The 56682-nt window shown below is 67.0% G+C and carries 53 protein-coding genes, 4 tRNA genes and 1 pseudogene (2 of these 58 cut by a window edge); 42 read left to right on the top strand and 16 right to left on the bottom strand.

Translation table 11 applies throughout. The features are described from left to right. The 15 genes from fabF to nagZ all read left to right on the top strand — a co-directional run. A protein-coding gene (gene fabF, locus KU887_RS05645) for a beta-ketoacyl-ACP synthase II (RefSeq protein WP_006489692.1) crosses the window boundary here: on the top strand, positions 1–641 show its 3' portion. It extends 592 nt beyond the left edge of the window; the window shows 641 of its 1233 coding nt (coding positions 593–1233); its start codon lies off the left edge, out of view; the stop codon is at positions 639–641. An 11-nt stretch (positions 642–652) separates the two neighbouring features. Then, positions 653–1117: a hypothetical protein gene (locus KU887_RS05650; protein ID WP_006496509.1), complete on the top strand. Its 465-nt coding sequence runs from the start codon at positions 653–655 to the stop codon at positions 1115–1117. Between the two features lie 91 nt (positions 1118–1208). Then, positions 1209–1808, top strand: a complete 600-nt coding sequence (gene rpoE / locus KU887_RS05655) for an RNA polymerase sigma factor RpoE (RefSeq protein ID WP_006490873.1) — start codon at positions 1209–1211, stop codon at positions 1806–1808. Positions 1809–1894: 86 nt separating this feature from the next. Then, the gene (locus KU887_RS05660) at positions 1895–2512 is read left to right on the top strand and encodes a sigma-E factor negative regulatory protein (protein WP_258255163.1); all 618 of its coding nucleotides are present in this window, start codon (positions 1895–1897) and stop codon (positions 2510–2512) included. A gap of 5 nt (positions 2513–2517) precedes the next feature. Then, positions 2518–3570, top strand: coding sequence for a MucB/RseB C-terminal domain-containing protein (locus KU887_RS05665; protein ID WP_258255165.1), 1053 nt, complete (start codon positions 2518–2520; stop codon positions 3568–3570). 16 nt (positions 3571–3586) lie between these two features. Beyond that, positions 3587–5083 (top strand): DegQ family serine endoprotease, encoded by a 1497-nt coding sequence (locus KU887_RS05670; RefSeq protein ID WP_258255166.1) that lies wholly within the window; start codon positions 3587–3589, stop codon positions 5081–5083. Positions 5084–5090: 7 nt separating this feature from the next. Beyond that, positions 5091–5327: a glutaredoxin family protein gene (locus KU887_RS05675; protein WP_258255167.1), complete on the top strand. Its 237-nt coding sequence runs from the start codon at positions 5091–5093 to the stop codon at positions 5325–5327. A gap of 189 nt (positions 5328–5516) precedes the next feature. Further along, positions 5517–7310, top strand: a complete 1794-nt coding sequence (lepA, locus tag KU887_RS05680; RefSeq protein WP_048986986.1) for a translation elongation factor 4 — start codon at positions 5517–5519, stop codon at positions 7308–7310. 16 nt (positions 7311–7326) lie between these two features. Next, entirely contained in the window at positions 7327–8220 is an 894-nt protein-coding gene (gene lepB, locus KU887_RS05685) for a signal peptidase I (RefSeq protein ID WP_006490870.1), read from the top strand. A gap of 153 nt (positions 8221–8373) precedes the next feature. Next, positions 8374–9603, top strand: a complete 1230-nt coding sequence (gene rnc / locus KU887_RS05690) for a ribonuclease III (protein ID WP_258255170.1) — start codon at positions 8374–8376, stop codon at positions 9601–9603. 60 nt (positions 9604–9663) lie between these two features. After that, entirely contained in the window at positions 9664–10563 is a 900-nt protein-coding gene (era, locus tag KU887_RS05695; protein WP_006485602.1) for a GTPase Era, read from the top strand. Continuing rightward, positions 10550–11386: a DNA repair protein RecO gene (gene recO, locus KU887_RS05700; RefSeq protein ID WP_006497720.1), complete on the top strand. Its 837-nt coding sequence runs from the start codon at positions 10550–10552 to the stop codon at positions 11384–11386. The genes era and recO overlap by 14 nt, the downstream gene beginning before the upstream one ends. Continuing rightward, a complete protein-coding gene (gene pdxJ, locus KU887_RS05705; protein WP_006485609.1) occupies positions 11383–12159 on the top strand; it encodes a pyridoxine 5'-phosphate synthase in 777 nt (258 codons plus the stop codon). Before recO ends, pdxJ begins: the two co-directional genes overlap by 4 nt. A gap of 81 nt (positions 12160–12240) precedes the next feature. Further along, on the top strand, positions 12241–12675 hold the full coding sequence (gene acpS, locus KU887_RS05710) for a holo-ACP synthase (RefSeq protein WP_006485603.1): 435 nt from the start codon (positions 12241–12243) through the stop codon (positions 12673–12675). Between the two features lie 16 nt (positions 12676–12691). Beyond that, positions 12692–13720 (top strand): beta-N-acetylhexosaminidase, encoded by a 1029-nt coding sequence (nagZ, locus tag KU887_RS05715; RefSeq protein ID WP_006485604.1) that lies wholly within the window; start codon positions 12692–12694, stop codon positions 13718–13720. 172 nt (positions 13721–13892) lie between these two features. On the opposite strand, the gene KU887_RS05720 is transcribed toward nagZ, so the two are convergent. The 3 genes from KU887_RS05720 to earP form a co-directional block, all read right to left on the bottom strand. Further along, on the bottom strand, positions 13893–15278 hold the full coding sequence (locus KU887_RS05720; RefSeq protein WP_006497719.1) for a sigma-54 dependent transcriptional regulator: 1386 nt from the start codon (positions 15276–15278) through the stop codon (positions 13893–13895). A 267-nt stretch (positions 15279–15545) separates the two neighbouring features. Then, positions 15546–16103: an elongation factor P gene (efp, locus tag KU887_RS05725; protein WP_006485608.1), complete on the bottom strand. Its 558-nt coding sequence runs from the start codon at positions 16101–16103 to the stop codon at positions 15546–15548. A 137-nt stretch (positions 16104–16240) separates the two neighbouring features. Further along, positions 16241–17434 carry an elongation factor P maturation arginine rhamnosyltransferase EarP gene (earP, locus tag KU887_RS05730; protein ID WP_012492436.1) on the bottom strand — a complete coding sequence of 398 codons (1194 nt, stop codon included), beginning with the start codon at positions 17432–17434 and terminating at the stop codon, positions 16241–16243. A gap of 76 nt (positions 17435–17510) precedes the next feature. Here earP and uvrC point away from each other — a divergent pair, with 76 nt between their 5' ends. The 8 genes from uvrC (at position 17511) to KU887_RS05770 (ending at position 24109) form a co-directional block, all read left to right on the top strand. Then, positions 17511–19547 (top strand): excinuclease ABC subunit UvrC, encoded by a 2037-nt coding sequence (gene uvrC / locus KU887_RS05735; protein ID WP_258255175.1) that lies wholly within the window; start codon positions 17511–17513, stop codon positions 19545–19547. 90 nt (positions 19548–19637) lie between these two features. Beyond that, positions 19638–20225 carry a CDP-diacylglycerol--glycerol-3-phosphate 3-phosphatidyltransferase gene (pgsA, locus tag KU887_RS05740; protein ID WP_011544951.1) on the top strand — a complete coding sequence of 196 codons (588 nt, stop codon included), beginning with the start codon at positions 19638–19640 and terminating at the stop codon, positions 20223–20225. Between the two features lie 141 nt (positions 20226–20366). Continuing rightward, positions 20367–20442, top strand: a tRNA-Gly gene (locus KU887_RS05745). A gap of 52 nt (positions 20443–20494) precedes the next feature. Then, a tRNA-Gly gene (locus tag KU887_RS05750) sits at positions 20495–20570 on the top strand. Positions 20571–20621: 51 nt separating this feature from the next. Continuing rightward, positions 20622–20697: transfer RNA gene (locus KU887_RS05755), tRNA-Gly, on the top strand. Between the two features lie 99 nt (positions 20698–20796). After that, positions 20797–20870: transfer RNA gene (locus KU887_RS05760), tRNA-Cys, on the top strand. Positions 20871–21513: 643 nt separating this feature from the next. Beyond that, positions 21514–22992: a sensor domain-containing diguanylate cyclase gene (locus KU887_RS05765; RefSeq protein WP_006497716.1), complete on the top strand. Its 1479-nt coding sequence runs from the start codon at positions 21514–21516 to the stop codon at positions 22990–22992. A gap of 184 nt (positions 22993–23176) precedes the next feature. After that, the gene (locus KU887_RS05770; protein ID WP_048989498.1) at positions 23177–24109 is read left to right on the top strand and encodes an alpha/beta fold hydrolase; all 933 of its coding nucleotides are present in this window, start codon (positions 23177–23179) and stop codon (positions 24107–24109) included. Between the two features lie 94 nt (positions 24110–24203). On the opposite strand, the gene KU887_RS05775 is transcribed toward KU887_RS05770, so the two are convergent. After that, the gene (locus KU887_RS05775; protein WP_212158452.1) at positions 24204–24752 is read right to left on the bottom strand and encodes a GNAT family N-acetyltransferase; all 549 of its coding nucleotides are present in this window, start codon (positions 24750–24752) and stop codon (positions 24204–24206) included. A gap of 50 nt (positions 24753–24802) precedes the next feature. After that, entirely contained in the window at positions 24803–25423 is a 621-nt protein-coding gene (locus KU887_RS05780; protein ID WP_006493610.1) for a helix-turn-helix domain-containing protein, read from the bottom strand. Between the two features lie 147 nt (positions 25424–25570). On the opposite strand from KU887_RS05780, the gene KU887_RS05785 reads away from it, so the two are divergent. Both KU887_RS05785 and map read left to right on the top strand, forming a co-directional pair. Beyond that, entirely contained in the window at positions 25571–25807 is a 237-nt protein-coding gene (locus KU887_RS05785) for a ParD-like family protein (protein WP_059721517.1), read from the top strand. Beyond that, complete coding sequence (gene map, locus KU887_RS05790) at positions 25807–26613, top strand: type I methionyl aminopeptidase (protein WP_006482199.1); 807 nt, start codon at positions 25807–25809, stop codon at positions 26611–26613. Before KU887_RS05785 ends, map begins: the two co-directional genes overlap by 1 nt. 120 nt (positions 26614–26733) lie before the next feature. On the opposite strand, the gene KU887_RS05795 is transcribed toward map, so the two are convergent. Both KU887_RS05795 and KU887_RS05800 read right to left on the bottom strand, forming a co-directional pair. Further along, entirely contained in the window at positions 26734–27237 is a 504-nt protein-coding gene (locus tag KU887_RS05795; protein ID WP_006482190.1) for a GAF domain-containing protein, read from the bottom strand. Between the two features lie 102 nt (positions 27238–27339). Then, positions 27340–28257, bottom strand: a complete 918-nt coding sequence (locus KU887_RS05800) for a LysR family transcriptional regulator (RefSeq protein ID WP_006482198.1) — start codon at positions 28255–28257, stop codon at positions 27340–27342. A gap of 111 nt (positions 28258–28368) precedes the next feature. Between KU887_RS05800 and KU887_RS05805 the strand changes: the two genes are divergently transcribed. Both KU887_RS05805 and KU887_RS05810 read left to right on the top strand, forming a co-directional pair. Beyond that, a complete protein-coding gene (locus KU887_RS05805) occupies positions 28369–29235 on the top strand; it encodes a pirin family protein (protein WP_006482192.1) in 867 nt (288 codons plus the stop codon). A gap of 133 nt (positions 29236–29368) precedes the next feature. After that, the gene (locus KU887_RS05810) at positions 29369–29860 is read left to right on the top strand and encodes a GNAT family N-acetyltransferase (protein WP_006482188.1); all 492 of its coding nucleotides are present in this window, start codon (positions 29369–29371) and stop codon (positions 29858–29860) included. A 22-nt stretch (positions 29861–29882) separates the two neighbouring features. On the opposite strand, the gene KU887_RS05815 is transcribed toward KU887_RS05810, so the two are convergent. From KU887_RS05815 to KU887_RS05825, 3 genes are read right to left on the bottom strand one after another with little or no spacing between them, the layout of a single operon-like run. Then, a complete protein-coding gene (locus tag KU887_RS05815) occupies positions 29883–30752 on the bottom strand; it encodes a cytochrome c oxidase assembly protein (protein ID WP_006491689.1) in 870 nt (289 codons plus the stop codon). A 10-nt stretch (positions 30753–30762) separates the two neighbouring features. After that, complete coding sequence (locus tag KU887_RS05820) at positions 30763–31209, bottom strand: copper chaperone PCu(A)C (RefSeq protein WP_006488671.1); 447 nt, start codon at positions 31207–31209, stop codon at positions 30763–30765. A gap of 8 nt (positions 31210–31217) precedes the next feature. Continuing rightward, positions 31218–31853: an SCO family protein gene (locus KU887_RS05825; RefSeq protein ID WP_006497709.1), complete on the bottom strand. Its 636-nt coding sequence runs from the start codon at positions 31851–31853 to the stop codon at positions 31218–31220. A 278-nt stretch (positions 31854–32131) separates the two neighbouring features. On the opposite strand from KU887_RS05825, the gene otsB reads away from it, so the two are divergent. After that, positions 32132–32884, top strand: a complete 753-nt coding sequence (gene otsB / locus KU887_RS05830) for a trehalose-phosphatase (protein ID WP_006488667.1) — start codon at positions 32132–32134, stop codon at positions 32882–32884. Then, positions 32881–34266, top strand: coding sequence for an alpha,alpha-trehalose-phosphate synthase (UDP-forming) (gene otsA, locus KU887_RS05835; protein WP_058901272.1), 1386 nt, complete (start codon positions 32881–32883; stop codon positions 34264–34266). Before otsB ends, otsA begins: the two co-directional genes overlap by 4 nt. A gap of 82 nt (positions 34267–34348) precedes the next feature. Here the strand turns inward: otsA and KU887_RS05840 are convergent, their stop codons facing one another. After that, the gene (locus tag KU887_RS05840; RefSeq protein WP_006488673.1) at positions 34349–36175 is read right to left on the bottom strand and encodes an ABC transporter ATP-binding protein; all 1827 of its coding nucleotides are present in this window, start codon (positions 36173–36175) and stop codon (positions 34349–34351) included. Between the two features lie 564 nt (positions 36176–36739). Here KU887_RS05840 and KU887_RS05845 point away from each other — a divergent pair. From KU887_RS05845 to KU887_RS05855, 3 genes and pseudogenes are all read left to right on the top strand, one after another. Further along, positions 36740–37804, top strand: a complete 1065-nt coding sequence (locus KU887_RS05845; RefSeq protein ID WP_006476459.1) for a glycosyltransferase family 4 protein — start codon at positions 36740–36742, stop codon at positions 37802–37804. A 235-nt stretch (positions 37805–38039) separates the two neighbouring features. Further along, positions 38040–38843 (top strand): hypothetical protein, encoded by an 804-nt coding sequence (locus tag KU887_RS05850; protein ID WP_060213575.1) that lies wholly within the window; start codon positions 38040–38042, stop codon positions 38841–38843. A 57-nt stretch (positions 38844–38900) separates the two neighbouring features. Then, a pseudogene (locus tag KU887_RS05855) lies at positions 38901–39065 on the top strand (DUF2214 family protein); the annotation flags it as partial. Between the two features lie 80 nt (positions 39066–39145). Here the strand turns inward: KU887_RS05855 and gudD are convergent. After that, positions 39146–40498 (bottom strand): glucarate dehydratase, encoded by a 1353-nt coding sequence (gene gudD / locus KU887_RS05860; RefSeq protein WP_006484312.1) that lies wholly within the window; start codon positions 40496–40498, stop codon positions 39146–39148. A 358-nt stretch (positions 40499–40856) separates the two neighbouring features. Between gudD and KU887_RS05865 the strand changes: the two genes are divergently transcribed. Next, positions 40857–41606, top strand: a complete 750-nt coding sequence (locus tag KU887_RS05865) for a FadR/GntR family transcriptional regulator (protein ID WP_006484310.1) — start codon at positions 40857–40859, stop codon at positions 41604–41606. A gap of 138 nt (positions 41607–41744) precedes the next feature. Here the strand turns inward: KU887_RS05865 and KU887_RS05870 are convergent, their stop codons facing one another. The 3 genes from KU887_RS05870 to pdxY all read right to left on the bottom strand — a co-directional run bounded on the left by KU887_RS05870 (position 41745) and on the right by pdxY (position 46531). Then, a complete protein-coding gene (locus KU887_RS05870; protein ID WP_006497706.1) occupies positions 41745–42893 on the bottom strand; it encodes a branched-chain amino acid ABC transporter substrate-binding protein in 1149 nt (382 codons plus the stop codon). A gap of 371 nt (positions 42894–43264) precedes the next feature. After that, positions 43265–45409, bottom strand: a complete 2145-nt coding sequence (locus tag KU887_RS05875) for a phosphocholine-specific phospholipase C (protein WP_258255188.1) — start codon at positions 45407–45409, stop codon at positions 43265–43267. Between the two features lie 261 nt (positions 45410–45670). Next, on the bottom strand, positions 45671–46531 hold the full coding sequence (gene pdxY, locus KU887_RS05880; protein ID WP_006484315.1) for a pyridoxal kinase PdxY: 861 nt from the start codon (positions 46529–46531) through the stop codon (positions 45671–45673). 184 nt (positions 46532–46715) lie between these two features. Between pdxY and KU887_RS05885 the strand changes: the two genes are divergently transcribed. Continuing rightward, the gene (locus tag KU887_RS05885) at positions 46716–47777 is read left to right on the top strand and encodes an alpha/beta fold hydrolase (protein WP_043205793.1); all 1062 of its coding nucleotides are present in this window, start codon (positions 46716–46718) and stop codon (positions 47775–47777) included. Between the two features lie 36 nt (positions 47778–47813). Here KU887_RS05885 and KU887_RS05890 read toward each other — a convergent pair whose 3' ends face one another. Continuing rightward, positions 47814–48812, bottom strand: coding sequence for an LLM class flavin-dependent oxidoreductase (locus KU887_RS05890; RefSeq protein WP_006492947.1), 999 nt, complete (start codon positions 48810–48812; stop codon positions 47814–47816). 638 nt (positions 48813–49450) lie between these two features. On the opposite strand from KU887_RS05890, the gene hpnI reads away from it, so the two are divergent. The 8 genes from hpnI to KU887_RS05930 form a co-directional block, all read left to right on the top strand. Next, positions 49451–50626, top strand: coding sequence for a bacteriohopanetetrol glucosamine biosynthesis glycosyltransferase HpnI (gene hpnI / locus KU887_RS05895; protein ID WP_048989486.1), 1176 nt, complete (start codon positions 49451–49453; stop codon positions 50624–50626). 134 nt (positions 50627–50760) lie between these two features. Next, positions 50761–52203, top strand: coding sequence for a hopanoid biosynthesis associated radical SAM protein HpnJ (gene hpnJ / locus KU887_RS05900; RefSeq protein ID WP_369718636.1), 1443 nt, complete (start codon positions 50761–50763; stop codon positions 52201–52203). Between the two features lie 3 nt (positions 52204–52206). After that, on the top strand, positions 52207–53091 hold the full coding sequence (gene hpnK, locus KU887_RS05905; RefSeq protein WP_048989484.1) for a hopanoid biosynthesis-associated protein HpnK: 885 nt from the start codon (positions 52207–52209) through the stop codon (positions 53089–53091). Continuing rightward, a complete protein-coding gene (locus KU887_RS05910; RefSeq protein WP_006497701.1) occupies positions 53088–54137 on the top strand; it encodes a lysylphosphatidylglycerol synthase domain-containing protein in 1050 nt (349 codons plus the stop codon). Before hpnK ends, KU887_RS05910 begins: the two co-directional genes overlap by 4 nt. 88 nt (positions 54138–54225) lie before the next feature. After that, the gene (locus tag KU887_RS05915; protein WP_258255190.1) at positions 54226–54780 is read left to right on the top strand and encodes an outer membrane protein assembly factor BamE; all 555 of its coding nucleotides are present in this window, start codon (positions 54226–54228) and stop codon (positions 54778–54780) included. Positions 54781–55147: 367 nt separating this feature from the next. Beyond that, on the top strand, positions 55148–55837 hold the full coding sequence (locus KU887_RS05920; protein ID WP_011544981.1) for an ABC transporter permease: 690 nt from the start codon (positions 55148–55150) through the stop codon (positions 55835–55837). Continuing rightward, entirely contained in the window at positions 55834–56547 is a 714-nt protein-coding gene (locus KU887_RS05925; RefSeq protein WP_006476443.1) for an ABC transporter permease, read from the top strand. The genes KU887_RS05920 and KU887_RS05925 overlap by 4 nt, the downstream gene beginning before the upstream one ends. A 20-nt stretch (positions 56548–56567) precedes the next feature. Further along, positions 56568–56682, top strand: the 5' portion of a protein-coding gene (locus KU887_RS05930) for an ABC transporter ATP-binding protein (RefSeq protein ID WP_006476442.1). Its footprint extends 686 nt past the window's final position; only the first 115 of its 801 coding nucleotides appear in the window; it begins with the start codon at positions 56568–56570; the stop codon falls past the right edge of the window.

Raw genomic sequence — 56682 nt, forward strand, 5'->3', positions numbered from 1 at the left:
TCGGCATCGGCGGGTTCGCCGCCGCGCGCGCGCTGTCGACCCGCAACGACGATCCGGCCACCGCGTCGCGTCCGTGGGACAAGGACCGCGACGGCTTCGTGCTGGGCGAGGGCTCGGGCGTGATGGTGCTCGAGGAGTACGAGGCGGCGAAGGCGCGCGGCGCGAAGATCTACGCGGAAGTCGTGGGCTTCGGCATGACGGGTGACGCGTACCACATGACCGCGCCGAACATGGACGGCCCGCGCCGCTGCATGGTCGCGGCGCTGCGCGACGCCGGCCTGAATGCCGACGAGGTGCAGTACCTGAACGCGCATGGCACGTCGACGCCGCTGGGCGACAAGAACGAGTCCGACGCGGTGAAGGCGGCCTTCGGCGAGCACGCGTACAAGATGGTGGTCAACTCGACGAAGTCGATGACGGGCCACCTGCTGGGTGGCGCGGGCGGCCTCGAATCGGTGTTCACGGTGCTGGCACTGCACAACAACGTGTCGCCGCCGACCATCAACATCTTCAACCAGGACCCCGAGTGCGATCTCGATTACTGCGCGAACACCGCGCGTGACATGAAGATCGACGTTGCCGTGAAGAACAACTTCGGCTTCGGCGGGACCAACGGCACGCTGGTGTTCAAGCGCGTCTGACGTCGAATCGCTTGACGAGTCCATTCGATGCTCCGGCCGGGCGTCCGCAGCGCTTTGCGTTGCGGGCCTCGGCCGTGTCGTATCTCGTGCTGGCCGCGTTCGTCGCATCGGCTGCCGCGTCGGCGTACCTGTTCTGCGCGCCGCGCGCGGGCGCTGTCGCCGGCGCCGGCGTGTCGGCCGCGACGGCGGCACTGCTGGCCGTATGGGCGGCGCGGGCCTGCGCCCGCCGGCTGCCGGCCGAGCTGCGGATCGATGCGTTCGGGGAGATTGCGGCGTTTGGCCGCACCGGGCGATTGCTGGCCCGCGGTCGCGTGACCGGCCATGCGCACTGGAGCAGCCTGCTGCTGGTGCTGTCGATCGGGCAGGGCGCCCGGCGCGCGCGGCCGCTGCTGATTCCGGCCGACGCGCTCGACGCCGCGTCGTTCAGCGCGCTGTCGGTGCTGGCGAGAACGGCCGGGGCGGCGGGGCAGGCATGACGGCGGCGCGGTTACCGACCGTAACCAGCGGCCGGCGCCGGAACGCTACAATAACGCTCCGCGTTGCATCCCTAGTTAACGGATTTGTCAGGTGAGTGAAAAAGAAATCGATCAGGCTCTGGTCGAGCGCGTACAGAAGGGCGACAAGGCGGCGTTCGAACTCCTGGTCTCCAAATACCACCGCAAGATCATCCGGCTGATCTCGCGCCTCGTGCGGGATCCCGCCGAGGTCGAGGATGTGGCCCAGGACGCGTTCATCAAGGCGTATCGTGCGCTGCCGCAATTCCGCGGCGAATCGGCGTTCTATACGTGGTTGTACCGAATTGCCGTCAACACGGCGAAGAACTACCTTGCGACGCAAGGCCGCCGGGCGCCGACCTCGACCGAGGCCGATGCGGAGGAAGCGGAAACTTTCTCGGACGCAGACCAACTAAGGGATATCAACACGCCTGAGTCGATGTTGATGAGCAAGCAGATTGCCGAGACGGTCAACGCTGCGATGGCTCTGCTGCCCGAAGAACTGCGCCAGGCAATCACGCTGCGCGAGATCGAGGGCCTGAGCTACGAAGAGATCGCGGAAATGATGGGCTGTCCGATCGGGACGGTCCGCTCGCGGATCTTCCGTGCGCGCGAGGCAATCGCTGCCAAATTGCGTCCGCTGCTCGATACGCCCGAAGGCAAGCGCTGGTAAGCGCGACGGGCGGAACGACGCGGGTCGGGGTCTAGTTACGGATAGAGTCGTGAAGTCACGACGGGGTGTGCAAGATGGGGAGCATCATGGGGTCGGTCAATACGCAATCGCAAGCGTGCTCGCGCGGCGAGCGCCTTTCCGCGCTGGTCGACGGCGAAATGTTCGATGGCCCGGATCACGGGCAGTTTCTGGCTGAGCTCGACCGCGCGGATCGCGCTGCGTGGGCCCATTACCACCTGATCGGCGATGCGCTGCGCTCGGACGAGCTCGCGCTGCCGCCCGCGCTGAGCGTCGCGTTTGCCGCACGCATGTCGGCCGCGCTCGAAAGCGAGCCGCACCTGCTGGCTCCGGCGGCCGCGCCGGCCGCGCGCAAGCTGCTGTCGCTGCGTCGGCGCGTCGTGCCCGCGTTCGCGGTGGCCGCCGCGGCGGCCACGCTGACCTGGGTCGTCGTCCCGCAAATGCAGACGGCCGGTACGCCGGGCGCCGTCCAGGTCGCCTCGATCGGCGCGCAGCAGGGCGGCAACCTGCAGCGCGTGACGGTTGCGCAGGCATCGGCCCAGCCCGGCCTGCAGGACGTCAACATCATTCGCGACGCCAGCCTCGACCAATACCTCGAAGCGCACCAGCAATTCGCCCAGCAGCCCGTCGTCACGGGTTCGATGCCGCTGATCCGCGCTGCCGTGACCACCACGCCAGGCCAATAAACCCGATGCGGACATTGCAGTTGAATCACGCCATCTCCGGATGGAAGCGGCTGCCGGCCCTCCTGCTTTGCGCAGCCGCCCTGTTGTCCGTTCAATCCCTTCCCGCCAGTGCCCAGCAACCGGACGATCCCGTCGCGACCCGCAAGGGCGCCGCGGACTGGCTCGACCGCGTCCAGCAGGCGGCGCAGCAGCAGAGCTACGAAGGTACGTTCGTCTACCAGCGCGGCGGGTACGTGCAGTCGTCGCGCATCGCGCACGTCGCGTCCCGCGACGGCGAGTTCGAACGGATCGAGACGCTCGACGGCAAGCCGCGCAAGCTGCTGCGGCACAACGACGAGCTGTACACGTTCGTGCCCGAGCGCAAGCTGTGCGTGGTCGAGCGCCGTCAGACGCGCGACTCGTTTCCCGCGCTGCTCGGCGCGAGCGGCGAACACGTGATGTCCGTCTACGATGCGAAGTCGCTCGGCAAGGACCGCGTGGCCGGGATCGACGCGCAGGTCGTCGAGCTCGTGCCGAAGGATGCGTACCGTTTCACGTACAAGCTGTGGGCCGACGCGCGCACCGGGCTGCTGCTGCGTTCGCAGACGCTCGACGCGAGCGATCGCGTGCTCGAGCAGATCGCGTTCTCGCAATTGCAGACGGGCGGCGCAAGCGGCGACAAGGCCGCGATCGCAGCCGGCATGCGCAACCTGAGCGGCTGGACGGTCGTGCGCCCGCCGGTCGCGACGGTCGACATGGAAGCGCAGGGCTGGCAGCTCGCGCCGAGCGTCGCCGGCTTCCAGAAGATTCGTGAAGTGCGCCGGCCGATGGCTGCGCGCGATGCCGGCGATCCGCCGATCCCGGTCGATCAGGCGGTCTTCACGGACGGCCTCGCGACGATCTCGGTTTTCATCGAGCCGGCCGAAAAGAATACGCGCAAGGAAGGCGCGGGCAGCACCGGGGCGACGCACGTTCTCGTGAAGCGCCGCGGCGACTACTGGATCACCGTGCTCGGCGAAGTGCCGCCGGCGACGTTGCAGCAGTTCGCGTCTGCCATAGAATACAAGGCTTCCAAGTAACGCTACGGCTTCCGACATGACGAAACTCACGCTGCGCAAAGTGCTCGCGGCGGCGGCGCTGTGTGCCTGCCTGCCGCTCGTCCCGCAAACCGCGGTCGCGGTCACGCCTCCCGCCGCAAGCCTGCCCGACTTTGCCGATCTGGTCGAAAAGGTCGGGCCGGCCGTCGTGAACATCCGGACCACCGCCAACGTGCCGACGAGCGGCCCGCGCGGCATGCTCCCGCCCGGCTTCGACAACGGCGACATGTCGGAATTCTTCCGGCGCTTCTTCGGCATCCCGCTGCCGCAGGCGCCCGGCAACGGTGGCGGCAGCGGCAGCAACCCGAAGAACGCGCCGGCGCCGGACAATCCGCCCGATACCGAGCAGAACCGCGGCGTCGGCTCGGGCTTCATCGTGTCGGCCGACGGTTACGTGATGACCAATGCGCACGTCGTCGACGATGCGGACACCATCTACGTGACGCTGACCGACAAGCGCGAATTCAAGGCGAAGCTGATCGGCGTCGACGACCGCACGGACGTCGCGGTCGTCAAGATCCAGGCGTCGAACCTGCCGGTCGTCGCGATCGGCGATTCGAACAAGGTGCGCGTCGGCGAGTGGGTCGTCGCGATCGGTTCGCCGTTCGGCCTCGACAACACGGTCACGGCCGGCATCGTCAGCTCGAAGAGCCGCAACACGGGCGACTACCTGCCGTTCATCCAGACCGACGTGGCCGTGAACCCTGGCAACTCGGGCGGCCCGCTGATCAACATGCAGGGCGAGGTGATCGGCATCAACTCGCAGATCTACAGCCGCACCGGCGGCTTCATGGGCATTTCGTTCGCGATTCCGATCGACGAGGCGATGCGCGTGGCCGACCAGCTGAAGGCGACCGGCAAGGTCACGCGCGGCCGGATCGCGGTGGCGATCGGCGAGGTGACGAAGGACGTGGCCGATTCGATCGGGCTGCCGAAGGCCGAAGGCGCGCTCGTCAGCAGCGTCGAGCCGGGCGGTCCGGCCGACAAGGCCGGCATCCAGCCGGGCGACATTATCCTGAAGTTCAATGGCCGTCCGGTCGACGCGGCGTCGGACCTGCCGCGCATGGTCGGCGACACGAAGCCCGGCACGAAGGCGACGGTCAGCGTATGGCGCAAGGGTCAGGCACGCGATCTGCCGATCACGATCGCCGAGACGCCGGCCGAGTCGACGGCGAAGGCCGAGCAGCGCAAGAACGCGCCGCAGAAGCCGCGCCAGACCAATTCGCTCGGGCTGACGGTCAGCGACCTGACGGCGGAGCAGATGAAGACGCTGAAGCTGAAGAACGGCGTGCAGATCGACGGCGTCGACGGCCCGGCCGCCCGGGCGGGCCTGCAGCGCGGCGACATCGTGCTGCGCGTCGGCGACACCGACATCACGAGCGCGAAGCAGTTCGCCGACGTGACCTCGCAGCTCGATCCGCAGAAGGCGGTCGCGGTGCTCGTGCGGCGTGGCGACAACACGCAGTTCGTGCCCGTGCGGCCGCGCCAGAAGTAACGCGTCGATGTTCACGCTCTACGGCCGCGGCTGGTGCCACCTGTGCGACGACATGCGCGACGCACTGGCGCCGGTGGCGGCCGAATTCGGTGTCGCGGTCGACTACATCGACATCGACGCCGATGCAGCGCTGGTCGCGCGTTACGACGAGGACGTGCCCGTGCTGCTGCTGGACGGCGCGGAAGTGTGCCGCCACCGGTTCGACGACGCGCGGGTGCGCGACGCGCTGGCGGCCCGGCGCTGAATCCGGCCCGCCGCCGGCCGACGCCGTTTTCGCACGGGGTTCGATCCGGCGGGCGCCCGCCCCGCGTGGCAGGGCGTCCGAAATCCCGCCCGGCAAAAGCCTTTTCGGCTAAAATAAGCCGTTTTTTCACCGACTTACAAGGCGTGCTCCGCAGTCGTGAGCGCGCCTTTTTCGCTTGATCGGCACTGAATGGATCATATTCGCAATTTCTCGATCATCGCCCACATCGACCATGGCAAGTCGACACTCGCGGATCGCATCATCCAGGTATGCGGCGGCCTCGCCGACCGTGAAATGGAAGCGCAGGTGCTCGACTCGATGGACATCGAGCGCGAGCGCGGCATCACGATCAAGGCGCAAACAGCCGCGCTGACCTATCGCGCACGCGACGGCAAGGTCTACAACCTGAACCTGATCGACACGCCGGGGCACGTCGACTTCTCGTACGAGGTCAGCCGTTCGCTGTCCGCGTGCGAAGGCGCGCTGCTGGTCGTCGACGCCAGCCAGGGCGTCGAGGCGCAGACGGTCGCGAACTGCTACACGGCGATCGAGCTCGGCGTCGAGGTTGTGCCCGTGCTGAACAAGATCGACCTGCCGGCCGCGAACCCCGAGAACGCGATCGAGGAGATCGAGGACGTGATCGGCATCGACGCGACCGACGCGACGCGCTGCAGCGCGAAGACCGGCCTCGGCGTCGAAGACGTGCTCGAGTCGCTGATCGCGAAGGTGCCGCCGCCGAAGGGCGATCCGGCCGCGCCGCTGCAGGCGCTGATCATCGATTCGTGGTTCGACAACTACGTCGGCGTCGTGATGCTCGTGCGTATCGTCAACGGCACGCTGCGCCCGAAGGACAAGATCAAGATGATGGCGACCGGCGCGCAGTATCCGGTCGAGCACGTCGGCGTGTTCACGCCGAAGTCGCGCAATCTCGAGTCGCTGTCGGCCGGGCAGGTGGGCTTCATCATCGCCGGCATCAAGGAACTGACGGCCGCGAAGGTCGGCGATACCGTCACGCACGCGGCCAAGGCCGCTGCCGAGCCGCTGCCGGGCTTCAAGGAAGTGAAGCCGCAGGTGTTCGCGGGGCTGTATCCGGTCGAGGCGAACCAGTACGACGCGCTGCGCGAATCGCTCGAGAAGCTGAAGCTGAACGACGCATCGCTGCAGTACGAGCCGGAAGTGTCGCAGGCGCTCGGCTTCGGTTTCCGCTGCGGCTTCCTCGGGCTGCTGCACATGGAAATCGTGCAGGAGCGGCTCGAGCGCGAATTCGACATGGATCTCATCACGACCGCGCCGACGGTCGTCTACGAGGTCGTGCAGAGCGACGGCTCGACGATCATGGTCGAGAACCCGGCGAAGATGCCGGAGCCCGGCCGCATCGCCGAAGTCCGCGAACCGATCGTCACCGTGAACCTGTACATGCCGCAGGATTACGTCGGCTCGGTGATCACGCTGTGCGAGCAGAAGCGCGGCTCGCAGATCAACATGCAGTATCACGGCCGCCAGGTGCAGCTCACGTACGAGATCCCGATGGCCGAGATCGTGCTCGACTTCTTCGATCGCCTGAAGTCGGTGTCGCGCGGCTATGCGTCGATGGACTACGAGTTCAAGGAATACCGTTCGTCGGACGTCGTGAAGGTCGACATGCTGATCAACGGCGACAAGGTCGATGCGCTGTCGATCATCGTGCACCGGTCGCAGTCGCAATACCGCGGCCGCGAAGTCGCCGCGAAGATGCGCGAGATCATTCCGCGCCAGATGTACGACGTGGCGATCCAGGCCGCGATCGGCGCGCACATCGTCGCGCGCGAGAACATCAAGGCGCTGCGCAAGAACGTGCTCGCGAAGTGCTACGGCGGCGACATCACGCGAAAGAAGAAGCTGCTCGAGAAGCAGAAAGAAGGTAAGAAACGCATGAAGCAGGTGGGTTCGGTCGAGATCCCGCAGGAGGCGTTCCTCGCGATCTTGCGCGTCGAAGACAAATAACAGGACTGATCCTTTTATGAATTTTGCGCTGATTCTTTTTGTGCTCGTCGTCGTGACGGGCGTAGCGTGGGTGCTGGACAAACTGGTGTTCCTGCCGCGGCGTCGCAAGGCGGCCGACTCGGCGATCGAGGAGTTCGATCGCCAGCAGTCGCGCATCGACAAGCGTTTCGCGGACGAAAACGCCGCGCAGACGCGTTCGAAGCTGCGTGACGAAAAGCTGCGCCAGCCGTGGTGGCTCGAGTACACCGCGAGCTTCTTCCCGGTGATCCTGGCCGTGTTCGTCGTGCGTTCGTTCGTCGTCGAGCCGTTCAAGATTCCGTCGGGCTCGATGGTGCCGACGCTGCTCGTCGGCGACTTCATCCTCGTCAACAAGTTCGAGTACGGGCTGCGCCTGCCGGTCACCAACACGAAGATCACGCAGGGCAGCCCGCTGTCGCGCGGCGACGTCGTCGTGTTCCGCTATCCGAAGGACGAGTCGGTCGACTACATCAAGCGCGTGATCGGCCTGCCGGGCGACACGGTCGCGTACCAGGACAAGCAGCTCACGATCAACGGCCAGCCGGTGCCCGAAACGCCGCTGCCCGATTTCTTCGACGACGAGCGCCAGAATTACGCGAAGCAGTTCGAGGAAACGATCGGCAACAAGAAGAACGCGATCCTCAACAACCCGGCCGTGCCGCCGTTCGTGATGGGCGCTTACGACTATCCGTATCGCGACAACTGCACGTACAACAGCCGCGGCGTGATCTGCAAGGTGCCGCCCGGCCACTACTTCATGATGGGCGACAACCGCGACAACAGCGCGGACAGCCGCTACTGGGGTTTCGTGCCGGACCAGAACATCGTCGGCCGCGCGTTCTTCATCTGGATGAACTTCAGCGACCTGAAGCGCATCGGTTCCTTCAACTGATCGCATTCGACTCACACGCAATACGCGACGCACGGGCCGCGTCGCGTATTGCCGAACTACTTTAAGAACCGGCGGTAACACCGCCTCGTCACGCCTTTTCGGGTCCGGCCGTGCCGTTTCGGCCCGACCGGCGCCCGCGTTATACTCCTGCACATGCCCCTATCCCAGTTGGAAAGCCGGCTGCGCTACGAATTTCGCAATGCGGAATTGCTGCGCCAGGCTTTGACCCATCGCAGTCACAGTGCCACGCACAATGAACGGCTCGAGTTTCTCGGCGATTCCGTTCTGAATTGCGCGGTGGCCGCTCTTTTGTTTCAGCGTTTCGGCAAGCTGGACGAAGGTGACCTGTCGCGCGTACGCGCCAACCTCGTCAAACAGCAGTCGCTGTACGAAATTGCTCAGGCCCTGAATATCTCGGACGGCCTGCGGCTGGGCGAGGGCGAACTGCGCAGCGGCGGGTTCCGTCGCCCGTCGATCCTCGCGGACGCGTTCGAAGCCATCATCGGGGCCGTGTTCCTCGATGGGGGCTTCGAAGCCGCCCAAGGGGTCATCAAGCGGCTCTATATCCCGATTCTCGACCACATCGATCCGCGCACGCTCGGCAAGGACGCGAAGACGCTGCTGCAGGAATACCTGCAGGGGCACAAGATCGCGCTGCCGACCTATACGGTCGTCGCGACCCATGGTGCGGCGCACAATCAGCAGTTCGAGGTCGAGTGCACGGTGCCGAAGCTCGACGTGAAGGTATCGGGCTCCGGCGCGAGCAGGCGCGCGGCCGAGCAGGCCGCCGCGAAGAAGGCGCTCGACGAGGTGATGGCGGCCGCACCGATGCTGGCCGCGAAGCCGAAGCGCTCGAAAAATGCGCGCGGCTCCAAGCATGTCGAACCCGAGATCGTGCCGGGCGTGAAGGGCGTGCAGGAAGCGCTCGACCTGCGCTCGCCCGAGCGGAAGGAACGTGCGGCGGCGCGCGAGGCCAGGGCGGCCGGCGCGGCGCCGGGGGCCGCCGCGGCGGCTGCAGCGGCGGGCGCTGAGCCGGCCGTCGCGCCGATGGCCGCGATCCGGGCCGCGCACGTCGAGCCGGCGGTGGACAAGGGCGAACGGGCGGCGAAGCCGGCGACCGACAAGGTGGCCGACAAACCGGCCGAGCGGCCCGACAAGGCCGCGGAAAAGTCCGCCGAGGCCGCGCCGCGCGCAGCCGACAAGCCGGCCGGCCAGGCAATCGATCCGGCGCCCTCGTCGGCCGACAAGCCCTCCGCGAGTGCCGATTCCGCCGCGCGCACGCCCGCGCGCGCACGCGATGCCGCGGTGCCCGACGCCGATACGCCGCCCGGCGGCGCGAGTCTTGCTGCCGCGCAGGCGCGCGTGGCCGATGCCGACCACTGAATTGCCCAGCGATCGTGCCGCGCGCCGCGCGGCCGTTTCCGAACCTGTCTCCCAAACGATATGAACACTCCCGCTCCTACCGGTTTCCGTTGCGGCATGATCGCGATCGTGGGCCGCCCGAACGTCGGCAAGTCGACGTTGATGAACGCACTCGTCGGCCAGAAGATCAGCATCACGTCGCGCAAGGCGCAGACGACCCGCCACCGCATCACCGGCATCAACACGTTCGACGACGCGCAATTCGTATTCGTCGACACGCCTGGCTTTCAGACCCGTCACAGCACCGCGCTGAACCGTTCGCTGAACCGCGCGGTCACGTCGACGCTGACGTCGGTCGACGTGATCCTGTTCGTGATCGAGGCCGGCCGCTTCGGCCCCGACGACCAGAAGGTGCTCGACCTGATCCCGCCCGGCATGCCGACGCTGCTGATCGCGAACAAGATCGATCGCGTGAACGACAAGGCGTCGCTGTTCCCGTTCATGCAGAAGGTGAGCGAACTGCGCGAATTCACCGAGCTCGTGCCGCTGTCGGCGCAGAAGCCGGAAGACATCAAGCGCCTGCTGGACACGATCAAGCCGTACCTGCCGGAAGGCGAGCCGATCTACGGCGAGGACGAGCTGACCGACCGCAGCTCGCGTTTTCTCGCGGCCGAAATCCTGCGCGAGAAGGTGTTCCGCTGGACCGGCGACGAGCTGCCGTACACGAGCACCGTGCTGATCGACAAGTTCGAGGAGGAGGGGCGCCTGAAGCGCATCTTCGCGACGATCCTCGTCGAGCGCGATTCGCACAAGGCGATGGTGATCGGCAAGAAGGGCGAGAAGCTCAAGCAGATCAGCACCGAGGCGCGGATGGACATGGAAAAGCTGTTCGACGGCCCCGTATACCTCGAGACCTTCGTGAAGGTGAAGAGCGGCTGGGCCGACAACGAGGCGGGGCTGCGTGCCTATGGGTACGAATGACGCGCTGACGTCGACCGAAGACGCGGTGGCGGCCGGCGCGAACGACGCGCCGTTGCCGGCACCGCCCGAACCGCCGCGCAAGGCGCGGCGCGCGACGTCTCGCACGTCCGATTTCCGCGTCGCCGAGCAGCCGGCGTTCGTGCTGCACAGCTATCCGTATCGGGAAACGAGCCTGATCGTCGACGTGCTGACACGTGACCACGGCCGGCTCGCACTCGTCGCGAAAGGCGCGAAGCGTCCGCACTCCGCGTTGCGCGGCGTGTTGCAGACGTTCCAGCCGCTGCTGCTGTCCTGGTCCGGCAAATCCGAGGTGCGCACGCTGACGGGCGCCGAGTGGGTCGGCGGGATGCTGCCGCTCGGCGGCGACGGCCTGTTGTGCGGTTTCTACGCGAACGAGCTGCTCGTGAAATTCTGCGCCCGCGAGGATCCGCAGCCGCCGCTGTTCAATCATTACGTGCTGACCCTCACGCGTCTCGCGCACGGCGAGCCCGCGGTGCAGGTGCTGCGCTCGTTCGAACGCGTGCTGCTGCGCGAGACCGGCTATGCGATGGCGCTGAACCGCACGGTCGCCCGTCGCGCGGTCGAACCCGAGCGCCGCTACGTGTTCGATCCGGAGCGTGGCGTACGCAATGCGGACGACGACGTGCCGTCGCACTGGCCGGTCATCACCGGCCAGACGTTGCTCGACATGGAGCAGGACGATTACCATCGAGCCCAGACGGTTGCGCAGAGCAAGACGCTGATGCGCTTCCTGCTGAACACCTATCTCGGCGGTACGCCGCTCGCCACGCGTCAGATCCTGATCGACCTGCAAAACCTATGAGCTTCTTCCTGACAACGCCCACCGCCATCGACCTCGGCGTGAACATCGACCACGTCGCGACGCTGCGCAATGCGCGCGGCACGCGCTATCCCGATCCGATCCGCGCGGCGCTCGCCGCCGAAGAGGCGGGCGCGGACGCGATCACGCTGCACCTGCGCGAGGATCGCCGTCACATCGTCGACGCGGACGTGCGCCAGTTGCGCCCGCTGCTGAAGACGCGCATGAACCTCGAATGCGCGGTGACGGCCGAGATGCTCGACATCGCTTGCGAAGTGCGTCCGCACGACGCATGCCTCGTGCCGGAGAAGCGCGAGGAACTGACGACCGAAGGCGGTCTCGACGTGGCCGGCCACTTCGAGGCGGTGCGCGCCGCATGCAAGCAGCTCGCCGACGAGGGCGTGCGCGTGTCGCTGTTCATCGACCCGGACGACACGCAGATCCGCGCCGCGCACGAAGCGGGCGCGCCGGTGATCGAGCTGCATACGGGCCGCTACGCCGAAGCGCACGACGAAGCGGAGCAGCAGCGCGAATACGAGCGTATCGTCGCGGGCGTGCAGGCCGGCGCGCAGCTTGGCCTGAAGGTCAATGCGGGCCATGGGCTGCACTACACGAACGTGCAGCAGATCGCCGCGATCGACGGCATCGTCGAGCTGAACATCGGCCACGCGATCGTCGCGCACGCGATCTTCGCGGGCTGGGACAACGCGGTGCGCGAGATGAAGGCGATCATGGTCGCCGCACGCGTCGCCGCGCTGCATGGCGGCGCGCGCTGACGATGCGAGGCCGCCGCGCCCCGCACGCCGTTGGCGACGCGCTTGACCCGGCCTCGCCGGGCCACCCCGGCGGAGACTGACATGGCGATCTACGGCATCGGTACCGACATCGCGCAGGTGAGCCGCGTCGCGGCCGTGCTCGAACGCACGGGCGGCCGGTTTGCCGAGAAGGTGCTCGGCCCCGACGAACTGCGCGTGTTCCACGCCCGGCGCGCCCGCTCCGAGGCGCGCGGCATCGCGTTTCTCGCGACGCGCTTCTCCGCGAAGGAAGCGTTCTCGAAGGCGATCGGGCTCGGCATGCATTGGCCGATGACGTGGCGCGCGCTGCAGACGCTCAATCATCCAAGCGGCGAGCCGTACGTGGTCGCATCCGGCGAGCTGGCTGAATGGCTGGCCGCGCGCGGCATCACGGCACGTGTGACGGTCAGCGACGAACGCGACTACGCGGTGTCGTTCGTGGTCGCCGAAACGGACGCCGCGCCTGGCACTGCACCTGTTTCCCGAACTTCTTCCTGACGGAATTCACGATTCGATGAAAACGACTCCCGGCCCGGTCATGCTCGACGTCGTCGGCACGACCCTGTCGCGCGACGATGCGCGGCGCCTCGCGCATCCGAATACCGGCGGCGTGATCCTGTTCGCGCGGCACTTCCAGAATCGTGCGCAACTGACCGCGCTGACCGATTCGATCCGCGCGGTGCGCGAAGACATCCTGATCGCCGTCGATCACGAAGGCGGGCGCGTGCAGCGGTTCCGCACCGACGGCTTCACGGTGCTGCCCGCGATGCGTCGCCTCGGCGAGCTGTGGGATCGCGACGTGCTGCTCGCGACGAAGGTCGCGACCGCCGTCGGTTACATCCTGGCCGCCGAGCTGCGCGCGTGCGGGATCGACATGAGCTTCACGCCCGTGCTCGATCTCGACTACGGGCACTCGAAGGTGATCGGCGATCGTGCGTTCCATCGCGATCCGCGCGTCGTCACGCTATTGGCGAAGAGCCTGAACCATGGGCTGTCGCTTGCCGGCATGGCGAACTGCGGCAAGCATTTCCCCGGGCACGGCTTCGCGGAGGCCGATTCGCACGTCGCGCTGCCGACCGACGACCGCACGCTCGACGCGATCCTCGAGCAGGACGTCGCGCCGTACGACTGGCTCGGGCTGTCGCTGGCCGCGGTGATCCCGGCGCACGTGATCTACACGCAGGTCGACAAGCGGCCGGCGGGCTTTTCGCGCGTGTGGCTGCAGGACATCCTGCGCGGCAAGCTCGGCTTCACGGGTGCGATCTTCAGCGACGACCTGTCGATGGAGGCTGCCCGCGAAGGCGGCACGCTCACGCAGGCCGCCGACGCCGCACTCGCCGCCGGTTGCGACATGGTGCTCGTCTGCAATCAGCCGGATGCAGCCGAAGTCGTGCTGAACGGACTGAAGGCGCGGGCCTCGGCCGAGTCGGTGCGGCGCATCAAGCGGATGCGTGCGCGCGGCAAGGCGCTCAAGTGGGACAAGCTGATCGCGCAGCCCGAGTATCTGCAGGCACAGGCGCTGTTGAGCAGCGCGCTGGCGTAAGCGGGCAGGGCGGGCGCGGATCGTGTCGTTCCGGTCGCTCCAAACGAAAAGCCGCGCAATCGCGCGGCTTTTTTACGGGTGGCGACAGCCTGATTCGAACAGTCGCCAGCACGGACCTGAACGCAACTAACGGTCAGATCCTGCCAGCGCCCGTATCCAGGGCGCCGTTCGCTCAGTTCACCTTCATCCGCTGCAGCTTGTTATACAGCGTCTTCGGGCTGATGCCGAGCAGCGTCGCGGCGCGGTGGCGCGTACCGCCGACCGCGTCGAGCGTCGCGCGGATCAGCAGATCCTCGACGTCGGACAGCGGCGTGCCGACCTTGATCTGCACGCTGCTGCCGTTCAGCGCGGCGCCGGCGGAGAAGCTGGCCTCGCCCGCGCGCAGCGTCTCGATGAAGTCGCCCGATGCGTCGTACGCGAAGCGCACGCGTTCCTGCAGCTCGCGCACGTTGCCCGGCCATTCGTACGACAGGCATTCGCGCACGAAGCCCGGCGCCGCGCGCTTGTCGGTCGTGCTGCGGCCGGTTGCGCGCGCTTCGCGGTTCAGTTCGTCGATCTGCGCATCCGCGATCGCGAGTGCGTCGCCGTCGCGCTCGCGCAGCGGGGGCATCGTGATCGATGCCGCATCGAGGCGCAGCCACAGATCCTCCCGCAGTGTGCCGTTTGCCACCGCTTCACGCGCCGGGCGGCGCGTGGCCGCGATCAGCCGGAAATCGCTGGTGATCGAGCTCGTACCGCCGATCCGCATGAAGTTCTGCGAATCGAGCGCGTGCAGCAGCGCTTCCTGCAGCACGAGCGGCAGTGCGGTGATTTCGTCGAGGAACAGCGTGCCGCCGCCGGCTTGCTCGAACAGGCCCGACTCGCGGCGCTCCGCGCCGTCGAAGGCGCCGCGCTCGTGGCCGAACAGCACGCTGTCGAGCGACGCGCCATGCCGGCCGGCCTGCGCGAGCATCCGGCAGTCGAACGACACGAACGGCCCCTTGCGGCGCCGGCTCAGCTCGTGCAGCGTGCGCGCGGCCAGCTTCTTGCCGGTGCCGGCTTCGCCCGAGAACAGCACGGCCGTCTCGGTGCGGGCGTTGTGCTCGATCATGTCGTACACGTGCTGCATCGCGTCGCTGCGGCCGACCAGCGCGCCGAAGCGGCCCAGATGGCGCAGCGATGCCCGCAGCGACTGCACTTCGTCGATCAGTTCGTACGGGCGGGGAATCCGCGCGAGCAGGCTGCGCAGGCGCGGAATGTTGATCGGCTTGAGCAGGTAGTCCCAGATGCCGTGGCGCAAACCCTCGATGGCGCTCTCGACCGTCGCGTTGCCCGTCAGCACGATCACGGGCAGCGAGCCGTTCGGCTGTTGCTGCGGCAAGTGCTGGAGCAGGTCGAAGCCGCTGCCGTCCGGCAGGTTCAGGTCGACGAGCACGACATCGGGAATCGAGCGGCCGAGCGCCGTGCGCGCTTCGGCGAGCGACGTGGCCGTGTCGACCGAGAAGCCGTCTGCGGCGAGCAGCGCGGTGAGGCCTGACAGGCTGTTGGGATCGTCTTCGACAATCAGGGCGTGTGGCATGGTGGACGCGAGTCGAGTCAAGAGAGGCGGGCTGTCGGCCAGCGGACCGCAGCCGCATGTCGGATTAAAGACTGATTTTATGCCCCGCCGAACGCGTCACGCGCATTATTTCTCCGGCGCTATAAAACAGTTACCGATGATACAAATTGAATATCTTTACCGGTGGATTTTGTGCTGCTTATGGCGCCGGCTTGTGGCAGCTGTTGACGCCAGGCAAACAAAAAGCGCCCCGAAGGGCGCTTTGTTCGATGCGGATATCGCAGACGATTACGCGCGGCTGCGGTATTCGTTCGTGCGCGTATCGATTTCGATCTTGTCGCCGGTGTTGCAGAACAGCGGCACCTGCAGTTCGAAGCCGGTCGCCAGCTTCGCGTTCTTCAGCACCTTGCCCGACGACGTGTCGCCCTTGACGGCCGGTTCCGTGTAGGTGATTTCGCGAACGAGGATCGTCGGCAGTTCGACCGAGATGGCCTTCTCGTTGTAGAACACGACTTCGCAAGCCATGCCGTCTTCGAGGTAGTTCAGCGCTTCGCCCATCATTTCGGCTTCGACTTCGTACTGGTTGTAGTCGGCGTCCATGAACACGTACATCGGGTCGGCGAAGTACGAGTACGTCACTTCCTTGCGGTCGAGCACGACGACGTCGAACTTGTCGTCAGCCTTGTAGACCGATTCCTGACCTGCGTTCGACAGCAGGTTCTTCATCTTCATCTTGACGACGGCGGCGTTACGGCCCGACTTGTTGTATTCCGTCTTTGCGATGACCCAGGCGTCGCTGCCGATCTGCACGACGTTGCCTACGCGGAGTTCCTGTGCGGTTTTCATAAAAACACTGTCCTGATCAAATCAAATAAATAGGTGCCTGAGCGGTGCACAACGGGTGAGGCGCCAAGCAGATGCGTTCCGGTGGGCGCCCAAAGCTCAAACGCGAGCGCTTGCGTGGTCAGCCGTCGGATAACCGCTTATTTTAACTGAGATTTTGCGTATTCCGCCAGCTTTCCGGCGAGATCGCCGACGGCCGCGAGCGCGTCGGCCCAGCGGATCGCATTGGCGTCCAGCGCGGCGCGGTGTTGCCAGAAATCGGCCCAGTCGGGCGTGCCGGCGCCGTTCCACGCATGCCAGAACCGCTCGAGCGCCGCGCGCGGCGCATCGGGGAGGCCGGCCGACAGGTGCGCGAGCGCGGCATCGAGCTTCGGCAGGTGCACGTCGTCGGCCTGCGGGTAGATGTGCCACACGAACGGCTTGCGCGCCCATTGCGCGCGGACGAACGAATCCTCGCCGCGCACGAAGTTGAGGTCGGCGACCCACAGCAGCGCGTCGTAGTCGGGCTGCGGAACGAACGCGAGCCCGTGGGCGGTCAGGTTGCCGCTGCGCGCGTGCGCGCCCGCCGCGAATGATTCGACCCCGAAAAAGCGCGCGACGGCCGGCGACACGCGCCCGGCGGGTACGAGCGCGAGGACCGGCGACGGGCCGTCGCGCCACTGCGCGAGCAGCGCGTCGACGGCCGGGTTCTCGTAGGCGAACAGGCTGACGACCGTCGTGCCGGGCGCCGGCGGCGCGCCGCCGGTCGCGTGCCGCCACCACGCGGCGCGCGCTGCCGGGTCGGCGTCGAAGGCCGCGCGGCGTGCGTCGAGGTCGCGCTCCTTCGGCACGCCGCCGGTGCCGGCCGACAGGCCCGGAAAGAAGAACGTCTTCAGCAGCGGGTAGCGCGGATGCGGCGACGGCCGCAAATGGAAATCGGCGACCCAGTCCTCGGCGCTCAGGTATTCGAGGTTGATCCACACGGGGCGGCGCGCGCGTCGCGCCATCGCCGCGAGATACGGGCCGGGAAGCTCGCACGCGAACGCCTCGATCACGACATCGGCGATGTCCAGCGCGTCGCCGACTTCCGCATGCCAGTGCTCGATCACGATCGCGTCGACCGTCTGCCGGGTCGCGTCGGGGTCGACTTCCGGCAGCAGGCGCGCGAACGTGTGCAGGTCGTCGACGAACAGGCGAACCTGCCAGCCGTGCTCGTGCGCGAGCTGACGCGCGACGCGCCAGCACACGCCGATGTCGCCGAAATTGTCGATCACCGTGCAGAACAGGTCGCAGGCGATCGGTTCGCCCGGCGCGAGCGGCGCGGAAGAGAGTGGGGCAGCGGTGGTGCGTGGCATCGAAGCGGGCCGGTGAATGCTCTAAACTGGCGATTCTAATGGACCCGTTCCGCGTTACAAGGCGCCCGGATCACGCATGACATTCCCAGAAGCTTCCGATATTCCGTTCGAACCGAAGAAGATCCTTGCGCAGTTGCCGCACATGCCGGGTGTCTATCGCTATTACGACACGGCGGGCGCCGTCCTCTACGTCGGCAAGGCGCGCGACCTGAAAAAGCGCGTGTCGAGCTATTTCACGAAGACGCAACTGTCGCCGCGCATCGCGATGATGGTCACGCGCATCGCGCGCATCGAAACGACCGTCACGCGCTCGGAAGCCGAAGCGCTGCTGCTCGAGAACAACCTGATCAAGGCGCTCGCGCCGCGTTACAACATCCTGTTTCGCGACGACAAATCGTATCCGTACCTGAAGCTGACCGCGCACCGCTTTCCGCGGATGGCCTACTACCGCGGCTCGGTCGACAAGCAGAACCAGTATTTCGGGCCGTTCCCGAGTGCGTGGGCCGTGCGCGAGAGCATCCAGATCCTGCAGCGCGTGTTCCAGTTGCGCACCTGCGAGGATTCGGTCTTCAACAACCGCACGCGGCCGTGCCTGTTGCACCAGATCGGGCGGTGCACGGCGCCGTGCGTCGGCGCGATCTCCGACGAGGATTACGCGGTCGACGTGTCGAACGCCGCGCGGTTCCTGCTCGGCCGGCAGTCCGAAGTGATGAAGGAGCTCGAGCAGAAGATGCACGCGTTCGCGGCCGAACTGAAATTCGAGCAGGCGGCGGCCGTGCGCAACCAGATGAGCTCGCTCGCGACGGTGCTGCACCAGCAGGCGATCGAGGTCGGCAGCGACAGCGACGTCGATGTTCTGGCCGTCGTCGCGCAGGGCGGGCGCGTGTGCGTGAACCTCGCGATGGTGCGCGGCGGCCGGCACCTCGGCGACAAGGCCTATTTCCCGACGCACGTCGAAAGCGCACTGACGCTCGCCGAGGGCGGTCTCGGCGAAGACGCCGAGCCGGCGGAGGCGGCCGATGCGACGGCCGACGCGGTGCCCGATCTGCCCGCGGAAGAGGCCGGCAGCGCGCGCGGCACGGCGGCCGCGGCGTCGGTCGAGGCCGAGGTGCTCGACGCGTTCATCGCGCAGCACTATCTCGGCAACCGCGTGCCGCCCGTGCTCGTCGTCAGCCATGCACCCGCGAGCCGAGACCTGCTGGAGTTGCTGTCCGAGCAGGCCGGCCACAAGGTGTCGCTGGTGCGGCAGCCGCAGGGGCAGCGGCGCGCGTGGCTGTCGATGGCCGAGCAGAACGCGCGCCTCGCGCTCGCGCGGCTGCTGTCCGAGCAGGGCTCGCAGCAGGCGCGTACGCGCGCGCTGGCGGACGCGCTCAGCTACGACAGCGACGATCTCGCGACACTGCGGATCGAATGCTTCGACATCAGCCATACGATGGGCGAGGCGACGCAGGCGTCGTGCGTCGTCTATCACCATCACAAGATGCAGTCGGGCGAATACCGCCGCTACAACATCACGGGCATCACGCCGGGCGACGATTACGCGGCGATGCGGCAGGTGCTCACGCGCCGCTACGAGAAGATGGTCGAGCAGGCCGCGCAGGCGGCGGCCGTCGACGAAGCGGCCGGCATCGACGGCGAGTCGACGCGCCAGGCCGAGGCGTCGAGCCTGCTGCCGAACATCGTGCTGATCGACGGCGGCAAGGGCCAGGTCGAGATCGCGCGGCAGGTATTCACCGAGCTCGGCCTCGATACGTCGATGCTGGTCGGCGTCGCGAAAGGCGAGGGGCGCAAGGTCGGCCTCGAAACGCTGGTGTTTGCGGACGGCCGCACGCCGCTCGAACTCGGCAAGGAGAGCGCCGCGCTGATGCTCGTCGCGCAGATCCGCGACGAGGCGCACCGTTTCGCGATCACCGGCATGCGGGCGAAGCGGGCGAAGGCGCGCCAGACGTCGCGACTCGAGGAACTCGAGGGCGTCGGCGCGAAGCGCCGGCAGCGGTTGCTCGCGCGCTTCGGCGGGTTGCGCGGCGTGGTGGCCGCGAGTGTCGAGGAACTGGCGAGCGTCGAGGGCATTTCGCACGCGCTCGCCGAGCAGATCTACAAGCAGCTTCACTGACGCGGCCGTGCGGCCGGCGGCGTTGCCAGCGTTCTTGTGGCAGGCCGGTCGACACGGCACAATTGCGAATCCTTTACTGTCCCGCATGCCATGCCGTTCAATTTCCCGATTTTCCTGACGTGGGTACGGATCGTGCTGATTCCGCTCGTCGTCGGCGTGTTCTATCTGCCGGACACGGTGATGGGCGGCGCGCACCGCAATCTCGCGGCGGCGGCGATCTTCATCCTCGCCGCGCTGACCGACTGGTTCGACGGCTTCCTCGCCCGCAAGTGGAACCAGACGTCGTCGTTCGGCGCGTTCCTCGACCCGGTCGCGGACAAGCTGATGGTGACGGCCGCGCTGCTGATCCTCGTGCAGATTTCGCGGGTCGACGCGGCGATCGCGCTGGTGATCGTCGGTCGCGAGATCGCGATTTCGGCGCTGCGCGAGTGGATGGCCCAGATCGGCGCGTCGAAGAGCGTGGCGGTGAACCAGCTCGGCAAGTTCAAGACCGCGTGCCAGATGGTCGCGATTCCGATGCTGCTGTTCTACGGGCCGCTGCCGCTCGGCGTCGTGACGATCGACACGCGCGTGTGGGGCGAGTGGCTGATGTATCTGGCCGCGGTGTTGACCATCTGGTCGATGCTGTACTACATGAAACTCGCATGGCCGCAGATTCGCGAGCGTGGCGGCGCCTGACCCGCATCGCCTGTGCGGCCGCGGTTTTTGTAAAAAGGGCTGGAAAAGCCCTTGACACACGAATGTGCCTTCGACATAATCTCGCTTCTCCGCTGCACGACGAAGTAAGTGTGTGACGGGGAAGCAGGAGCGTAGCAATACGCGGGAGTAGCTCAGTTGGTAGAGCGCAACCTTGCCAAGGTTGAGGTCGCGAGTTCGAGACTCGTCTCCCGCTCCAGATTTTTTCTGGCAGCGCGTGATACGGCAAAGCGCTGCAGGTGCAGGACAATGCGGGAGTAGCTCAGTTGGTAGAGCGCAACCTTGCCAAGGTTGAGGTCGCGAGTTCGAGACTCGTCTCCCGCTCCAGATTTTTCTGGCAGCGTGTAGTACGGCGAAGCGCTGCAGGTGCAGGACAATGCGGGAGTAGCTCAGTTGGTAGAGCGCAACCTTGCCAAGGTTGAGGTCGCGAGTTCGAGACTCGTCTCCCGCTCCAAGTAATGGGGAAGCCACGCTTCCCTTTTTATTTGATGGACCTCCGGTCCTCGAATGAAAATCTGTCGCTTGCCTCACGGCATCCGGACAGTCCGCTTTTGGCGCGATAGCAAAGCGGTTATGCAGCGGCCTGCAAAGCCGTTTAGGCCGGTTCGACTCCGGCTCGCGCCTCCAGAAAAAGCCCCGCTTCGGCGGGGCTTTTCTTTTTTCTGCGTCGCTTTCCCCTGTGGACGAAGAGGTCGCGCCGTGGGCACCCTCTGGGAGGGCACCGCGGGTGCGTTCGTCGCGCCCAGCTGACACGGCGTGGCGCGGTGGCTCTGGCCGGTCGAATCCCGGCGAGATCGCGACCGGGTTGCCCGACGCACGGGCCGACTGATGCGGCGGACTCGATCATCTGGCGCCAAAGCATCGCGGACATTCTGAGCATGCGCGCGGAAAGGCGGCTGAACGAAACGGGCTGATCATCTTCAGGGATGACGCCGCACAGCCCGTGGGGCAGTTCCACCGAGGATGCCGGCAGGGACTATCGTCGCGGCATCCTCGCTCGCCCGTCAGCAGAAACTGGCGGGATCTTGATCGGCGTGCGGATCGTGGCGCGCCTCACATATTCTCCCGGAAGCGCGGTTTCCTCATGTAATTTAATCATTTCGGAGGAGGGCGCGGCCGGTAGCGGGTTGTCGGCGCGTCACGTTCGATAGACTCCAGCCGTTTTCGGTTGCGGTCAGTTTGGTGCAGCACATGTCAATGCGCCAGGCCGAGACTTTGTATGCGAAATCACGTCCGGCCCGGATGTGCACAATTTGCAGCGAGGAGATCCATGCAACACCGGACGGCAGCCCCTTATTTCGTTGTGGCAGTCGGTATCGTGATCGCGTGCGCGCTGATGGGCCTGTGCGTGCTACAGCTATTCCAAAGCCGTCACGACGCCCTGGAGCGGGCCAGCGAAACCTCGCGCAATCTCGGCCTGATGGCCGAGCGCGACATCGAGCGCAACCTCGAACTCTACGATCTGTCCTTGCAGGCGCTGATCCATGGCCTGCAGCGGCCTGACGTGATGGCTGCGGCGCCCGCGCTGCGGCGGGAAGCGCTGTTCGATCATGCAATGACGGCGCAATTCATCGGTTCGCAACTGGTGCTCGATGCCGGCGGGAATATCATTCTGGATTCGGCCAACGACGTGCCGCGCAAGGGCAATTTCGCCGATCGCAGATACTTCACGATCCACCGCGACAATCCGAACGTGGGGCTTTACGTCAGCGATCCATTCGTGTCGCGCTTGCGCGCCGGTATGCTCAGCATTGCGCTGTCGCGGCGCATATCGAATCCGGATGGTTCGTTTGCCGGTATCGCGCTGATCGCCATCAACCTTGAATATTTCCACAAGCTGTTCGCAGGGTTGTCATTGGGACAACACGGCTCGATATCGCTGATCGGAAAGGACGGCATCATGGTCATGCGGCAGCCGTACGACGTCCGGACCATCGGTCGCGATATCGGCAAAGCGGCAACCTTCCAGCGCTTCCGGAGCGCGCCCGAGGGTTCATTCTCGGAAACGGCATCGATCGACGGCGTGCGCCGTCTCTACTACTTCAAGAATTTGCCGACGCTGCCTCTGATCATCATGGTCGCAGAGGCGGAGCAGGATATTTATGCTGCGTGGCGACGTCGTGCGGAGACGATCGGCCTGCTGGTTGCGACGTTCGGCGCAGCGTTCATTGCGCTATCCGTGTTTCTCGGTGTGCAACTGCGGCGTCGGATGCGCGCGGAATCCGAGCTTGAGTTGCTGGCACGCACCGACGGGCTCACCGGTCTTAACAATCGCCGCAGTTTTGGGGAAGTTCTGGACCGGGAGTGGCGCCGTGCGCGACGAGCCCATTCCGTTTTTTCATTGCTGTTTGTCGATGTCGATCGTTTCAAAGCCTACAACGACACCTATGGTCACCAGGCGGGGGACGATGCGCTGGCTGCAGTCGCGCGCTGCATCGGCGAAAACATTCGCCGACCGACCGATACGGCGGCTCGCTACGGCGGAGAGGAATTCGTCGTGTTGCTCCCTGACACGCCACCGACGGGGGCAGCCCAGACTGCTGAACGAATACGCGCGGCGATCAACGAACTGGCGCTCGAGCACGCCGGAAGCGAATACGGGCGTGTGACTGCCAGCATCGGGTTGGCGAGTTGGACACCGGATCAGGACGGCGATCCCGGTGCGGTCATCAAGGCGGCCGACGAGGCGTTGTATTACGCGAAGGCAGCCGGTCGGAACAAGGTTTCCGCTTTCCAGTCGTCGATTTGACGGTGATTGGACCCGAGCAGGAGTCTCAACGTTACTTTGGGCTCGGGTATGTCGGTGCGTCTACGTAGACGCACGATTCCATGACGAATCGTTGCGCGCGAAATTCGGTCGGAAGTCATGTCGAACGGGAATGAGCGATGCTGCTGCTTGCCGGCATCTTTGAATCGTCTTTCCGGAGATCGATATGACTTCAGATGCGAATGAGCGGGGCACACGCGGATCGCCACGAAATTTCTTGACATGTCGCACCGGCGAACTCGACGTGGCCTACGAAGTATCGGGCCCGCTTGACGGACCGCCGCTGGTCCTTGTCCACGGATGGCCCGACGATGTTCAGTGCTGGGACAAGACTATCCTGGACCTCGGATCGAGTGGTCAGCAGTTCCGAATCTACGCGCCCTATCTGCGTGGATCGGGACCGACACGCTTCTTGAATGGCGACACGATGCGCAGCGGCGCAATTGCAGCGCTGACCCTTGATTTGTCGCAGTTCGTGGAAGCGCTGGATTTGACGAACGTCCTCCTCGCCGGGTACGACTGGGGAGCGCGCGCGGCGTACGGCGTCGCGGCGCTGTTTCCCGAAAGAATAAACGGTATGGTTACCGCCGCGGCGGGCTATGCCACCGCGATGCCGGCCAACGAAATGCCCTATGAACTGGCCAACGCGTATTGGTACGAGTGGTATGTCGCGACGACGTATGGAATGAAGGCCTATCGAGAGGATCGCGAACGGTTGTGCAGATACTTGTGGCACAGCTGGTCGCCCGCTTGGCCCGACAGGGAGAGCGACTTTCAAGCCATGATCGGCTCTCTCGACAATCCCGACTGGGCCGACATCAGCCTTCATGCTTACCGACAGCGCTGGCATGATGCGCCGGGCGCAGGTCAGCACGAGCAGATAGAACGACAATTGGCGGCTTCGCCGATGATCCCTGTCGACACCATCATGCTCCAGGGTGCGGAAGATCGTGACAATTTGCCCGTCACGTCTGAAAACAAGGAGCGGTACTTTTCCGGGCACTATGAACGCCGCCTGCTGCATGGAATAGGACACTTCGTCCCGCGCGAGGCGCCAGATGTCTTTGCGGAGGCCATACGCGCGATTGCCGGGCGGTGAGCTCATGATCCTGCGGCCTGACGACCGGAAGAGAGGTTTCCTGCATCACCTGAAGCCGTCGCGCACGGCGCACGCGACGTGTCGCAAGCCATCATCACCCATCCACCGGCTGCGCCGGCGTCTCGAGCTTCAACTGATAGAACGCCGCATCGAGCCAGCGGCCGAACTTGAAGCCCGCCTCCGCGATCGTGCCCGCGTGCACGAACCCCAGTTTCGTATGCAGCGCGATGCTGCCGGCATTGGTCGTATCGATGCAGCCGACCAGCACGTGCACCTGCGCTTCGCGCGCCCGCCGGACCACTTCGCGCAGCAGCCGTTCGCCGAGCCCGCGACCGCGCTGGTCGTTGCGCACGTAGACGCTGTGTTCGACCGTGTACTTGAACGCCGGAAACGCGCGGAACGTACCCCAGCTCGCGAAGCCGAGCAGTTCGCCCGCTGCGTCGACGGCGCCGAAAACCGGGAAGCCGCCCGCGCGTTTCGTCGCGAACCACGTGACCATCGCTTCCGGCGGGCGCGGTCGATAGTCGTACAGCGCGGTCGAGTTCACGATCGCGTCGTTCAGGATCTCGAGGATGGCCGCCGCGTGTTCGGCCTCGCTGCAATCGATCAGGCGCACGTCGTCGCGCTGTGTCGGGGAATTCATACGGGTTCCTTCCTGTTGGCTCTGAATCGGTTCCACACACGATGCGCGCGTCACGTGCTCCGCACGCCGGCGGCGGATGCATCGCAGATCGCGACGACATAGCGCGCGGCATGCGACGACGGATTGCTGAAGATCAGCGGCTGGTCGAGCCGCATGGCCAGACAGTCGCCTTCGTGAAGTTCGTGCAGCACGTCGCCGAACGTGACGTCGACGCGGCCGCTGATGATCCACACCTGCTGATGCAGCGCGCTTTCGCGCCCGCCGCTGTCGTACGCGACGCGCGCGCCGGGCGGGAAATCGACCTCGACGAGCTGGATCGGCGACGGCCAGCCGGCCGGCGACAGGTTGCGCCGCACATAGCCGGACGCCGGGTCGCGCCATTCGGCCTGCTGCGCGCGCCGTGCGAGCGGCTGGGCGGGCGCGTCGTCCCGGTCGCCGCCGAACAGTCCGGCCAGCGACACGCCGAGGCCGGCCGCGAGCTTGTCGAGCACGACGGCCGTCGGGCTGGCCGACGCGCGTTCGATGAGCGAGATCATCGAACGGCTGACGCCGGAACGCGCTGCCAGCGTGTCGAGCGTGTAGCCTCGAACGGCGCGCAGGCCGCGCACGCGCCGGGCAATGCGCTCGTTGATGCCGGTATCGTCGGCCGCGGTGATCGCTGATTCTTTCATAATGGATTTATTGTCCAGCAAGCTGGAATTCGATGTCAACGGTATTTCCCGCAGCGGGGCGGCGGGAGGCGAGACACGAACGGCTTGCCCGGTCGTCATGCGCAGCGTAATATACGAAACAGCTACGTTTCGTTTAATTGGGGATATATGGGCATCATCAAGATTTCCGAGCATATGCATGAGCGGCTGCGCTCGACGAGCACGGCGCTGAGCCGTTCGATCAACGCGCAGGCCGAACACTGGCTGCGTGTCGGGATGCTGGCGGAACTCAACCCGGCGCTGTCCTACGGCGACATCTGCAAGATGTTGATCGAGGCCGAGGCGCGGGGCGGCGACGTGGGGCAGTCGGAGACGGCCGCGCACGGCATCGAGCAGGTGGCGTGATGGCGAAACGCGAAATTCCGATCCGCGGTGCCGCGGAAATCGCCAAGTCGCGCGAAGCCGCGAAGCTCGCGTCGCAGGTGCTGACGATGATCACCGAGTACGTGAAGCCGGGCGTCACCACCGATGAGCTGGACGCACGCTGCCGCGAATACATCATCGACGAATTGGGCGCGATTCCCGCGAACATCGGCTACCACGGCTATCCGAAGACGCTGTGCACGTCGGTCAACCACGTGGTCTGTCACGGCATTCCGACGTCGCGGCCGATGCGCGACGGCGACATCGTGAACCTCGACATCGCGGTGATCAAGGACGGCTGGTTCGGCGATACGAGCCGCATGTACTTCGTCGGCGAACCGAACGAACTCGCGCGGCGGCTCGTCGCGGCGACCTACGAGGCAATGCACGCCGGCATTCGCGCGGTGCGTCCCGGCGCGACGCTCGGCGACGTCGGTTATGCGATCCAGCAGGTCGCCCATCGTGAAGGGTTCAGCGTGGTGCGCGAGTATTGCGGGCACGGCATCGGCGACGTCTATCACGACGAGCCGCAGGTGCTGCATTACGGTCGCCCGGGCACCGGCCTGCCGCTGCGGCCGGGGATGATCTTCACGATCGAGCCGATGCTCAACGCGGGCAAGCGCGACACCCACGTGCTGGCCGACGGCTGGACGGTCGTCACGAAGGACCATTCGCTGTCCGCGCAATGGGAGCACATGGTCGTCGTGACGGAAACGGGTTTCGAGGTGCTCACCGAGGACGCGAAGCCGCAGGCGTTCTCGGCGCTTCCGGGCACGCACGCTGCCTGACACTGGCAGGGGTGCGCCGCGCACGGCGGCGTAGCGTTGCAATGGAAGCGTTGCAATGAAACGGGCCCCTTCGCGGGGCCCGTGTCGTTCACGGCGGCCGGCGCCGCGACGCCGCGGCGCTTAACCGCGCGCCTTCTCCCAAGCGTGTTCGACGAACACGCGACAGAGTGCTTCCATCCCTTGGCGGTCTTCGTCGTCGAAGCGCGCGGCGACCGGGCTGTCGACGTCCCACACGCCGATCAGCGTGCCGTCGCCGGCGACCAGCGGCACGACGATTTCCGATTCGGACGCCGCATCGCATGCGATATGGCCGGGGAAGTCGTGCACGTCGCGCACGACCTGCGTCTCGCGGGTCTGCGCGGCCGTGCCGCACACGCCCTTGCCGAGCGCGATCCGCACGCACGCGGGCTTGCCCTGGAACGGTCCGACCACGAGCTCGGTGCCGTCGAAGAAGTAGAAGCCGGCCCAGTTCAGGCGATCGAGCGAGTGATAGACGAGCGCGGAGAAATTCGCCGCATTCGCGGTCAGGTCGCGTTCGGATTCGACGAGCGCGCGCGCCTGCTCGACGAGCGTCGCGTATTGATCGGCCTTGGAGGCGGTAGGGTCGTTGGACAGCGTGAACATGGCGGAAAGCGATAGGGGTTGTGAAATGCGCACTCGCGCGTACCGCAGTCTACGGCACCCGCGCGCGCTCTGCAGCGTGTGGTCGTGCGTGACGCGGCGCGCTCAGTCGGGTTCGAGTTCGGCGAACCGTTCGGCCAGGAAATCGAGCAGCGCCCGCACCGCCGGCAGCAGCCCGCGGCGCGACGCGAACACCGCGTGCACGATTTCGCGGCGCGGCGCCCAGTCCGGCAGGACGGTCGTCAGCTCGCCGCGCGCGACTTCATCGCGCACCATCATCGTCGGCAATTGCACGACGCCGACGCCCGCGACGGCCGCCGCGCGCAGCGCGAGCATGCCGCCCGTCACGAAGCGCGGCTGGTGATGGATTTCCGCCTGCGCGCCGTCGGGCCCGCGCAGCCGCCACACGTGCGTGGACTGCGGCACGCCGTGGTCGAGACTCGGCAGGCGCGTGAGATCGGCGGGAACGGCCGGTACACCGTGCTCGCGCAGCAGTGCGGGGCTCGCGACGAGACACTGGCCGCGCTCCGCGAGCACGCGTAGCGCGAGATCGCTGTCCTCGAGCGGCGGCGGGCGCACGCGGATCGCGACGTCGATCCCTTCGCCGACCACGTCGACGCGCCGGTTGGTCGCTTCCAGGTGGATCTCGACGCGCGGGCACGCGGCCATGAACGCGGCGATCATCGTGCCGACCAGCGAATCGAGCAGCACGATCGGGCAACTGACACGCACGATGCCGCGCGGCTCCTCGTGCAGCAGCGCGATCGCCTCGTCGGCGGCGTCGGCCTCGACGAGCATCGCGCGGCAATGCGCGTAATAGGTCTGGCCGACGTCGGTGACCGTGAAACGGCGCGTCGAACGCTGAATCAGCCGCATCCCGAGCCGCGCCTCGAGCAGCGCGATGCGCCGGCTCAGCTTCGATTTCGGCATGTCCAGCGCGCGCCCGGCCGGCGCGAAGCCGCCGTGTTCGACGACCTGCACGAAGTAATAGAGATCGTTCAGATCCCGCGCTTTATCGTTCATGAAATGGAACGCTGAGTGCGATTTCGGCAGTCTACCGGATCGTTCGTTCCATCTCTATATTGTCACTCATGGATGCGAAACACGGGTTTCGCCGCAATATGGAGAAGGGCAATGAAGAAGATCCAGGGTGTGTACAGTGCGCCGCGCGGCCATTGGGTCGGCGACGGTTTCCCGGTGCGTTCGATGTTCAGCTACCAGTCTCATGGCACGCATCTGAGCCCGTTCCTGCTGCTCGATTACGCCGGCCCCGCGACGTTCGAACCGACGACCGCGCCGCGCGGTGTCGGCCAGCATCCGCACCGCGGCTTCGAAACGGTGACGATCGTCTATGACGGCGAAGTCGCTCACCGCGACTCGACCGGTGCGGGCGGCACGATCGGCCCGGGCGACGTGCAGTGGATGACGGCCGCGAGCGGGATTCTGCACGAGGAATTCCACTCGGAGGCGTTCACGAAGCAGGGCGGCCCGCTCGAGATGGTGCAGCTGTGGGTGAACCTGCCCGCCGCGGACAAGATGGGCGCGCCCGGGTACCAGACGCTGCTGAACGCCGATATCCCGGTGGTCGAGCTGCCGGACGGCGCCGGGCGGGCGCGGATCATCGCCGGTGAACTCGACGGGCGGCGCGGCCCGGCCCGCACGCACACGCCGATCGACGTGTGGGACGTGCGGCTCGTGGCCGGCGGCCATGCGCGGTTCCCGGTCGCCGAAGGGCGGACGCTCGCGGTGGTCGTGCTGAGCGGCACCGTGCAGGTGAACGGCGAGACGGTGGCCCGCGAGGCGCAGTTCGTGCAACTCGGCCGCGACGGTAGCGACGTCGAGATCGAAGCGAACGGCGACGCGAAGCTGCTGATCCTGAGCGGCGAGCCGATCGACGAGCCGGTCGTCGGTTACGGTCCGTTCGTGATGAACTCGCAAGCGGAGATCCGTACCGCGATCGAGGACTTCAACAGCGGCCGCTTCGGCCAGATGCCGGCATGACGGCATGACGAGCAGGCCCCGCGCAATGCGGGGCCTTTTTTTGCGCGTGGCACGCGGTCGCGCGCGTGGGGCGGTTCGAGGCATAATCGACGGTTGTCGCGCGCCGGTCGGCGCGCCCGAATCAGGACCGCACATGAACGCATCCGCACCTGCCGCATCCCCGCGTACCGCCGATCTCGACTGGCGCTGGAAATCCTTCGACGCGCTGACCGCGCGCGAAATCTATTCGATCCTGGAGGCGCGCAGCGCCGTATTCGTCGTCGAACAGAATTGCGTGTATCGCGACATCGACGATGCGGACCAGGCCGCGTGGCACCTGGCCGCCTTCGATCCGGCCGGCCGCCTGGCCGGCTATCTGCGCGTGCTGCTGCCCGATGCGCAACACACCGACGTGCGCATCGGCCGCGTGCTGACGACCGCCGCGTTTCGCGGCGCGGGCCTCGGCAACGGGCTGCTGTCGCGCGCGCTCGAGCATATCCGCGCGCAATGGCCGGATACGCCGGTAAGCCTGCATGCGCAGGCTCACTTGCAGCGGTTCTACGGGGCATTCGGCTTCACGCCGAGTTCGGACGTGCACGACGAGGACGGCATCCCGCACGTGTGGATGAGCAGCGCACGCGCGTGACGCGCGTCGGGCGCCGCCGCAGTCAGTGCGCGGCGCGTGCGACGGGCGGTTTGTCCGCGCGCTGCGCGGCGCGCTCGCCGATCAGCCGCCCGCGCGCGGATAGCCGCAGCCAGTGCCGCAGCGCGATCAGCGCGCCGATCACGCTCATCATCGAGCCGGGAATCCACAGCAGCAGGCCGCCGATCTGCTGGTCGCGCAGCGGGCTCAGCCACGTGAACGCGCGGCCGCAGATCGAGTAGATCGGATACAGCTCGTGCGGCGTGAAGAAGATCAGCGCGCCGAGCGCGATCTGCGGCGGGATCGCCGCGACGACGATCAGGATCCGGCGGCCCGGCGACAGCCGCGCGGGCGGCGCGGGACGCGGATCGACGACGAGCCACCAGAACAGCAGCCCGTCGATCACCATGCTCCAGTTCATCACGCGATAGAGACGCCAGTCGAGCATCGCGATGAAATGGATCGGCGACAGCAGCCAGAAATAGATCAGCCCGACGAACAGCACGACCGCGACGACCGGATGGAACACCACGTCGAGCGTCGCGCGCACCGGCGCCCATGCGAGCGCGGGGCGCACGAAGCGCTGCCGCCAGCGAAACGGAATGCCCGCGCGGATCGCCGCGCCCGGATAGGACAGCGCGATGAAGAACGGCCCGAGGTGATGCAGCACGAGATGCTGCGCGCGGTGCATGAAGAATTCATGCTCGAAGAAATAGTCGAGCCGCGTATGCAGCGCGATATAGAGCGCCGTCAGCCCGAACCAGAACGAGAACTGCCGCAGCGGCGACACCTTCGCCTTTTTCACGCCGCGCGCGAACAGCACGGCGGCCGCCAGCACCGCGATGACCACGGTCGGCGACGGTTCCCACGGATCGAGCCAGTACAGGAGGTTCATCGCGCGCGCATCACTTCGTCTGGGCCGGTGATTTCACGGGGAACGGTGCATCGACCGTTTCGCCGTCGGAGAATTTCAGGCGCAGGTGCACGGTGTCGCCCGGCTTGATCGCGTGCTTCGGCTCCTCGAGCATGAAGTGATAGCCGCCCGGCGCGATGTCGACCTTGCCGCGCGCGGGGATCGTCAGCTTGTCGACCATCTCCATCTTCTGCGTCGAGCCGTTCGAGACCGTCTGGTGCAGCATGGCCATCCCGTAGTCGGGGCTGTCGACGTCGACGAGATCGACCGGCTTGTCGCTCGTATTCACGAGCGTCACGTAGCCGCCCGCGGGCAGCTTGTTCGGCAGCCAGCGCACCCACGCGTTCTGCGCGCTGATCGCGCCGGCGGCATACGCATGGGCGCCGGCGCACAGCGCGGCGACGAGGGCGAACGTCTTGAGGGTCGTTTTCGTGTTCATGGCGGAATTCAGGTCGTGGAGGCGGTGTCGATGATCCGGCGCACATCGGCGGCGATGGCGTCGGGCGAATCGCGATCGGTCGCGAGCAGGCGCGCGCGGCCGGTCGCGTCGAAGATGTAGACGGCCGAGCTGTGCGTCACTTCGTAGCCGCCGGACGGATCGCGTTTTTCCATCTGATACGCGACGCGATAGCGCTTGGCCAGCGATTCGATCTGGCCGTCGGTGCCGGTCAGGCCGCGCGCATGCGCGGCGTCGAACGCGGCGACATAGGACTGCATCGCCTGCGGCGTATCGCGCGCGGGATCGACCGAGACGAACAGGATGCGCACGTCGTCCGCCTGCGGGCCGAGCTTCGCCAGTACTTCCATCAGCCGCGCGAGGGTTTCGGGGCAGACATCGGGGCAGTGCGTGTAGCCGAAGTAGACGAGCGCGACGCGGCCGCGGAATGCATCGGCGTCGACGGGATGGCCGTCGCCGCCCGTCAGCTTGAACGACAGGTCGGGCAGGTGGCCGGTGACGTTGGTCAGGTTCCAGCGCGGCTCGTCGTGCGTGCACGCGGCGAGCGCCACGACGGCGGCGAGGGCCGCGGTCGCGCGGATGAGGCGGGAGAGGCGCCGGTGCGGCGCGAGGCGGGCAGACGACATCCTGGGGCTCGATCGGACGATGGATAGCCGGGGCGCGATGCCATGCGCCGCGCGGCAGGCGGTTGCGACTGTAGCGCAATTCGCGCGCCTGCGTCCTTTCGAAACCCCTGCGGGGCGGGCGAGCGGGGCAATATGTCGCAGTTGACGCGGCGGGCGGCGCGGTGTTCGCGCGGCCCCGGTTTCGCCCATCTGGGGGCGCAGGCGCGGTAAGATGCGCACAACTCCATTCGCGCAGCGGCGGCCCGGCATTTTCCGGTCGCCCTCAGACTATCGAATCGATGCAATCCGTTCCGGCTTCCCTGTCCCTCACCGATACCGCGTTCTTCTTCGACTTCGACGGCACGCTCGTCGAGCTCGCGCCGACCCCTGACAGCATTCACGTTCCGCCGTCGCTGCTGACGCTGCTCGACGAGCTGTCGCGCCGCTCGCACGGCGCGGTCGCGATCGTGTCCGGGCGCGGCATCGACAACCTCGACACTTTCCTGAAGATGCCCGATCTGCCGATCGCCGGCCTGCACGGCGCGGAGCGCCGCGATGCGAACGGCGACACGCAGCGCATCGGCTTCAACGACGAACGCCTGCTGCGCATCGAGCGCGAGCTCGCGGACGTGGTCGACCGCCATCCGGGCATGCTGCTCGAGATCAAGGGCGCGGCCGTCGCGCTGCACTTTCGCAACGCGCCCGAGCGCGAGGCGGTGGCGCGCGAAGCGGCCGAGCGCCTCGTCGCCGACTATGCGGATGCGTACGTGCTGCAACCGGGCAAGATGGTGTTCGAGATCAAGCCGAAGGGCGTCGACAAGGGGCGCGCGCTGGCCGCGTTCCTCGACGAGCCGCCCTTTGCGGGCCGCGTGCCGCTGTTCGCGGGCGACGACCTGACCGACGAGAAGGGTTTCGCGGTGGTCAACGCGCGCGGCGGCCTGTCGATCAAGGTCGGCGCGGGCGAGACGTCCGCGCGCATGCGGCTCGATTCGGTCGACGCACTGCATGAGCAGATCGCATGCTGGCTCGGCGCGGGGCAGCCGCACGCATGAGCCGGCTCATCATCGTTTCAAACCGCGTCGCGCCGATTTCGGAAGGCGAACCGGCGGCGGGCGGCCTCGCGATCGGCGTCTATGACGCGCTGAAGGAAACCGGCGGCATGTGGTTCGGCTGGAGCGGCGAAGTGGTCGCGTCCGGCGCGCCGCAGCCGCAGATCCGCATCGAGGAGCGCGGGCCCGTGACGTTCGCGACCGTCGGGCTGTCGCGTCGCGATTACGACCAGTATTACCGCGGGTTCTCGAACGCGACGCTGTGGCCCGCGTTCCATTACCGCGCGGACCTGATCCAGTACGATCGCCACGAGTTCGACGGTTATCGCCGCGTCAACGTCTGGCTCGCGCAGCAGCTCGTGCCGCTGCTGCAGGACGACGACGTGATCTGGGTGCACGACTATCACCTGATTCCGTTCGCGCGCGCGCTGCGCGACGCCGGTGTGAAGAACCGCATCGGCTTCTTCCTGCACATTCCGTTTCCGGCCGCGCAGGTGCTCGTCAACGTACCGCCGCACCGCGAACTCGTCGAGTCGCTGTGCGCGTTCGATCTGCTCGGTTTCCAGACCGAGCCCGATCTGCGCGCGTTCTGCGACTACGTCGAGTTCGAGGCGGACGGCGACGTCGAGCGCGACGGGCACACGGTGCACGTCCGGGCGTTCGGCCAGACGCTGCGCGCGGCCGCCTATCCGATCGGCGTATATCCGGACGAGATTGCGTCGCTCGCGCAGGCGGGCGAACACGGCAAGGCGGTGCGCACGCTCGCGACGTCGCTGCGCGGGCGGCAACTGATCATGAGCGTCGACCGGCTCGATTATTCGAAGGGGCTCGTCGAGCGCTTCCGTGCCTTCGAGAAGCTGCTCGAACACCAGGCGTCGATCCGCAACCGCGTGTCGTTCCTGCAGATCGCGCCGTCGACGCGCGCGGATTTGCGTGCGTACCAGGACATCCGCCTGCAGCTCGAAGCGGAGTCCGGGCGCATCAACGGGCGCTACGCGGAGCTCGACTGGGCGCCGATCCTCTACATTCACCGTCAGTACGACCGCCAGGTGCTCGCCGCGCTGTACCGCCTTGCGCGTGTGGGCTTCGTGACGCCGCTGCGCGACGGGATGAACCTCGTCGCGAAGGAGTACGTGTCCGCGCAGAATCCGGACGATCCGGGCGTGCTGGTGCTGTCGCGCTTCGCGGGTGCCGCGCGCGAGCTCACGGGCGCGCTGATCGTCAATCCGATCGATATCGACGGGATGGCCGATGCGCTGTCGCAGGCGTTGACGATGCCGCTCGCCGAGCGGCGGGCGCGTTACGCGGACATGATCGCGCAGCTTCGCGAGAACAACGTGTCGATGTGGCGCGACAATTTCCTGCGCGATCTGCAGCACGTCTGAACTATTGCTGGTGGTGCAATTGAAAAAGCCGCCGTGCGCAAGCACGGCGGCTTTTTTGTCGGCGCGACGGTATGCCGGCGCGTCAGGCCACGCGTTCGCCGGTCGGCGTGCTGCCGTCCGCATGATGGCGGCCGTGCTGTTTCGCGAGCAGGTCGCGATACAGGCCGGGACGGCTGCGCAGCACGTCGGGCGGGCCGTCGTCGATCACCTTGCCGTTGTTCATCACGATGATGCGGTCGAAGTTGCGCAGCGTCGACAGGCGGTGCGCGATCGCGATCACCGTGCGGCCGACCATCAGGCGATCGAGCGCGCTCTGGATCGCTTCCTCGGACGCGCTGTCGAGCGCCGACGTCGCTTCGTCGAGCAGCAGGATCGGCGCATCCTTCAGGATCGCGCGCGCGATCGCGATACGCTGGCGCTGGCCGCCCGACAGCTTGACGCCGCGGTCGCCGACGATCGTGTCATAGCCTTCCGGCATCGCCTCGATGAACTCCGCGCAGCGCGCGTCGCGCGCGGCGGCGAGCACTTCGTCGCGGGTCGCATCGGGGCGGCCGTACGCGATGTTGTCGTAGATCGTCCGGTGCAGCAGCGAGATGTCCTGCGGCACCAGCGCGATCGCGTGGCGCAGGCTGTCCTGCGTGATGCCCTTCACGTCCTGGCCGTCGACCATCACGACGCCGTCCTGCGTGTCGTAGAAGCGCTGCAGCAGCGCCAGCACGGTCGACTTGCCCGCGCCCGACTTGCCGATCAGCCCGACACGCTGGCCCGGCTCGATATGAAGGTCGAAGTGGTCGAGGATCGCGCGGCGGTGCGGATACGCGAACGTCACGCGCTCGAAGTCGACGCGGCCGCCCTTGGCCGACAGCGGCTGCGCGTCCGAGCGGTCCGGCATGCCGTGCGGTTCGAGCAGCGTCTTCACCGCCTCGGACAGGCGTGCGACGTGCTGCGTGACGTCGACGAGCGCGACCGCGAGATCGCGCGTGCCGTGCAGGATCGTGAAGCCGAGCGAGCTGACGAGCACGATGTCGCCCGACGTCGCGCGGCCCTGGTCCCACAGCCACAGCGCCCAGCCGAGCAGGCCGGCGGACAGCATCGCGGTGATCACCGCATGCAGCAGCCGCAGTTTCTCGAGATAGAGCAGGCTCTGCTGGCGCGCATCCATCTCGGCCTTGACCGTTGCGCCGAAGCGCTTCTGTTCGCGCAGCGTCATCCCGAACGCGCGCACGAGGCCCATGTTGCCGATCACGTCGACGAGTTCGCCGTCGACGGCCGCGGCCTTCGCCGCGAACGCGTGGTGGCGCGCCGAGCCGCGGCCGGCGAGCTTGAACAGGATGACGGACAGCACGGCCGAACAGCCGAGCAGGCCGGCCGCCATCAGCGGATTGACGACGATGATCATCAGGATCGCGCCCATCACCGCGATGCACGGCGGCAGCACGTTCCACGCCATCGTGTTCTCCGACGTGTACACCGCGTTCGACGTGGCCGTGATGCGGCTGGCGAGCGTACCCGGCTGCTTCTCCGAGTAATACGTCGGCGAATGGCCGATCAGGTACTGGAACAGGTCGCGCCGCAGGTCGCCGGTGACCGCGACGAACGTATGCGCGGCGACCCAGCCGCCGACGCGCCACAGCAGGTTGTCGGCCGCGATCAGCCCGACGAGCAGCGCGAACGCGCTCCACAGAGGGCCCGGATGATGGCGCCCGGTCGCCAGCACGTCGATCAGGTGCTTGATCGCGTATTGCGAGCCGAGCGCGCAGCCGACGGCGGCCAGCACGCTGCAGAGCACGACCAGGTGCGCGACCGGGTGGCGGCGGATGTAGCGGAACAGGAACGCGATCGGTCGATGCGCGTAGCTCGACAGCTTCGCGTTGTAGGCGTTGCGCTGGGCGGGGGTGAGAGATTCCAAAATATGCGTGCGGTGATTCGGTGATTGAGCGTGGCGGCTGGATCGCGGGCCGGCGTTCGCCCGGACTGACTAATCCGGCATTGTAAACAAGGCCTGCGTTGCGCTGCGCGAATCTTGCCTTGGCCAGAGGCTCGCGATCGATTTTGAGATAAAATCCGGCATCCCGTCCTGCCGCAGGTGCCGGAATCACGCTGCCGGCAGCGGCGGGTAACGAGGATCGCCAAAAGGGCCTTCCACTCTAGAACGGACACCCGAGTCCGCGGGTTGCAAAGTGTTGCACCTTTGTAACAAAGTAAAGTGTTTGAAATGTTGTGCGCCGTATCGGGATTAACCCTAGATAATCGGCTCCGGGTTCGATTCCAGGTTTTTTTACGAACCCCTGTCAACGGGTCTTCGTTTCAAACGTTCTATGCCTGTCGCGTCGCCGACGCTCCTTGAGCAGCGCGGGTTCGACGCCCCCGGCAGGCTGATTCGTCCGACTTTCGGACGACCTGCATCCAGCCCGGACCGCCGGCAGGTTGCCGACCCATACCTGGTTTTTTGCCGATTTTTTAGGAGTTACGCATGCGAATCGCCCAAATCGCTCCGTTGCATGAAGCGGTGCCCCCGAAACTGTACGGCGGTACCGAGCGAGTGGTGTCCTACCTCACCGAAGCACTTGTCGAGATGGGGCATGACGTCACGCTCTTCGCGAGCGGCGATTCGCAGACTTCCGCGAAACTCGAAGCGTGCTGGCCGCAGGCGCTGCGCCTCGACCCGACGATCCGCGACGTGATGGCCCCGCACATGCTGCTCCTCGAGCAGGTGCGCCGCCGCGCGGAAGAGTTCGACGTCCTGCACTGCCACATCGACTACTACCCGTTCTCGCTGTTCTCGCGCCAGCCGGTCCCGCATCTGACGACGATGCACGGCCGTCTCGACCTGCCGGAACTGCAGCCGATCTTCAACGCATTCAGCGACGTGCCGGTCGTGTCGATCTCCGACAACCAGCGCATCCCGCTTCCGCAGGCGAACTGGCTGTCGACCGTGTACCACGGCCTGCCGGAAAACCTGCTGACGCCGATCCCGAACGTGAAGCCGAGCTACCTCGCGTTCCTCGGCCGTATCTCGCCGGAGAAGCGCGTCGACACGGCGATCCGCATCGCCGAGCAGGCCGGCCTGCCGATCAAGATCGCCGCGAAGCTCGACAAGGCTGACCGCGCGTACTACGAAGAGAAGATCAAGCCGCTGTTCGCGCTGCCGCACGTCGAGTACATCGGCGAAATCAGCGAGTCGGAAAAGACCGAATTCCTCGGCAACGCGCATGCGCTGCTGTTCCCGATCGACTGGCCAGAGCCCTTCGGCCTGGTGATGATCGAGGCGATGGCCTGCGGCACGCCGGTGATCGCGTTCAAGCGCGGCTCGGTGCCGGAAGTGATCGACAACGGCGTGTCGGGCTTCGTCGTCGAAGACGAACTGTCGGCCGTCGCCGCGCTCAAGCGCCTCGATACGCTGCCGCGCGAGAAGGTGCGCGCCGCGTTCGAAGCCCGTTTCTCGTCGAAGGTGATGGCGCAGAACTACGTGAAGGGCTACGAGGAACTGCTGCGCCAGAAGCGCCGCACGGTGCTCCGCGAAGTCAACGCGAGCTGATCGCGGGCCGCCGCCATACTGCGGCGCGCGGCCGTCACGACGCCCCGTCCGGGTTTTCCGGCGGGGCGTTGTCACATCTGCGGCGCGGATCTGTTGTATTCTCGCCGCGCCCGGCGCCGCGAACGGCCTTCGAAGCGGCCCGGCACGCCATCCGGCCGTCTGTCCAGACGGTAATGTCCCTATAATGGCCGTGCCGTGAAATCCGGCCGGTACGAATATCCAGAGGAGAGCAGTCTTGGCGAGAACGAAAACCACGCGCGCAGCGCCGGCCCCCGGCGCCGGCGTGATCTTCGCGTTGCGCGCGATCGGTCTCGTGCTGCTCGCGCGCTGGCTGTTCTCGATGTCCCAGATGGGCTATCGCGCGTCGCTGTCGGCGATGGTGTCGTCGCCGTGGGCATTCATCTACCTCATCCTGATCTTCCTGCTGCTCGCGCTGCCGGGCGCCGCCGCCCGGGCCGAGCGGCCGTTCCATCCGCTGCCGCAGTGGCTGCGCCAGGCGCTGCGCGTGTTCGCGCTGATCGGTTTCCTGTTCGCCGTATGGTCGATCGGCGCGTTCACGTGGGCGGCCGGCTGGCGCCGCGCGCTGCATGCGGTGACGGCAACCAACGGCTGGCTCGTCGCCGCGCCAGCGCTGTACGCGGCGATCGTATGGATCTGCCGTCCGCGGCCGCTGTGGCGGACCAACGTGGCCGCACGCCGCTTCGCGATCGGCCGGTATGCGATCTCGCTCGACGTGCTGACGCGCACCGCGATCGTCTGGATGGAAAGCCGCAAGGTCGGCCAGTACGATGCGCGCGAACTGTCGGTGCGCTGGCCCGGTCGCGCCGCGACGCCCGCCGCGGGCGAGCAGGGCGCGCAGCCGGCGGTCGTGCCGCCGCGTCGCGGCAGCCTGTTCAATCGCCCGAAGGTGGAACTGCTGTGGGATTCGCCGGCGGCTGTCGGCCACAACCGGCAGATCGTGATGCGCACGCCGCTCGCGACCGAGGGCGACCGCGTCGCGGTGCTCGCGCTCGACGCGGCGCTCAAGCAGATCGTCTGACACGGCTCGCGCACGGGGCGCGGGCGACAAGGAGGCGGGATGATCGTCCGTTGGTTGCTGGCTGCCATGATCCGCTGGCGTATCGCCGCGCGGCGGCAGCAACTGCCCGATATCGGCCGTGCGCGCACCTACGTGCGGATCGGCCACTGGCAGGCGGTGCTGGTGATCGTCATCGTGTTCGCCGCGTCGGGGATGGCGCGGGGAATAGGGGCGCCCGGCTAGGGGCGCCCGGTTAAGGGGCGCGCGGCTAGGGCGCCCGGCCAGATGTGACCGGGCGACGTCGCCGCCCGGTCGGTCCGCGCTCAGCGCACGAGGCAGGGGCGCTTGTTGTTGAACGTCCAGCCCGGGATCAGATACTGCATCGCCGCCGCGTCGTCGCGGGCGCCGAGGCCGTGCTGCTTGTACAGCTCGTGCGCGAGCGCGACCGCATCCATGTCGATGTCGATCCCGAGCCCCGGCCGCTTCGGCACTTCCACCAGCCCGTTCTCGATCTTCAGCGGCTCGCGCGTCAGCCGTTCGCCGTCCTGCCAGATCCAGTGCGTGTCGATCGCGGTGACCTGGCCCGGCGCCGCGGCCGCGACGTGCGTGAACATCGCGAGCGACACGTCGAAGTGGTTGTTCGAATGCGAACCCCACGTGAGGCCCCAGTCGCGGCACATCTGCGCGACCCGCACCGAGCCCTGCATCGTCCAGAAGTGCGGATCGGCGAGCGGGATGTCGACGGCGTGCAACTGCACCGCATGGCCCATCTGCCGCCAGTCGGTCGCGATCATGTTGGTCGCCGTCGGCAGCCCCGTCGCGCGGCGGAATTCGGCCATCACTTCGCGGCCCGAGTAACCGTTCTCCGCACCGCACGGATCTTCCGCATACGCGAGCACGTGATGCTGATCCCGGCACAGCCGCACGGCCTCGTCGAGCGACCATGCGCCGTTCGGATCGAGCGTCACGCGCGCGTCGGGGAAGCGCTCGGCGAGCGCCGTCACGGCTTCGATCTCGCTGGCGCCCGCGAATACGCCGCCCTTCAGCTTGAAGTCGTTGAAGCCGTAGCGCGCATGCGCGGCCTCGGCGAGCCGTACGACGGCTTCGGGCGTCAGCGCGGCTTCGTCGCGCACGCGCGTCCAGTCGTCGGTCGCGCCGCGGCCGTCGCGATACGGGAGCGCGGTCTTCGTGCGATCGCCGACGTAGAACAGGTAGCCGAGCATTTCGACCCGCTCGCGCTGCTGGCCTTCGCCGAGCAGTGCGGCGACCGGCACGCCGAGATGCTGGCCGAGCAGGTCGAGCAGCGCGGCCTCGAGCGCGGTGACCGCGTGGATCGTCGTGCGCAGGTCGAAGGTCTGCAGCCCGCGGCCGCTCGCGTCGCGGTCGGCGAAGGTGCGCCGCACGTCGTTGAGCACCGCATGATAATTGCCGACCGGCTGGCCGACGACGAGCGCCCGCGCGTCGTCGAGCGTGCGGCGGATGCTTTCGCCGCCCGGCACTTCGCCGACGCCCGTGCGACCCGCGCTGTCCTTCAGGATCACGAGGTTGCGGGTGAAGAACGGGCCGTGCGCCCCGCTCAGGTTGAGCAGCATGCTGTCGTGGCCGGCGACCGGAATCGCTTGCAGGTCGACGATGCGCGGCGTGTCGGGGGAGGGCGAGGCAGTGACGGCGTTCATGGGCGGCGATGGCGAAAGAGTGGGCGATGCCGTGCGGCAAAAGCTTTGCCGCGCGCGGCGGGAGGTGCGATCATTCGACAACCGACGTGCGTGGCGCGCAAGCCCCGCATGTCGACGCAACCCGAAACGGGGTGGGAGCGACAACCGGGCCAGCGGAGCGCAGAACGCGAACGCAGGTCGATCGTCGCGCACGGGACCGGGCGGTGCTGTACAGCCGACCTGGGTCGACAGGAGATCCGTGCGCCGATCATCAGTCGTCGGATGACTTGTGACGCAGTATAATGAATCATCGGCTTTCGCTCAAACCCCGCGTAAACCCTCGGCTCACATTACGATCATTCAAAAAGGAACCGGCCACATGTCCGTGCCTACGCTTCCCGCAGCGCCGCGCCGTCGCGCACGCAGCCTCGCACAAGATGTCGTCGACGCGCTGACCGCGCAGATCGAAAACGGCACGCTGCGTCCCGGCGACAAGCTGCCGACCGAAACCGAAGTCATGGCGGCGCAGGGCGTGAGCCGTACGGTCGTGCGCGAGGCGATCTCGCGGATGCAGGCGAGCGGCCTCATCGAGACGCGCCACGGCATCGGCAGCTTCGTGCTGGAGCCGTCGCGCCGCCAGACGCTCGGCATCGATCCCGCGACGATCACGACGCTGCGCGACGTGCTCGCGGTGCTGGAGTTGCGCATCAGCCTCGAAAGCGAGTGCGCGAGCCTGGCCGCGCAGCGCGCGAACGATACCGATCTCGCCGCGCTGCGGCGCGCGCTCGACGCGATCGCGACGGGCGCGGGCGGCGGCCGCGACACCGCGCAGCTCGACTTCCAGTTCCACCTGCAGATCGCGCAATCCACCGGCAACCGCTATTTCGTCGACATCATGACGCAGCTCGGCACGTCGATCATCCCGCGCACCCGCGTGAATTCCGCGCGCTTCGCCGGCGACGATCTCGAGCGCTACGTCGGCCGGCTGAACCACGAGCACGAAGACATCTACGAGGCGATCGCGCGCCACGACCCGGAAGCCGCCCGCGCCGCGATGCGCACGCACCTCACCAACAGCCGCGAGCGGCTGCGCCGCGCGCACGAGGCGGCCGAGGCCGAGGCGGGCTGACGTTGCGTGACAGGGCCCGCGACACGGCGGGCCTACCTGGATTGCTTTAACATCAGTCGTCGTATGAGATCGGTATGACCGCCGCGATCTCCCGGCCAGGCGGCGCTCCCGCCGCCGGCCGTCCGCCTGCCTCGCCGATCAGCCTCCCTTCGTCACGATCGTCTTCCACGCGCCGTTCTTCACCTGGTACAGCGTCGACATCCCGCTCTTCAGCGAGCCGTCGTTCGCGAACGAGATGCGGCCGGTCACGCCTTCGAAATCGATCTTCTTCAGCGCCGGGCGATAGGCCTTCGGGTCGGTCGAGCCGGCCGCCTGCATCGCCTTGATCGCCGCCCACGCCGCGTCATAGCCGAACTGCGCATACGACAGCACGTCGACGCCGAAGCGCTTCTTGAAGCGCGCCTCGAAATCCTTCCCCTGCGGCAGCTCGTCGAGCGGCCGGCCGTATTCCCACGCCATCGCGCCTTCCGCGGCCGGGCCCGCGATCTTGATGAACTCGTTGTCCTTCACGCCGCCGCCGCCGACGAACTGCGCGTTCAGCCCGAGCTGGCGCATCTGCTTGATGAAGTTCGCCGCGAGCGAATCGAGGCCGCCGAAGAAGATCAGGTCGGGATTCTTGGCCTTCAGGCTCGTGATCTGCGCGCGGAAATCGACCGCCTGGTTGCTGGTGAACTCGCGCCCGATGAGGTTGCCGCCGGCGGCCTTCACGGCCTTCTCGAATTCGTCGGCCTCGCCCTGGCCGAACGCGGTGCGGTCGTCGATGATCGCGATGCGCTTCGCCTTCGTCACGTCGACCGCGTACTTGCCCGCGTTGCCGGCGTTCTGGCCGTCGGTCGCGATCACCATGAACATGTTCGCGAGCCCGCGCGACGTGAGCGTCGGGTTGGTCGCGGCCGGGTCGATCACCGGAATGCCGGCCTTGTCGTAGACCACCGACGCCGGGATCGTCGTCCCCGAGTTGAAGTGACCGACCACGACCGACACGTTCTGGTCGACCAGCGCCTGCGCGGCCTGCACGCCGATGCGCGGGTCGGCCTGGTCGTCCTGCACGACGAGATTGAAGCGGGCCGGCTTGCCGGCGATCTGCACCTTCTGTGCGACCGCATCGTCGAGCGCGAGCTGGACGCCGTTTTGCAGGTCCTTGCCGTAGCCGGCGTTCACGCCCGTGAGCGGCGCGGCGAAGCCGACCTTCACGTCGGTTGCGTCGGCAGCCTGGGCGGCCTGTTGCGAGAGGAGGGCAAGCGCGGATGCAATCGACACCGACAGCAGGGAATGACGGAATTTCATGTTGTTCCTCTTGTTCGACACCTGCGAGTAGGTACCGCGCGCGCCAGGGCGAGCCGGGCGCGTGCGACGGGCGGGCGGTTCGACCGCTTCTCGGGATCGGGCGGGGAGGTCGGCATCGTGATCCTCGGAAACATCTCCCGTCAGGCTCCGCGAAGAGCCCCGATTGCTTCGATATATAGGTCGCCGATATGCGCGGGTCTTGGAAATTTGCCGCGCATTCGATGCGGATTTGCGCATAGCTTCCGCGCGTGCGCGGGTGGCCGGTATCGGGAGTTTCCCGTCGCGAACGCCACGGGCGGGAAGGAGGGAGAGCGGCGCGGGGCAAGGACGCGGCGCGGCCCGCCGGGGGCCGCGCCGCGCATGGGGCGACGTCAGTCGGACAGGGCGTCCGACGCGGCTTCGGCGTCGTCATGCGACGCGGTCGTGCGGATCAGCGGGTCGCTGGTGCTCGGGCGGCCGGTTTCGACGTGACCGGCGAAGCGACGCAGGAAGCCGAGCAGCCGGCCGTCGCTGACGGTCAGGTCGTACCAGCCGTGGCTGCCGCGCAGATCCCAGTAATCGTCGACGTGCGCGCCCGGCGCGAGGTCGAACGTGCGCGCGTGACCGTGGCCGTACGCGTTCGTGACCTTGAGCCGCACGGCCTTGTGGCCGCGGTTCATCAGGCGCAGCGTGATGTTGCCGTTCGCGACGTCGTAGCCGTAGATCACCTCGGGGTTCACGTTCGCGCTGCCGACGCCGGTCGCGAACGGGCCGCGGAAATGGCAGTAGAAGCCGTTCGGGCCGTACACGTCGAGGTCGTACAGGCCGAGCGACGCGGCGGCGCTCCAGGTATCGGCGACGCGTTTGCCGGCTTCGACCGTGTACGCCCACGGGCCGTCGACGCGGTTGCGCGACTGGACCTGGAACGCGGCGCCCGCGCGGCCCGTGTTCGCGAAGGTCAGCCGGAACTGGCCGTTCGCGGCTTCGACGCGGCCGTGCACGAACAGTTCGTACGGCAGCGCGCGCGCCGGACGCAGCCCGGCTTCCTGTTTCGGCAGCTTCTGCAGCACCGGCGGCACCGGGATGTAGTCGGGATGGCGCACGCGGTCGGGCGGCGCGTAGCCGCTCGTGTCGGGCAGCGTCGGCCAGCCGGCGTCGGCCGTCGCGAAGTCGAATGCGGCGGTCAGGTCGCCGCACACCGCGCGGCGCCACGGCGACACGGTGGCGGCCGTGACCGGATACTGCGCGCCGAACCGCGCCTCGATGAATTGCAGCAGCGACGTGTGATCGAAGGTCTGCGAGCAGACCCAGCCGCCCTTGGTCCACGGCGACACGACGAGCATCGGCACGCGCGGCCCGAGCCCGTACGGGCCGGCCATGTGCGACGCGTCGCCGGCGAACACCTCGTTGGTCGTCGCGACCGTCGACAGCCCGTTGGCGCGCGACTGCGGCGCGAACGGCGGCGGCACGTGGTCGAAGAAGCCGTCGTTTTCGTCGTACGTGATGAAGAGCGCGGTCTTGCTCCACACGTCGGGATTCGACACGAGCGCCTTCAGCACCTGCTCGATGTACCACGCGCCGTAGTTCGCGGGCCAGTTCGGGTGCTCGGAATACGCTTCCGGCGCGCAGATCCACGACACCTGCGGCAGCGTGCCGTTCTTCACGTCCTGCTGCAGCACGTCGAACAGCGTGCCGCCGGCGCTGATGTTGGTGCCGGTGCGGGCCTTGTCGTACAGCGGCGTGCCGGGCAGCGCGGTGCGGTACTGGTTGAAGTAGAGCAGCGAGTTGTCGCCGTAGTTGCCGATGTACGGGTTCTGCGTCCAGCCCCACGAGCCGTTCGCGTCGAGTCCCGTGCCGACGTCCTGGTAGATCTTCCACGACACGCCGGCCTGTTCGAGCACTTCCGGATAGGTCGTCCAGCCGTAGCCTTTTTCCTCGTTGCCGAGCACCGGGCCGCCGCCCGTGCCGTCGTTGCCGACGTAGCCCGTCCACATGTAGTAGCGGTTCGGGTCGGTCGAGCTCGGGATCGCGCAGTGGTACGCGTCGCAGATCGTGAACGCATCGGCGAGCTGGTAGTGGAACGGGATGTCGTCGCGCTTCAGGTACGCCATCGTCGTGGTGCCCTTGTTCGGCACCCACTGGTCGTAGCGGCCCTTGTTCCACGCGGCGTGCATGTCCTGCCAGCCGTGCGGCAGGTCCTGCAGGAACTGCAGGCCGAGCTTGTCCGCGCCCGGGTGGAACGGCAGCAGCTCGGCCGGGCCGACCGGCTGATGGAACACCGACTTGCCGTTCGCGAGGCGCAGCGGGCGCGGATCGCCGAAGCCTCGGACACCGCGCATCGTGCCGAAGTAGTGGTCGAACGAGCGGTTCTCCTGCATCAGGATCACGATGTGTTCGATGTCGCGGATCGTGCCGGTACGGCGGTTCGCGGGAATCGCGAGCGCATCGCGGATCACGGGCGGAAACAGGTTCAGCGCGGCGGCGCCGGCAGTGCCGGCGGCGACGCGCAGGAAGTCACGACGGTTCGATCGGGTCATGGTCGTTATCGTGCGGTAAAGGGGAAGCCGATTGGCGGGACCTGCGGGAAGGGCGCGCGCCGGGTCGCAGGATGCGGCTGCGCCGGTTCGTGCCGCCGCGAGCATAGCGAGGAATCGGTGTCATTCATGTGAAGTCCGGAAACGTTTGCACGGACAGCGAACCGGCATCGGGATAGGCATCGCCAGCGGTCGTGGTGTAAAGGGGAAAGCAGGAAAGCAGGAAAGCGGTGCGGCGGAGCAGCGCAACGCAGTGCCGGCGCGTCAGGCGTCGGTCACCCACGCGCCGAACCATTCGCTCGGGCGGGCGATCTCGTCCTGCGCGGCGACGAGTTCGAGTTCGTAACGGCGTGCGTCGTAGGTGGCCTTCACGACCGCGTGCACGGCCGCGAGCGTGTGTTCGAACGCGGCGCGCACCGAATCGCCGCGCAGCCGGCACGCGACGAAGATCGCGCTGGTCAGGTCGCCGACGCCGACCGGATGGCGCGGAAACGCATACAGCGGCCGCTGGCCGATCCACGCTTCGGTTTCGGTGACGGCGAGCATGTTGAAACGGTCGGCCGGACTGTTGCGGTCGTGCAGGTGCTTGACGAGGATGATCTGCGGGCCGCGGCGGATCAGCGCGCGGCACGCGTCGACGGCTTCGGCGACGGTCTCGATGCGCCGGCCGGCGAGCTTCTGCAGTTCGGTATGGTTCGGCGACATGCCGTCCGCGAGCGCGGGCATTTCCTGCACGATGAATTCCTCGACACCGGGCTCGGGCCGGATGCCGCCCGTCTGGCCCATCGCCGGATCGCAGAAGTACCACGCGTTCGGATTCATCGCCTTCACCGAGCGCACGATCTCGACCGCCGCGCGCGCCTGCGGCGGCGAGCCGAGGAAGCCGGACAGCACCGCGTCGCAACGCTTGAGCGCGCCGATGGCCGCGACGCCGTCGACGAGCTGTTCCATCTTCGCGGCATCGATCGCGCTGCCGGCCCAGTGGCCGTACTGCATGTGATTCGACAACTGGACGGTATTGAGCGGCCAGACGTTGATGCCGAGACGCTGCATCGGGAACACGGCCGCACTGTTGCCGGCATGGCCGTAGATGACGTGCGACTGAATGCTGAGGACGTTTTTCATGGGAATTCGCCTGCACGCGTTTCAGGGTCACGTCACACGATACCCGAGTTCGTCATACGCGCGGAAGTCGCGCGGCCCCGGAGTGTTGCGCGCCGTCGTCACGCGACCGCGTAGAATCGCGGGGGCGCGAGACCGTCCGGCCGCAACCGGCTGCCCGCGCGCGTCTCCAATCACCGTGATCGCCATGCTTTCGATTTGCAAGATGTTGTCCGTCGCGCGCGCCGCCGTGCTCGGCGCGAGTGCCGCCGCCGCGTGCGCGCTGCCCGTGGCGGCCGTTGCCGCGACGCCCGCCGCCAACGACGGGCCCGCGTACGGCCCGCGCCTGGAAGGGTTCGTGTATCCGGCGCCCGTGCACGAGTACGCGTTCGTGTCGCAGCGCGAAACCCTCGAGATGGCGTACCTCGACGTGCAGCCCGCGCATCCGAACGGCCGCACCGTCGTGCTGCTGCACGGCAAGAACTTCTGCGCGGCGACCTGGGAGGACACGATCGGCGTGCTGAGCCGCGCCGGCTATCGCGTGATCGCGCCGGACCAGATCGGCTTCTGCAAGTCGTCGAAGCCCGAGCGCTACCAGTACAGCTTCCAGCAACTCGCGCGCAACACGCACGCGCTGCTCGAATCGGTCGGCGTGAAGTCGGCGACGATCATGGGCCACTCGACGGGCGGGATGCTCGCGATCCGCTACGCGCTGATGTATCCGAAAGCGACCGACCAGCTCGTGCTCGTGAACCCGATCGGCCTTGAGGACTGGAAGGCGCTCGGCGTGCCGCCGCTGTCGGTCGACTACTGGTACGCGCGCGAACAGAAGACCACGGCCGACGGTATCCGCCGCTACGAGCAGGGTACGTACTACGCAGGCAAGTGGTCGCCGTCGTACGAGCGCTGGGTGCAGATGCTCGCCGGCATGTATCGCGGCGCCGGCCGCGACGCGGTCGCGTGGAACTCCGCGCTGATCTACGACATGATCCTCACGCAGCCGGTGGTCTACGAATTCGGTGCGATCCGCGTGCCGACGCTGCTGATGATCGGCGACAAGGACACGACCGCGATCGGCAAGGACGTCGCGCCGCCCGACGTGCACGCGAAGCTCGGCCGCTATCCGGAGCTCGCGAAGCGCACGCAGGCCGCGATTCCGGGCGCGCAACTCGTCGAATTCCCGGCGCTCGGACACGCGCCGCAGATCCAGGACCCGGACGCGTTCCACAAGGCGCTGCTCGACGGGCTGGAGGCCGTGCGCCCGCAGTGATGCGGGACAGGCGGCCGGCGGCGCGCGAGCGTGCCGTCAGCGCGCTTCGTTCGCGAGCTCGTCGCGGATCTGCGCGGCCAGTTCGAACGAGCGCAGCCGCGCGGCGTGATCGTAGATCTGCGCGGTGATGATCAGCTCGTCGGCGCCCGTCAGCGCGATGCGCTCGCGCAGCTTGTCGCGCACCGTGTCGCGCGAGCCGACCGCCGCGAACGACAGCGAATGCGCGACGGTCGCGAGTTCGAGCTCGTTCGCCTCGAGCACGTCGACGGGCGGCGGCAGCTTGCCCGGCGTGCCGCGCCGCAGGTTGATGAACTGCTGCTGCAGCGACGTGAACAGGCGCCGCGCCTCGTCGTCGGTCTCGGCCGCGAACACGTTGACGCCGACCATCGCATGCGGCTTCGGCCACGCGGCCGACGGCCGGTACTGCGCGCGGTAGATCTCGAGCGCCCGCATCAGATAATCCGGCGCGAAGTGCGACGCGAACGCGAACGGCAGCCCGAGCATCGCCGCGAGCTGCGCGCTGAACAGGCTCGAACCGAGCAGCCACACCGGGACGTCGAGCCCCGCGCCGGGTACCGCCCGCACGCGCTGGCCGGGTACCGGCTCCGCGAAATAGCGCTGCAGCTCCGCGACGTCGTCCGGAAACGAGTCCGCACTGCCGATCAGGTCGCGGCGCAGCGCGCGCGACGTGGTCTGGTCGGTGCCGGGCGCGCGGCCCAGGCCGAGATCGATGCGCCCCGGATACAGCGACGCGAGCGTGCCGAACTGTTCGGCGATCACGAGCGGCGCGTGGTTCGGCAGCATGATGCCGCCCGAGCCGACCCGGATCGTCCGCGTCGCGCCCGCGACGTGGCCGATCACGACGGCGGTGGCCGCACTCGCGATCCCCGGCATGTTGTGATGCTCGGCCAGCCAGTAGCGCCGGTAGCCCCAGCGTTCCGCGTGCTGCGCGAGATCGACGGTGTTGCGGAACGCCTGCGAGGCGTCGGCGCCGGCCGGAATGGGGGCGAGATCGAGTACGGAAAACGGTGTCATCGGAAGACCTTCGAAACGGGGTGGCGTGGTGATGCGCTGACGCAACAGACGCCAACGATTTTGCCAAAGGGTTCCGGAACGTGCTGGCCGCGCGCGGATACCCATGCGCCTTACAGGGGTGCAGGGTTGCTTGCGACGATCGTTGCAAAAATCAATCTAATCGCTGATTAATTACCAATCTTTACGGCGATTGGAAGTGAAACCGCATCGACATACAAATTTGCACGAAACGTTTGATTTTAAAGACTGCAATACGCCTGCAAAGTGCTTACGCTAATGTGAACGTGGCCGAGCCGATCCGGTTCGTCGACCGCTCAGCTTTGCCGGAATCGCACCAGTCCGTTTCTCGTAGCGCCGCGCGCGGGGGGCTGCGGACTGCTAAAATCCGGCGCCTGTCCATGTTGTGCCAATGGAGCCATTCGAGTCTTCCCGCATGCCGTCCGGGTGCTGCGCGGGGATACGCCACGCGAAGCCGGGCATGGCCGCACCCGAACAACGGGTCGTGCCTTCCCCATTACAGACGCTGCTGGAACAAGGAGTCGGGTCGTGCCCGCGTTCGTCGCTGTCGGAATACCGCATCACGCTCAATCACGCTCAAGCGTTCGCCATGGCGCCGAAGTCGCCGGGAGGCGTTGCGCATGACGCCCACCGCCACGCTGCTCGACTGGCTCCTGATCGTCTTCACGCTGGCCGCGGCCGGCTATGCGCTCGTCGCGGCCTTCGCGCCGCGGCCGCGCACGCCGCGCACGGCGGTGCGCGACGGCTTCGAGCCGGTCAGCGTGCTCAAGCCGCTGTGCGGCGCGGAGCCGCACCTGTACGAAAACCTCGCGACTTTCTGCGAGCAGCGCCATCCTCGCTATGAGGTGCTGTTCGGCGTCGCATCGTCGGCCGATCCGGCTATCGCGGTCGTCGAGCGGCTGCGCGCCGACCATCCGGCGTGCGACATCTCGCTCGTGATCGACGCGCGCGTGCATGGCAAGAACCTGAAGGTCAGCAACCTGATCAATCTCGCCGAACGTGCGAAATACGGCCGCATCGTGATCGCGGACAGCGACATCGCGGTGAAGCCCGACTATCTGGAGCGCGTGACGGCGCCGCTCGCGGACGCGTCGGTCGGGGTCGTCACGTGCCTGTATCATGCGCGCAGCGTCGGCGGCTTCTGGACGCGGATCGGCGCGCAGTTCGTCGACGCCTGGTTCGCGCCGTCGGTGCGGATCACGCACCTCGGCCGCTCGAGCCGCTTCGGCTTCGGCGCGACGCTCGCGCTCACGCGCGACACGCTCGACCGGATCGGCGGTCTCTTCGCGCTGAAGGACGAACTGGCCGACGATTTCTGGCTGGCCGAGCTGCCGCGCCGCCTCGGGCGGCGCACCGTGCTGTCCGAGGTCGAGGTCGCGACCGACGTGATCGAACCGTCGTTCGGGCCGCTGTGGCACCGCGAGACGCGCTGGCTGCGCACGATCCGTTCGCTGAACCCGGCCGGCTTCGCGTTCCTGTTCATTACGTTCACCGTGCCGTGGCTCGCGATCGGCGCGGCGCTCGCATGGCGCCTCGACGGCAGTGTCGCCGGCACGCTGGCGGGCGGCGCGGCCGCGGTCGGCGCATTCGGCCGGCTCGTGCTGCACGCACGCGGCGAGGACGGCTGGCGTGCGTTCTGGCGCGACCTGCCGCTCGTCGCGGTGCGCGACACGCTGCTCGCGCTCGAGTGGCTCGCGGCCGCGTTCGGCACGCACGTCGTGTGGCGCGGCGCCAGGATGACGGTCGTCGGCGGCGAACGCGCGGCGGCGGCCGTGGAAGCAGTGGACGGCCGCTAGGGCCGTCGATCGAACCCGGCCCGCGGGCCGAGACGCGTCGCACGGCGAAGCCACGCGGCGCGACATGACAGAGAGGCGGGCGCCGGCATGGCGGCCCGCGGTTTTTTGACTGAATCGTTGTAACGAAACGAACTATGCAGGCTACCGGAGCATTCATGAAAACGCTGTTCTTGCAGGCCCCTTCGTATGACGGCTTCGACGGCGGAGCCGGCTCGCGCTATCAGGCGAAGCGCGAAATCCGTTCCTTCTGGTACCCGACCTGGCTCGCGCAGCCGGCCGCGCTCGTGCCGGGCAGCCGCGTCGTCGATGCGCCGGCCGACGGCCTGTCGGTCGAGGAGACGCTGAAGATCGCCAACGACTACGACCTCGTGATCATCCACACGAGCACGCCGTCGTTCCCGACCGACGCGATGTTCGCGCAGGATCTCAAGAAGATGAAGCCGTCGATGCTGGTCGGCATGGTCGGCGCGAAGGTGATGGTCGATCCGCACAACTCGCTCACGGCGAGCGAGGCCATCGACTTCGTGTGCCGCGAGGAGTTCGACTTCACCTGCAAGGAACTCGCCGAAGGCAAGCCGTTCGCGGAGATCAAGGGCTTGAGCTGGCGCGCGAAGGACGGCTCGATCGAGCACAACGAAGCGCGTCCGATCCTCGAGAACATGGACGAACTGCCGTTCGTCGCGCCCGTCTACAAGCGCGACCTGAAGATCGACAACTACTTCATCGGCTACCTGAACTATCCGTACGTCTCGATCTACACGGGCCGCGGCTGCAAGTCGCGCTGCACGTTCTGCCTGTGGCCGCAGACGGTCAGCGGCCATCGCTACCGCACGCGCTCGGTCGAGAACGTGCTCGCGGAAGCGAAGTGGATCCGCGACAACATGCCGGAAGTGAAGGAGCTGATGTTCGACGACGACACCTTCACCGACGACCTGCCGCGCGCCGAAGCCATTGCCATCGGCCTGGGCAAGCTCGGTATCACGTGGTCGTGCAACGCGAAGGCCAACGTGCCGTACAAGACGCTGAAGGTGATGAAGGAAAACGGCCTGCGCCTGCTGCTGGTCGGCTTCGAATCGGGCGACGACCAGATTCTCGTGAACATCAAGAAGGGCGTGCGCACCGATTTCGCGCGCCGCTTCAGCGCGGACTGCAAGAAGCTCGGCATCAAGATCCACGGCACCTTCATCCTCGGCCTGCCGGGCGAGACGCAGGAGACCATCAAGAAGACGATCGAGTACGCGAAGGAAATCAATCCGCACACGATCCAGGTGTCGCTCGCCGCGCCGTATCCGGGCACGACGCTCTACAAGCAGGCCGTCGAAAACGGCTGGATGGAAGAGAACAAGACCATCAACCTGGTGAGCAAGGAAGGCGTGCAGCTCGCGGCGATCGGCTATGCGCACCTGTCGCGCGACGAGATCTATCACCACCTCGAGCAGTTCTATCGCCAGTTCTACTTCCGTCCGTCGAAGATCTGGGAAATCGTGCGCGAGATGCTGACGAGCTGGGACATGATGAAGCGCCGCCTGCGCGAAGGCGTCGAGTTCTTCCGTTTCCTGCGCGCGCACGAGGCCTGATCGGTGGCGACGCAGCGGGCGGCGCGGGCGCTGATCTTCACCGCGGACGACTTCGGGCTGCACCCGCGCGTCAACGCGGCGGTCGAGCGTGCGCACCGCGACGGCGTGCTGAACGCCGCCAGCCTGATGGTCGGCGCGAGCGCCGCGCAGGATGCGATCGAACGCGCGCGGCGGCTGCCGTCGCTCGCGGTCGGCCTGCATCTGGTGCTCGCGGACGGGCCGGCCACGCTGCCCGCGCATGAGATTCCCGCGCTCGTCGGCCCCGACGGGCGATTCGGCGACGCGATGGCGAAGGACGGCTGTCGCTTCTTCTTCCTGCCGCACGTGCGCGCGCAACTGCGCCGCGAGATCCGTGCGCAGTTCGACGCGTTCGCGGCGAGCGGCCTGCCGCTCGACCACGTGAACGCGCACAAGCATTTCCACCTGCATCCGACCGTGCTGTCGATGATCATCGAGATCGGCCGCGACTACGGGCTGCGCGCGGTGCGGCTGCCGTACGAAACGAGCGCGCCCGCGCTGCTCAAGCCGTGGATCGCGCTGGTGCGCGCGCGGCTCGACCGCGCGGGGCTCGCGCACAACGACTACGTGGTCGGGATCGAGCATACGGGCGCGATGGACGAGGCCGTGCTGCTCGACGCGCTCGCGAAGCTGCCGGCGGGCGTCGGCGAGATCTACTGTCATCCGGCCGAGGCCGGCGACGGCCCGATCACGCCGACGATGGCCGATTACCGTCCGGTCGACGAGCTCGAGGCGCTGCTGTCGCCGCGCGTCGCGGCCGCGCTGAAGGCGGCGGGCGTCGCGACCGGCGGGTTTGCCGACGTGTTCGGCGGGCCGGCGGCGCGACGCGGCGCGCAGGCGTCGCGCGCACCGGGAGCGCAGCCGTCATGAGCAAGTGGATCAAGTGGCTCGGCTGGCCGATCGGCATCGGCATCCTGCTCGCGCTGGGGCTGCACGAAGGCGTCGGCGACGTGTCGCAGATGCTCGCGCGCGCCGGCTACGCACTGTTGTGGCTCGTGCCGTTCCACGCGCTGCCGCTGCTGCTCGATGCATACGCATGGCACCTGCTGCTCGACCGGCGCAGTTCGCTGCCGTTCCTGTGGTGGATCGCGACCGTGCGCGAGGCCGTGAACCGGCTGCTGCCCGTGGTCGGGATCGGCGGCGAGATCGTCGGCATCCGGCTCGCGCGCTGGCAGGTGCCCGACGCGAGCCGCGTGACCGCGTCGGTGATCGTCGAGGTGCTGGTGACGATCGTGGTGCAGTATGCGTTCGCGGCGCTCGGCCTCGTGCTGCTGCTCGCGACGACCGACAACATGGGCGGCGGCACGATCGGCCTCGCGCTGCTGCTGACGCTGCCGTTGCCGGTGCTGGGCGTCGTGCTGATGCGGCGCGGCGGCATCTTCCACGCGATCGAGCGTTTCGCGGGCCGCCTGCTCGGCGATTCGCACCGGCTGCTGCAGGGTGTCGACGGCCGCCGGCTCGACGCCGACATCGATTCGCTGATGTCGCGCACGGGCCTGCTGTTCAGCGCCTTCTTCTGGCAACTGGCCGGCTACGTGCTCGGCGCGCTCGAGATTCACTGGGCGCTCGCGCTGCTCGGCCATCCGGTGTCGATCGGCGGCGCGATCGCGATCGAGGCGATGACGCAGGCGGTGCGGCACGCGGCGTTCATGGTGCCGGGCGGACTGGGCGTGCAGGAAGCGACCGTCGTGCTGCTCGCGCAGATGTTCGGCGTCGATCGCGAGACGGCGCTGTCGCTCGCGGTCGTCAAGCGCGGCCGCGAAGTGCTGTTCGGCTGCCTCGCGCTCGGCTCGTGGCAGCTTGCCGAGCTGGTGCGCACGCGCCGCCGGCTGGGCGGATCGCCGGCCGGGCCGCGCACGGCGCCGCCGGCGAACCGGGCGACCGAAACCCGGACCGAAACCGAAACGACGCATTGAATCCGGGACGGGCCACACGGCCCGTCTCGCGCTTTTGGCGTCGCGCGGGTATCCTTGCCGCGTGTTTTCTCGACGCGCAACCCTTCCGATGATTTTCCGTTTCCGGCTGCTTTCCGTGACGATGCTGGCCGCCGCGCTGGCGCTAACCGGTTGTGACGACCAAGGCCATCTCGACGTGCAACGTATCGGGGACTTCTTCAATGCGATCAAGCCCGCGCCGCTGCTGCTGAAGGGGCTGAAGGTCGGCGAATCGACCGAGGCCGACGTGCGCGGCACGATGGGCAAGCCCGAGACCGAGCGTACGTTCACCGACGGCTCGAAGCGTCTCGAATATCCGCGCGGCCCGATGGGCAACCAGACCTGGTTCGTCGATCTCGATGCGAACGGGCGCTACACGGGCGCGACGCAGGTGCTGACCGCCGAGAACTTCGCGAAAGTGCGCCCGGGGATGGACGAGGACGAGGTGCGGCGGCTGCTCGGCAAGCCCGGCGACATCGCGCAGTATCCGCTGAAGCCCGAGACGGTCTGGAGCTGGCGCTGGCTCGAGGACGGCGTCAACACCGACGCGTTCTTCAACGTCCATTTCGGCCCGGACGGGCTCGTTTATACGACGTCGCGCTCCGACATCCTGAAAGGGCGCTGACGTTTACGCGCGGCGCTTCTTCAGCCGGTCGCGCAGCGCGTCGTTCATGCGCGTCTGCCAGCCGAGGCTGTGGCGGGCCAGGACGTGCATGTTCGGCCCGATGGCCCGTCCGGCGCTATATCGAAAAAGCGACCGGAAAATTGCAAAAAACCCGCTTCCCGGCGTGTCATGAGACTGTCAGGGAGCGGGTTTTTTCCTTTTGAAACAGCGGCGTAGGTCGTATGCGCAAATGGTGGGATGAATTGTTGCGACGCAGCAATCGCCCGTACGGTGATTTGAGGCAATCAATTTCGCTTGCGACTATCCGCGTCAACCCGGCGCGGGACAGGCAGTCGCGTCGGCATTCATTCCAACTCTGGAGACGCGCGTGTTCCTTTACGGCTTTGGTCCGGTCCTCTGGGCCGGCACCGTGCAGACCATCGAGCTGTCGGTGCTGTCGCTCGCCACTGCGGTGGCGCTGGGGCTGATCGGCGCGGTGGCGAAGCTGTCGCACAACCGGGTGCTGCGAGCGATCGCGACCGGTTATACGACGCTGATCCGCTCGGTGCCCGATCTCGTGCTGATGCTGCTGCTGTTCTACAGCATCCAGATCTGGCTGAACCAGTTCACCGACCTCGTCGGCTGGAACCAGATCGACATCGATCCGTTCGTGGCCGGCGTGCTGACGCTCGGCTTCATCTACGGCGCGTACTTCACCGAGACATTCCGCGGCGCGTTCCTGTCGGTGCCGCGCGGCCAGCTCGAAGCCGGCTCGGCTTACGGGATGAGCGGCGCGCGCGTGTTCGTGCGGATCATGTTTCCGCAGATGATGCGCTTTGCACTGCCGGGCATCGGCAACAACTGGCAGGTGCTCGTGAAGGCGACCGCGCTGGTGTCGATCATCGGTCTCGCGGACGTCGTGAAGGCCGCGCAGGACGCCGGCAAGAGCACGTTCAACATGTTCTTCTTCATCCTCGTCGCGGCGCTGATCTATCTCGCGATCACGACCGTCTCCAACCTCGTGCTGATCCAGCTCGAGAAGCGTTATTCCATGGGCGTGCGGCACGCAGAACTATGATCGAGATCCTCCAGGAATTCGGCAAGGCGTTCCTTTTCTGGGACGGCCAGCGCCTGTCCGGCCTCGCGGTGACGCTGTGGCTGCTCGTGGCATCGATTTCGCTCGGCTTCGTGTGTGCGGTGCCGCTCGCGGTCGCGCGCGTGTCGAGGAACAAGTGGGTGTCGATGCCCGTGCGGTTCTACACGTACGTGTTCCGCGGCACGCCGCTCTACGTGCAGTTGCTGCTGATGTACACGGGCATGTACAGCCTCGAGTTCGTGCGCTCGCACTCGCTGCTCGACGCGTTCTTCCGCAGCGGTTTCAACTGCGCGATCCTCGCGTTCGCGCTGAACACCTGCGCGTACACCACCGAGATCTTCGCCGGTGCGATCCGTGCGATTCCGCACGGCGAGGTCGAGGCGGCACGCGCGTACGGGATGTCGCCGTTCACGATGTACCGCCGCGTGATCCTGCCGTCGGCGCTGCGCCGCGCGCTGCCGCTGTACAGCAACGAGGTGATCCTGATGCTGCACGCGACGACCGTCGCATTCACCGCGACCGTGCCGGACATTCTGAAGGTCGCGCGCGACGCCAATTCCGCGACCTACATGGCGTTCCAGTCGTTCGGAATCGCCGCGCTGATCTATCTTGCGGTATCGTTCGCACTCGTCGCGGCGTTTCGCCGCGCGGAGCGCCACTGGCTCGCGTACCTCGCGGCCGCCCGTCATTGAATTACTTCGAGGAGAGCCAGTTGGCCGAGATCACCCAAACGAGCGCGTCCGCTTCCGTCAAGCTGGCCGCGGTCGACATCCACAAGCGCTATGGCGACAACGAGGTGCTCAAGGGCGTGTCGCTGAACGCGAAGG

Source organism: Burkholderia sp. EMB26 (assembly GCF_024730645.1).
GTDB lineage: Bacteria > Pseudomonadota > Gammaproteobacteria > Burkholderiales > Burkholderiaceae > Burkholderia > Burkholderia cenocepacia.

Coding starts and splice junctions, on each gene's coding strand:
- pdxY (WP_006484315.1), bottom strand. CDS start 46,531: ATGAAAAACGTCCTCAGCATTCAGTCGCACGTCATCTACGGCCATGCC.
- map (WP_006482199.1), top strand. CDS start 25,807: ATGGCGAAACGCGAAATTCCGATCCGCGGTGCCGCGGAAATCGCCAAG.
- KU887_RS05890 (WP_006492947.1), bottom strand. CDS start 48,812: ATGACACCGTTTTCCGTACTCGATCTCGCCCCCATTCCGGCCGGCGCC.
- pdxJ (WP_006485609.1), top strand. CDS start 11,383: ATGAGCTTCTTCCTGACAACGCCCACCGCCATCGACCTCGGCGTGAAC.
- KU887_RS05870 (WP_006497706.1), bottom strand. CDS start 42,893: ATGAAATTCCGTCATTCCCTGCTGTCGGTGTCGATTGCATCCGCGCTT.
- KU887_RS05915 (WP_258255190.1), top strand. CDS start 54,226: ATGATTTTCCGTTTCCGGCTGCTTTCCGTGACGATGCTGGCCGCCGCG.
- KU887_RS05665 (WP_258255165.1), top strand. CDS start 2,518: ATGCGGACATTGCAGTTGAATCACGCCATCTCCGGATGGAAGCGGCTG.
- KU887_RS05675 (WP_258255167.1), top strand. CDS start 5,091: ATGTTCACGCTCTACGGCCGCGGCTGGTGCCACCTGTGCGACGACATG.
- lepA (WP_048986986.1), top strand. CDS start 5,517: ATGGATCATATTCGCAATTTCTCGATCATCGCCCACATCGACCATGGC.
- KU887_RS05815 (WP_006491689.1), bottom strand. CDS start 30,752: ATGAACCTCCTGTACTGGCTCGATCCGTGGGAACCGTCGCCGACCGTG.
- uvrC (WP_258255175.1), top strand. CDS start 17,511: ATGACATTCCCAGAAGCTTCCGATATTCCGTTCGAACCGAAGAAGATC.
- pgsA (WP_011544951.1), top strand. CDS start 19,638: ATGCCGTTCAATTTCCCGATTTTCCTGACGTGGGTACGGATCGTGCTG.
- KU887_RS05780 (WP_006493610.1), bottom strand. CDS start 25,423: ATGAAAGAATCAGCGATCACCGCGGCCGACGATACCGGCATCAACGAG.
- KU887_RS05770 (WP_048989498.1), top strand. CDS start 23,177: ATGACTTCAGATGCGAATGAGCGGGGCACACGCGGATCGCCACGAAAT.
- KU887_RS05865 (WP_006484310.1), top strand. CDS start 40,857: ATGTCCGTGCCTACGCTTCCCGCAGCGCCGCGCCGTCGCGCACGCAGC.
- KU887_RS05720 (WP_006497719.1), bottom strand. CDS start 15,278: ATGCCACACGCCCTGATTGTCGAAGACGATCCCAACAGCCTGTCAGGC.
- KU887_RS05765 (WP_006497716.1), top strand. CDS start 21,514: ATGCAACACCGGACGGCAGCCCCTTATTTCGTTGTGGCAGTCGGTATC.
- KU887_RS05795 (WP_006482190.1), bottom strand. CDS start 27,237: ATGTTCACGCTGTCCAACGACCCTACCGCCTCCAAGGCCGATCAATAC.
- rnc (WP_258255170.1), top strand. CDS start 8,374: ATGCCCCTATCCCAGTTGGAAAGCCGGCTGCGCTACGAATTTCGCAAT.
- nagZ (WP_006485604.1), top strand. CDS start 12,692: ATGAAAACGACTCCCGGCCCGGTCATGCTCGACGTCGTCGGCACGACC.
- era (WP_006485602.1), top strand. CDS start 9,664: ATGAACACTCCCGCTCCTACCGGTTTCCGTTGCGGCATGATCGCGATC.
- otsA (WP_058901272.1), top strand. CDS start 32,881: ATGAGCCGGCTCATCATCGTTTCAAACCGCGTCGCGCCGATTTCGGAA.
- acpS (WP_006485603.1), top strand. CDS start 12,241: ATGGCGATCTACGGCATCGGTACCGACATCGCGCAGGTGAGCCGCGTC.
- earP (WP_012492436.1), bottom strand. CDS start 17,434: ATGCCACGCACCACCGCTGCCCCACTCTCTTCCGCGCCGCTCGCGCCG.
- efp (WP_006485608.1), bottom strand. CDS start 16,103: ATGAAAACCGCACAGGAACTCCGCGTAGGCAACGTCGTGCAGATCGGC.
- KU887_RS05805 (WP_006482192.1), top strand. CDS start 28,369: ATGAAGAAGATCCAGGGTGTGTACAGTGCGCCGCGCGGCCATTGGGTC.
- KU887_RS05820 (WP_006488671.1), bottom strand. CDS start 31,209: ATGAACACGAAAACGACCCTCAAGACGTTCGCCCTCGTCGCCGCGCTG.
- KU887_RS05670 (WP_258255166.1), top strand. CDS start 3,587: ATGACGAAACTCACGCTGCGCAAAGTGCTCGCGGCGGCGGCGCTGTGT.
- KU887_RS05660 (WP_258255163.1), top strand. CDS start 1,895: ATGGGGTCGGTCAATACGCAATCGCAAGCGTGCTCGCGCGGCGAGCGC.
- KU887_RS05910 (WP_006497701.1), top strand. CDS start 53,088: ATGAGCAAGTGGATCAAGTGGCTCGGCTGGCCGATCGGCATCGGCATC.
- gudD (WP_006484312.1), bottom strand. CDS start 40,498: ATGAACGCCGTCACTGCCTCGCCCTCCCCCGACACGCCGCGCATCGTC.
- hpnJ (WP_369718636.1), top strand. CDS start 50,761: ATGCAGGCTACCGGAGCATTCATGAAAACGCTGTTCTTGCAGGCCCCT.
- hpnI (WP_048989486.1), top strand. CDS start 49,451: ATGACGCCCACCGCCACGCTGCTCGACTGGCTCCTGATCGTCTTCACG.
- KU887_RS05825 (WP_006497709.1), bottom strand. CDS start 31,853: ATGTCGTCTGCCCGCCTCGCGCCGCACCGGCGCCTCTCCCGCCTCATC.
- KU887_RS05810 (WP_006482188.1), top strand. CDS start 29,369: ATGAACGCATCCGCACCTGCCGCATCCCCGCGTACCGCCGATCTCGAC.
- KU887_RS05800 (WP_006482198.1), bottom strand. CDS start 28,257: ATGAACGATAAAGCGCGGGATCTGAACGATCTCTATTACTTCGTGCAG.
- KU887_RS05845 (WP_006476459.1), top strand. CDS start 36,740: ATGCGAATCGCCCAAATCGCTCCGTTGCATGAAGCGGTGCCCCCGAAA.
- recO (WP_006497720.1), top strand. CDS start 10,550: ATGGGTACGAATGACGCGCTGACGTCGACCGAAGACGCGGTGGCGGCC.
- lepB (WP_006490870.1), top strand. CDS start 7,327: ATGAATTTTGCGCTGATTCTTTTTGTGCTCGTCGTCGTGACGGGCGTA.
- KU887_RS05925 (WP_006476443.1), top strand. CDS start 55,834: ATGATCGAGATCCTCCAGGAATTCGGCAAGGCGTTCCTTTTCTGGGAC.
- KU887_RS05875 (WP_258255188.1), bottom strand. CDS start 45,409: ATGACCCGATCGAACCGTCGTGACTTCCTGCGCGTCGCCGCCGGCACT.
- otsB (WP_006488667.1), top strand. CDS start 32,132: ATGCAATCCGTTCCGGCTTCCCTGTCCCTCACCGATACCGCGTTCTTC.
- KU887_RS05885 (WP_043205793.1), top strand. CDS start 46,716: ATGCTTTCGATTTGCAAGATGTTGTCCGTCGCGCGCGCCGCCGTGCTC.
- KU887_RS05785 (WP_059721517.1), top strand. CDS start 25,571: ATGGGCATCATCAAGATTTCCGAGCATATGCATGAGCGGCTGCGCTCG.
- KU887_RS05775 (WP_212158452.1), bottom strand. CDS start 24,752: ATGAATTCCCCGACACAGCGCGACGACGTGCGCCTGATCGATTGCAGC.